Below are 57,671 nucleotides of genomic sequence, written 5' to 3' on the forward strand. Positions count from 1 at the left end.
AAAACGCGCTGAAGAAGAATAGCACTAGTATTTCGAGATGTTTTTTATCAATTATTTTTTCAAAACTAAAATACCTACACCTGATTTTTAACAATTTAGTTGCTTTTCATAGGATTTAGCAATATATTTGATTATTCCTCAATTAAGGAATATTTAATTTTATTCCTTAATTATGGCATGTTTATAAATATTCTATATAAATGGAATTAATAAATTAATTAAAAATGACAAGTGTTATTACAGGAGATATTATTAAATCCAGAGCTCAAAATAAACCTGAATCTTGGTTGAATGCCCTAAAGGCAGCTTTAACTCATATAAATCCTAATGCGGAATCTTGGGAAATTTATCGTGGCGATAGTTTTCAAATTGAAATAAAAGATTGGCCGTCGAGTTTTGAATGCGCTGTTTATATAAAGTCATGTATAAAATATAATTCTGGATTAGATGTACGATTAGCTATAGGCGTTGGCAATAAGACTTACCAAGGCGAAAAAGTAACCGAATCTAACGGCGAAGCTTTTATTTTATCGGGAGAAGCTCTGGAAACATTAAAAAAAGAAAAACAAAATTTACTTATTAAAACCAATAATGCATCGTTAAACAAAGAACTAAACCTTTATTTTAAACTCGCCAGCATCGCTATGGATCATTGGACAAAAAATTCTGCAGAAATTGTTAAATTGAGTCTTGAAAACCCAGATGCATTACAACAACATTTGGGACAACATATTGGTATAAGTCAGGATGCCGTAAGCAAGCGACAAAAACGCGCCTATCTTGCCGAAATTCTGGAATTAAACCAAATGTACCGCCATAAACTAACAACCTTATGATGCTTTTAATAAAACTCTTGGCAGCCCACTTAATAGGCGATTTTTTTATACAACCTAAACGCTGGGTAATCGAAAAAGAACGCAAAAAACTTAAATCGCCTAAACTTTATATTCATGTTTTAATTCATATTCTATTAACAGCAGTTGTATTATGGGAGGTTAAGCTTTGGCCTGTTCCTCTTATTATTGGAGTTTCACATTTTATAATTGATGCTTTAAAACTTTACTATCAAAAGAAAAAAACAAAGCGGCTATTCTTTTTTATAGATCAATTTTTACATCTTTCGGTGATTGTAGTATGTTATTATTTCTTTTCTAACAGCGTAATTGAAATTACTAATCAAGATACCGAAACCTTAATATTCTTCATATTATGTCTTGCATTTTTAACAACACCAGCTTCAATAATTATGAAAAATATTTTTATGAAGTGGAATATTTCAAAACTTACCAAAAATAATGCATCGCTTAAAGATGCTGGAAAATATATCGGTATATTAGAACGCTGTTTAGTGTTTGTATTTATTGTGTTTGGGCATTGGGAAGCCGTTGGTTTTTTAATTACCGCAAAGTCTGTATTTAGGTTTGGTGATTTAAAAGAATCGAAACATAGAAAACTAACCGAATACATTTTAATAGGAACACTAATTAGTTTTAGCATCGCTATTACAACGGGAATTATATTTAATTTATTTATTAACCATGTTTAGAACTATAGAAGAATCGCAAGTTACCATAACCCAATTAATGTTACCGTCGCATTCCAATTTTAGCGGGAAAATTCACGGAGGTTATATTTTAAGTTTAATGGATCAAATTGCCTTTGCTTGTGCCTCCAAACACTCTAGAAATTATTGTGTAACGGCATCGGTTAATAAGGTCGATTTTTTAAATCCTATCGAGGTTGGCGAATTAGTAACTTTAAAAGCATCGGTAAACTTCACAGGAAGAACTTCAATGGTTATTGGTGTTCGCGTGGAATCTGAAAATGTGCAAACTGGAGAAAAAAAACATTGTAATTCGTCTTATTTCACCATGGTAGCTAAAGATGATCATGGTAATAATGTACCTGTTCCTGGCATTATTTTAAAAACTAAAGATAGCGTACGCCGCTTTGCCCGAAGTATTGAACGTCAGGAGCAAGCAAAAAACAGAACAACTAAATACAAATCTTCAGAATTCAAAATTGAAGATTACATTGAAATTGTAAAGTCGAAAAACGTAAAAGTTGACCTGTAACTTACCTAATCGCATTTCTACTTAATATTCTATTTTGTCATTATTTTTCATTATATTTAAAAGAAAAATAATGCAAAAAAGGTATTTCATATATATCATTGGCCTTATTATAATAGCTCTATTTATTGGCTACAATTATATATACCAAGACCATAGAGATATTGCCTCTGAATCTGCCGATTTCACTCTTGCGGCTTCAGCATTAGCTGACACTTTTGCAGCTTCCCCAAAACAATCCGAACTTAAATTTAACAATAAAACCATTCAGGTTTCAGGTGTAATTACCGAGTTAAATGCAACAGACATAACTATTGATAACAGTGTTTTTTGTCAGTTTAACTCAAAAATAACCCCCTCTGTAAAAGTAAATACGAAGGTTAAAATTAAAGGTCGATGTATAGGTTACGACGATTTACTAGAACAGGTAAAACTGGATCAGTGTAGTTTGATAGAATAATAATTATTAAGTATGCGTAGCGTTATATTATTTCTGTTTTCTTTTGTTTTGAGTTCAACGTTTTCCTGGGCTCAAAATGACATTTTTAACATCAGCAGAAATGGTTCTCTTGACGATTTATTATCACTATACAAACAAGACCCAAATTGTATAAATACAACAAACCAGGCTGGCTACAGTCCACTAATATTGGCATGTTATCATGGTAACGAGGAAGTCGCATTTTTCTTAATTGAACATTCTAATGATATAAATGGATCGAGCCATTATGGAACTCCACTAATGGCCGCAGTCGTAAAGAAAAATATAGATATCACTAAAAAACTTTTAGATAAAAAAGCAGACCCTAATATCCCAGATTTAAATGGAACGACAGCATTACATTATGCTACCCTTTTTAAAGCTACAGAAATAGCAAAGCTTCTTATTGAATCAGGAGCAGATTATAATTTAAAAGACGGAAATGATAAATCGGCTTACGATTATGCATTGATTAATAACAATAAAGAATTATTAACCCTTTTTAAAAACTAAAGTCATGAAAAAAAGTACTTTAATTCTCCTTGCATTTCTCGTCTCAAATTTATCATTACTTGCTCAAACCTACACTACTGGTACTATAAACCTTTCTTCAACATCTGGATTAGAATATTCAGCACAAATTGATATTACGCAAACCGAGGTAACTTTAACTTTAATCGGGCCAAGTGACCGTTGGTTAGGAATTGGTTTTGGGGTAAATTCCATGACCTTAAATGGAGACCTAGTAATTTATGATGGTGTAAGCATGAGCGACAGAACATTTCAAGGTGTCGGTACACCTCCCGTTGCAGATTCCAATCAGGATTGGTCGATAGATTCCAACAGTATTTCATCAGGAAAAAGAACAATAGTTGCCAAAAGAAGTTTAAATACGGGAGAAGCCAATGACTATGTGTTTAGTCCTTCAGACACTTCAATTAATCTAGTTTGGGCTCGTGGTGCTTCAGCTTCTTTCGCTCTTGCTTATCACGGTGTAAACAGAGGTGCCACGTCAAGTGGTATAACCTTAAGTAATGATGAATTTCAACTGGCGCAAAACATTAAAATTTATCCCATACCTGCAAAAGAACGTATTAACCTAAAACTGCCTTCAGGGATAAATGTTAATTCGATTACTATTTACAATGTCTTAGGTAAAGAAACACACAAGGTTTCTTTTTTGCAAAATTATGTTGATATTTCTAACTTAAACTCTGGAATATATTTATTAAAAATTAACACCGATAATTCAAATTACACGAAACGATTTATTAAACTATAAAAACCATTAAACCTGATTTTAAATTTATGAAACACCTACTATTATTATTGTTATGCATTCCGTTTTTGGGAATTGCTCAAGACGATTTATTGGACGAAATTGATAACGAACAAGATGCCTGGCAATATACCTCGGCCGCTTTTAAAGGCCTTAAAATTGTAAATTTCGAGTCTACCAAGCTTGTTGCTAAAAACGAATTCACATTTGTTGTCGCGCATCGTTTTGGTAGTTTAGAAAATGGTTTAGACACCTTTTTTGGTTTAGACGATGCGGTAACCAGATTAAATTTTATTTATGGAATTTCTGATGGGTTTAATATAAGTGTCTCACGAAGTTCCTTTCAGAAAATTTATGAGGCCGCTGTAAAATACAACATTGTAAAACAGCAGAATAATGGTTTCCCTTTTACCATTGTTGGGTATAACTCCATACTCGTTAATACGGCATTAGAAGAAGCAAACCTTCCACTATTAGAATTTAAGCACAGGGTTGGCTATACCGCACAAATTTTACTTTCAAGAAAAGTAAACACCAATTTCTCGCTAGAACTAGCCCCTACCTTTTTTCATGACAATTATGTTGCTATTAATGAACAGGATAATTCACAATTCGCTTTAGGGTTTGGTGGGCGTTACAAACTAGGAAAACGTTGGTCTATTAACGCCGACTATGGCTGGCATTTAAACCGTGCAGACAATTCTCCCTTTAATAATCCGTTATCTATAGGAATAGATTTAGAAACAGGAGGCCATGTATTTCAAATGCATTTTACCAATGCGCAGGGCATGAATACCAATACATTTTTGGGTCAGAGTACTGGCCAATGGAGCGATGGCAATATTTATTTCGGATTTAACTTAAGTCGTGTATTTTAACCCCTATATTCATATGAAAAACTTAATTTTATTACTTATTATAACAATCTTATTTTCCTATAGCTGTGCCAACGACAGCGAAGATGATTTAATAGATACTACACCAATTCCAAATTTAGTTACCTATAATGACGATGTAAAATCTATCATTGATGATAATTGTATATCATGCCATAGTGCAACCCCTACTGGAGGGGCAAACATTTCTTTAATTACTTATGCTCAGGTTAAATCTGGAGTGGTAAACAATAATTTAATAGGTAAAATTAACGGAACCGCCTCCGGATCACAAATGCCACTAGGCGCTCCTAAACTACCTCAAAATCTTATTGATTTAATTGAAAAATGGGAAACTGATGGCTTTCCTGAAAACTAATAACCTTAAATCTTAAAATTATGAATTTTAAAACCCTTTTTTACAGCTTAATATTAACATTGTTTATGTTTAACTGTTCGAGCAGTAGTGATGATGATACCACCTCTCAACCAGACCCCACACCAGACCCAGAACCAACTGAAAAAATCACTTACGAAGCTAATATTAAAAGTATAATGTCCAGTAACTGTATATCATGCCATGGTAGTACTCCTTCGAACAATGCCCCCATGTCCTTAACGACCTACACACAAGTTAAAAATTACATCGACGGGATAATAGATCGAATAAATAGAACAGGAGCAGGTAAAATGCCCCCTTCAGGAACATTATCTACAAATTCTAAAAATTTAATACAGCAATGGAAAGATGGCGGATTACTAGAAAACTAGCATTTGAAACCATTATTTACTAACCGAAAACAATAAAAATACAATAATGAAATATTTACTTTTTTGTTTGGCTTTTGTTAGCTTACAAATGTATTCGCAAGACAAATACTTAACCAAAACCGGAACTGTTAACTTTGAAGCTTCGGTTCCTGCTTTTGAAGAAGTAAAGGCATCAAACAATTCCGTTACTGCTATTTTAAATACTGAAAATGGTAATTTTGCGGCCTTAGCTTTGGTAAAAGGTTTTCGATTTAAAAATGCCTTAATGGAGGAACATTTTAATGAAAATTATGCAGAGTCTGATAGCTATCCAAAAGCAACCTTTAAAGGCTCTATTAACGATTTTGACGCGGATAATATTGAAAAAAGCAAAACGTACACCATCGACGGCGAATTAACATTTCATGGTAAAACAAAAAAACTTAAGCAAGTTCCAGTTAATTTGTTTTATGAAAATGGACATATAAAAATGGCAGGGGAATTTGAAACTATCGCATCAGATTTTGATATTAAAATCCCTAAAATTGTGAGTAATAAAATTGCCGAAACTATTAAGGTGGACTTCCAGTTTGTACTATCAAAAAAGTAAAGCAGATTTTGTTATCTTTAGCGAAAAAGACATTATTTCATGAAAAGATTTCTCTATAAATTAATTGCAGCCATAGTTATTGTTACTATAGGATATTTTTGTTTTGTTTACTATGTACCATACAGCGAAGGTGTTCGTTCTGGTGACCTCATAAAATTCAGTAAAAAAGGTGTTTTAACAAAAACCTGGGAAGGCGAATTAAGCCAGGGCGTGTCGGAAGAACAACGCTTTTCTTTCTCGGTTGAAAAAAATGACCAAAAAATAATTAATGACCTACAAAAATACCAAGGTCGATTTGTAAGGTTATCTTATATTGAGCGTTACCGAACATTTTTTTGGCTTGGTGACACCAAATATTTCATCACTAAAGTTGAAGAAGATAAAGAACGGCAATCGTTTCAGCACAGTAAATAAAAAAAAGCCGCTATTTAGCGGCTTTTTTTATATCTAAAATTTTTAGATTATTTATTCAAATACATGTTTCTTCTTGAATATAAATCGTAAAATTCATCATCTTTTAAGCTATCGATAAATAAGATGCTTTCTCCTGTACTCTTCATTTCTGGTCCTAACTTCTTATTTACTTTAGGGAATTTATTGAAAGAGAAAACAGGTTGCTTTATGGCATAACCTTCTAACTGTGGGTTAAAGTTGAAGTCTTTCACTTTCTTATCACCTAACATAACTTTTGTTGCATAGTTTACATAAGGCTCTCCGTAAGCTTTAGCTATAAACGGCACCGTTCTAGATGCTCTTGGGTTTGCTTCGATAATATAAACTTTATCATCTTTTATCGCAAACTGTATGTTTATTAAACCTACTGTATTTAAAGCAAGTGCAATCTTTTTGGTATGATCCTTAATTTGTTCCATGACTAAATCACCTAAATTGAATGGTGGTAAGGTTGCGTTACTATCGCCCGAGTGGATTCCACAAGGTTCGATATGTTCCATAATACCTATGATGTAAACATCTTCTCCATCACAAATCGCATCAGCTTCAGCTTCAATAGCTCCGTCTAAATAGTGATCTAATAATAATTTATTGTTAGGGATAGATCTTAATAAGTCAACAACGTGTTTTTCAAGTTCTTCTTTATTAATTACAATCTTCATTCCCTGTCCTCCAAGTACATAGGAAGGTCTTACGAGTATTGGAAAATCTAATTGGTCGGCTACTTTTAAAGCTTCTTCTGCCGATTCAGCAGTATCAAACTCTGGGTAAGGAATATTATTCTCTTTTAACAATGTAGAGAAACTTCCTCTATCTTCAGCTAAATCTAAAGCTTCATAACTTGTTCCAATAATTTTAATACCGTAACGATCTAGTTTTTCAGCAAGCTTTAAAGCTGTTTGTCCACCTAATTGAACAATAACACCTTCCGGCTTTTCGTGTTTTATAATATCATAAATATGTTCCCAGAAAACAGGCTCGAAATATAATTTATCAGCTGTATCGAAATCGGTAGAAACGGTTTCCGGATTACAGTTAATCATAATGGTTTCATAACCAGCTTCAGAAGCTGCCAATACACCGTGAACACAACAGTAATCAAACTCTATACCTTGTCCAATTCGGTTTGGCCCAGAGCCTAATACGATTATTTTTTTCTTGTCCGATACTACGCTTTCATTATCAGCCTTACGCTCGCCGTTAGCGGTTTGCATATCACTCTCAAAAGTGGAGTAATAATACGGTGTTTTTGCCTTAAACTCGGCAGCACAAGTATCAACTAATTTGTAAACACGGTTTATACCAAGTTCTTCACGTTTGTTATAAACTTCACTTTCTAAACAACCTAACATGTGAGCAATTTGTCGGTCACCATATCCTTTTTGTTTAGCTTCAAGTAAAAGCTCTTTATCAAGATTTTCAATTGTATAAGTAGAAATTTCTTTTTGCAATAAGAATAACTCTTCATATTGCTTTAAGAACCACATATCGATTTTAGTAATCTCGTGAATTCTACTTAAGGGAATCCCCATGGCAATAGCATCGTAAATTGTAAATACACGATCCCAAGATGCATAGGTTAATTTTTCGATAATTTGATCGTAATTTTTATTCTCCTTACCATCGGCACCTAACCCATTACGCTTAATTTCTAACGACTGAGTTGCTTTATGAAGTGCTTCCTGGAATGAACGTCCAATTCCCATTACCTCTCCTACAGATTTCATTTGAAGTCCTAAAGTTCTATCTGATCCTTCAAACTTATCGAAATTCCAACGCGGTATTTTTACAATTACATAATCTAAAGTTGGTTCGAATAATGCCGAAGTAGACTTAGTAATTTGATTTTGTAATTCATCTAGGTGATAACCAATTGCTAATTTGGCGGCAATTTTTGCAATTGGGTAACCAGTAGCTTTACTTGCCAATGCTGAAGAGCGTGATACACGAGGGTTAATCTCTATCGCTATAATTTCTTCTTGATCATCTGGCGACACGGCAAATTGTACGTTACAACCTCCAGCAAAATCACCGATACTACGCATCATTAAGATGGCCATATCACGCATTTTTTGGAATGTTGTATCGCTTAACGTCATAGCAGGTGCTACTGTAATCGAATCTCCTGTATGGATTCCCATCGGATCCATGTTTTCAATAGAACAGATAATCACTACGTTATCGTTAGCGTCTCTTAAAAGTTCTAACTCATACTCTTTCCAGCCCATCATGGCCTTATCGATCATGACTTCGTGTATTGGAGATATCTCTAATCCGCGGGTTAACAATTCATCAAAATCCTCTTCATTGTAAACAATAGCCGCTCCAGCACCCCCTAGTGTAAACGACGATCGAATACATAATGGAAATCCAAATTCCTGAGCGATTGTTTTACCTTCTAAATACGATGTTGCCGTAGCTTGAGGAGCCATTTTCACACCGATTTTCTCCATCAATTCACGGAACTGCTCTCTATCTTCTGTAATATTGATAGCATCAATATCCACCCCGATAATTTCTACACCAAAATCATTCCAGATCCCCTTCTCATCTGCTTCTATACATAAATTTAATGCTGTTTGTCCTCCCATGGTTGGTAAAACAGCATCAATTTGAGGGTGTTCTTTTAAAATTTTAACAATAGACTTTGTATTTAACGGTAACAAGTATACATGATCTGCCATTGAAGGGTCTGTCATGATAGTTGCTGGATTAGAATTGATTAATATGGTTTCAATTCCATCTTCTCTAAGCGATCTTAGAGCTTGAGTTCCTGAATAATCAAATTCACATGCCTGCCCTATAACGATAGGACCCGAGCCAATTATTAATATCGATTTAAGTTTTGAATTTTTAGGCATTTTTAATCTTTATATATGGTATAAATATTTGTTAAAATTGTAAGTGATGCTTAGGTATAAAAAAAGGCGTTACACTAAAGTAACACCTTTATATTATAACAACAATATATCATTATTTTTTATGTCTAGTTTCAGTCGATACAGACAATTTTTTTCTACCCTTAGCTCTTCTACGAGCAAGTACTTTTCTTCCATTAGCAGAAGCCATTCTTTCTCTAAAGCCATGTTTGTTTCTTCTTTTTCTTTTCGATGGCTGAAATGTTCTTTTACTCATTATCTTGTATCTTTAAAAATCTGAATTGTACTTAATTAATATCTTTTTGGGTTCCTCCAAAACTGAGCGCAAATATACGAAGACTTTTTACATTGACAAACGTTATTTAAAAAATATTTTTAATTATTTTTTTTACACCTCAAGGTTCATTCCTCAACCTATTTACATGAGATATTTGAAGTCGTTTTGTTAATTATGTATTAGTCTAATTTGACAAATTTTAGTTTATTTGCAAAACAAAAATGGGCTATTTATTATAGACACGCCTTAAGACAGTTTTAAACACATCAAATAATGTACAATAAAATTATAAAACTCATTATAGCCTTAGGCATTTTTGCTTATGCTATATATCAATTTACAGAAAACAATATAGGTAACGGTATCATGTTAATATTGTTATCGCTAATTTTTGTTTTCCTTTATTTTAAAAATGAATTAATATTATTAGCTTTTTTAAGATTAAGAAAGCAAGATTTTGAGGGTGCTAAAAAATGGTTAGACAAAATTAAAAACCCTGAAAGCGCCTTAGTAAAAAAGCAACAAGGTTACTATAATTACTTACACGGCTTAATGGTTTCTCAAACTAATATTAATGATGCTGAAAAATTCTTTAAGAAAGCTATTAGTTTAGGATTGTCTATGGATCATGATTTAGCCATGGCAAAATTAAATCTTGCTGGTATTGCCTTTTCTAAACGCAGAAAGCAAGAAGCTCAAAAATTATTATCTGAGGCAACAAAATTAGATAAACAAGGCATGCTTGCAGATCAAATAAAAATGATGAAAGAAAACATGAAACGTGCTCAGGGACCGAATCAACATTTTGGAACAAGCGGATCGATAAGAGCTCAAAAAAGAAGAGGATAATTATTGCTATAGCAATAATTCAAAAATAAAAAGAGGCTGTTTTAAAAGACAAAGCAGCCTCTTTTTTATGTTTTATTTTTATTGTTTATTGATAAATCCCCTTTTTAGGTATATCTATATGATACAATTTTCGTGATTTATTGTTAAGATGTGGTTCTCTTAACCAAGGATTATGTAGTTTTAATATTTTGTAGTTTATCCCGAAACTTTCTGCAAATTTTGTAAAGTCTGTTACAGCTGTATCAACTTCAACTTTATAGGTCGGCACATCGGTATATAAATCCTTTTCTCTAAAATTAAACCCATATTTGTTAGGGTGCGATAAAATCTCTTTGAGAGCTATAATTCTAAACATGTAACGTCCTGTTTCTTCCCCTAAAAGCAAATCGTAATAATCATCAACATTTTGTTCTTTTAATCGTCTGGAAACACCTGCATTTCCTGCATTGTAGGCAGCAGCAGCTAAGGTCCAACTTCCTAAATTTTCTTTAGCATCTAATAAATATTTACAAGCCACTTCAGTCGATTTTTCAAGATGATATCGCTCGTCAACATTATCATTAACTTCCAAACCATTTTCTCTTGCTGTTGCAGGCATGATTTGCCAAATACCCCTCGCTCCTGCAGGAGACACGGCATTGGTTAAACCACTTTCTATAACAGCCAAATACTTAAAATCATCGGGGACACCGTTTTTCTTTAGTATGGGTTCAATTACTGGAAAATACTTATGAGCACGCTTAAACATGAGGAGACCGTTAGATTGCCAATAGGTATTAACCAATAACTCTCGATCCATTCGTTCTAAGATGTCTGGATTGTTTAGTGGTACTGGCTCCCCTGCAAAATCTAAATTTTCAGGAACCTGTAGTGCATAAACGTTGTAATCGTTTATTAATTTTTTCTCAAAATTTTCATCTGTTGGCGCATCTTGTAATGCATAAATGAACAATGCACATAAACTTAATAACCCCACAAATGCCAAGGCTTTCTCTATAATCTTCATCGCTAAAAAGTTTTTCTATAAAGGTAAAACAAATACTTATTCTTCTAAAATTATACGTGGTAAATTTTCGTTAAACCATTTGTATTTATTAATGATCATAATATGTGTTCCTCCTTTTATAATTGTACAATCTTTAATATTTTTTATTGGAAAAACCGAATCATGATCCCCATGTATATGAATTAAATCTTTTGGATAACTATGATTACTCCAACACACCATCTTTTCAATTGCCCAACTTAAATATTTACTATCGTTAACCGAAAGATATTTTTTGTATAATTCTAACCGTTTCGCGACGTTATTTCCAAAGGCATATTTTGCAACAACATCAATTTTACTTGCCAATTGGGTAGGCACTAACTTATAAGCCTTAGTCGCTTTTGCAATAATCATTTGCTTGGGTAATTCACTTTGCAATTTAACACTCGAAATGATAATTAATTTTCGAACAGAAATAAATTTACTCATTTCCTGTACCAAAACACCTCCAAAAGAAACACCAATTAAGACAATATTCTTATGTTTTATTTTTTCACACATTCGTAAAGCGTAATGACTCAAGGATTCTTGACGTTCGGGAATTAACCATTCCAGATAGTGTAATTTAAATTGCGGGGATGGTAGTTCTATATATTCAAATATTTTAGGGCTTGCAGCCATCCCAGGCATTAAATAAACATGAATTGTTGTTTCACTCATAAACCGACCTTTTTTAAAAAATACTCATTAATAACCATAACAAAAACACTGTAAAGGTTTCTTGGATAAGGTTTTAAGGTTAATTTAACTTTATATTAAAGATTATTTTTCGTAACTTGCAAAGCAAAGTTATACAATAGTCCTCACTATTTTAAAGATTCCTAAGAAATAAAAAACAATCATGATTGATGCTGTAGAATTAATAGACAATGATTTTTTACGTCAGTTTGAACTGAAAATTGATAACCACTTAGCAAAGATTGAGTACTCTCTTCAAGAACGGAAAATTTTTTTAACAAAGCTTGTCATTCCTGAAGAAATTAAAGACGATGAGTTTAGGAAAGAGTTTTTAGAAGCTGTATTTAAATCAATTGAAGCGCGAAATTTAAGCGTCGTTCCTACAAGTCCAGAAATAGCTAAGTTTGTGAGAAGCAACCGAAAATACAAGCGTATGTTACCGGTTGGTGTCAGAATTTAACTTTTTAATTTGTTAATCATAAAAAAAATCCAAAACTTTTAAGTTTTGGATTTTTATTTTAATCTCATATTTTTTTATCTAACGTAAACTTTTACTACATCTTTAGTTTCTATAATTTCGGTTTCCGTTTCGTTATAAATTTTTTGTGCATTTTTATAAACTATAGTTAATGTGGTATTTTTAAAAATGGCGCGATTTCCATTTATTAATATATCTGCTCCATTTTGTTCGAAAGTTGTTGCGAATCCTATACTCCCCTCGGTATCACATATTACTTCAGAGAGAAATCTACTATCATTATTTTTCTTTTTAATACGAATATCAGGATTAAAAGTCGCCAACGAAGTTACGGTACCATTTGAATTAAAACTTAAAGTTTCTTTGTTTATACAAGGCACTTCTTCAAGAAAATTTTCATTAAATACGTTGTCTTTATTAATGTCTACAGCAATACCTATACTCCAAGAAGCTAATTTCCAATCACCTTCAATAGTGTTAGAACTACAACTTGAAAAAATTAAACTGCTAACAAAAAGAATGTATATAATTATTCTCATAAAATCTGGGACATAAGATTTATAACAATTATTAATCCTGTAATAACTAATTATGAAGTAAATGTAATTTGTAAACCCTTAAAACGCCGAATAAAACAGTTAAGATGTATAATTTTTCAGATTAACTTATATTTATAATGATAATTCCTTAATGAATTCCAGTCTCACCATACCATCTGTATCAATTTTAGTAAGCTTAACATCATGCAATGTATTCACCAATTCTGGATTCCATGGTGTTTTCACTTTTACATAGTTTTCGGTAAATCCATGAATATACCCTTCTTTATTTTCCCCTTCAAACAAAACAGTCCTAGTGCTTCCTATCTGACTTTCGTAGAACGCACGACGTTTTTTAACAGACAACCCTCTTAGCATCTTGCTTCGCTTAGATCTAACATTTTTAGGCACCACACCTTCCATATTGGCAGCCTCTGTATTATCGCGCTCAGAATAAGTAAAAACGTGCAAATACGAAATATCAAGTTCGTTTAAAAAATTATATGTTTCTAAGAAATGGTCATCCGATTCACCAGGAAAACCAACAATAACATCAACACCAATACAAGCGTGCGGCATAACCTCTTTAATTTTCGAAACACGGTCTGTATACAATTCCCGCATGTAACGACGTTTCATTTTCTTTAAAATATCGTTACTTCCACTTTGCAATGGCACATGAAAATGAGGAACAAAAGCACGTGACTTTGAAACTAACTCAATCGTTTCATTTTTAAGTAAATTCGGTTCTATTGATGATATACGTAAACGTTCTATACCAGCTATTTTATCGAGCTCCGAAACTAAATCTAGAAATGTATGTTCATGCTTTTTATTACCGAATTCGCCTTTACCATAATCACCAATATTAACACCTGTTAAAACAATTTCTTTAATATTTTGGGCTGAAATTTCACGAGCATTTTTTAGCACATTATCCATGGTATCGCTTCTAGAAATTCCACGTGCTAAAGGAATAGTACAGTATGTACACTTATAATCGCATCCATCCTGAACTTTTAAAAAGGCTCTGGTCCTGTCTCCAATTGAATAACTGCCTACATAAAAATCGGCTTCTTCAATTTCGCAAGAATGCACTTCACCTAAGTCATTTTTGGATAAATCATTCAGGTAATCGGTAATTTTAAACTTTTCAGTTGCTCCTAACACTAAATCCACTCCATCTACATCTGCCAATTCCTGAGGCTTTAATTGTGCATAACAGCCAACGGCAGCTACGAAGGCATCTGGATTAATTTTTTGAGCCTGCTTAACAATGCTTTTAAAGCGCTTATCGGCATTTTCTGTAACCGAACATGTATTGATTACATAGATATCGGCATTTTCAGAAAAATCCACACGATCAAAACCCTCTTCTGTAAAACCCCTCGCGATAGTAGATGTTTCAGAAAAGTTTAATTTACAACCTAATGTATAAAATGCTACCTTTTTTCTAGACTCCATAAGCTTTAAAAATCGTGCAAAGATAATAAAAAAAGAGTGTTTCTAAATGAAACACTCTTGATTTGAGGACATAACATAATTTTTGGCTTGTTTCGCGATAGATACGAAAACTAATTTTGCAAATAATAGCAAATTTGTTTAACCATTTTTAAGACACTCTCGTTATTAAAAAGTCACATACCGGCCATTAATTTTTCAATTATTATAAATTTAGAAACCAAAACCTTTATTTTTGATTCTGTATAATTCAATCAACGCTACCGTGTTTAAATCAACCCGACTTTTTACGCTTATACTAGGCTTTATTCCTTTATTTTTTCGCTTTTCATGCCTCTCTTCGCGCGAAAACCATTTGAACCACTTGGTGTTTAAATACAACGAACATAAAAATATTGGTTCATTAGATCCTGCTTTTGCTAAAGATTTGGCAGATATATGGGCTACCAATCAACTTTTTAACGGTTTAGTGCAAATGGATAATGACATGCAGGTTTTACCTTGCATAGCCAAAAGCTGGACCATTTCCGAGGATGCCTTAAGATATACCTTCACACTTAGAAAGGATGTAAAATTTCATAAACACGAATTATTTGGAAAAGATTCAACCCGTACTGTAATCGCTAAAGATTTTGAGTATAGTTTTAAGCGCTTACTAGATCCAAAAGTGGCATCTCCAGGCAGTTGGGTTTTAAATAAGGTTAAACAATTTAGAACCATTAATGACAGTATTTTTGAAATTAACTTAAAGCAACCTTTCCCAGCCTTCCTTGGACTTCTTACCATGAAATATTGCAGTGTAGTCCCGGAAGAAATAGTAGAACATTATAACAGCGATTTTAGATCTAACCCTATTGGCACTGGGCCTTTTAAATTTAAACGTTGGGAAGAAAATATTAAACTTGTTTTCAGAAAAAATAATAACTATTTCGAAAAGGATAAAAATGGAGTTTCCTTACCTTATCTTGAAGCTATTTCAATAACATTTTTACCAGACAAACAAAGTGAGTTTTTGCAATTTGCTCAAGGCAATATCGATTTTATTTCAGGGTTGGATGCCTCATATAAAGACGAAATTTTAACCGCAGACGGTCAATTAAGAAACAATTATAAGGAAAACGTTAACATGATAAGAGGCCCATATTTAAACACAGAGTACTTGGCATTTTTTATGGATGCCGACGTTACCGAAATACAGTCTGAGTATATCAGAAAAGCTGTAAATTATGGTTTCGACAGAAAAAAAATGATGATATACCTGCGCAATGGTATTGGCATTCCTGCCAATGGCGGATTTATCCCAAAGGGTCTTCCCGGGTACAACAAAAATATAGGATTTAACTATCAACCTGCAAAAGCTAAAACACTTGTTAACAAATTTAAGGAGGAAACTGGCATTGCCCATCCGGAAATAACGCTTACTACAACTAGTAATTATTTAAGTTTTTGTGAATATATCCAGCGTGAGATACAAAAAACAGGATTACAAGTAAATGTCGATGTTATACCAGCAGCAACATTAAAAGACGCAAAAGCTAACGGCAAACTCAATATGTTTAGAGCAAGTTGGATAGCCGATTATCCCGATGCTGAAAATTATTTATCTTTATACTATAGCAAGAACTTTGCTCCTAACGGCCCTAATTATACGCATTTTAAAAACGATACATTCGACCAACTATATGAGCAATCCTTCACGGAAACGAAAACAGAAAAACGCAAATTACTATATTCTCAAATGGATAGTTTGGTGATGCAAAAAGCCCCCGTTGTTGTCTTGTTTTACGACGAAGTTATACGTTTTACTCAGAAAAACATAAAAGGTTTAGGTATTAACCCAACGAATCTTTTAGATATTAAACATGTAAAAAAAGCAAATTAAAATCTAGTCTTGAAATGGCTTACCAATGTCTTGAGTTTCATCTTTTAATCCAATTTTTTGTTACTTCCAGTGTGTTTCTAACAAAGCATAAAAACCTCAGAGTGCTAACAACCCAACCGGAATCCCTTTGTAGTTAATGGCAGAGTTATCCCAATTTATATCCCGGTAAAAAACAAATTCATCAAGAACTCCAAGATTAACACCAAAAATAAAACCTGACGAATAGTAAAGAACAATACTTAAAAAAGCATATTACCATCTATTTTGACGATACTTATCAGCCAATACGTAAAACCGTTTCCCTATAAAATAGATTAAAAATATTCCAGCATAAGAAAGCTTCAATTAAAGCTGAATATGAAATAAGCTATACAAACTAAAAAACACACAAGCAGAAGTTAAAAATTTCTTTAAATAAAAAGTATTTCTTACACAACGCTTTAAGAGCTTTATTGTCGCCTGTATTTTTTAGTTTCTTCAAAAATATATTCGAAAATAGCCTTATCTTGCTCTGTTAAGGATTGTTGCTTTCGCGCCATGACTACTTCCATAACCTCAAAGGCTTTTTTAGTATTAAAAGTGGTAAAACCAGAGTTCCCTCCCCAGCTAAAACTAGGCACAAAATTTCTAGGAAATCCACTTCCAAAAATATTGGCACTTACACCAACTACCGTACCTGTGTTAAACATAGTATTAATACCACATTTACTGTGGTCGCCCATCATAAGTCCACAAAACTGCAACCCTGTTTTGGCAAAACCTTCTGTTTCGTAACTCCAAAGTCTAACCTCAGCATAATTATTTTTTAAATTAGAATTATTAGTATCGGCGCCTAAATTACACCATTCTCCTATTACAGCGTTTCCTAAATATCCTTCATGTCCTTTATTAGAATAACCAAACATTACAGCATTTTTAACTTCACCTCCAATGGTACTAAATGGCCCAATAGTGGTAGGCCCATAAACCTTTGTTCCCATTTTAGTTACCGAAGCTTCGCATAAAGCTAAAGGCCCGCGTATTAAAGTACCTTCCATAACCAAAGCATCTTTACCGATATAAACAGGGCCTTCCGAGGCATTAATGGTAACAAACTCTAAACTTGCTCCTTCTTCAATAAAAATGTTTTCAGGAGCAATCACATTGCAACTTGATGGGATAGGCTGAGAGGTTCTTCCTTTGGCTAACAAACTAAAATCTTCCTGAATAGCCTCACCGTTTTTTGAAAATATATCCCATGTATTTTCAATTTTTAAAAGTTCACCATCAAATTCTAAGGCCTCATATGCTTCGAAATCTATATCGTCTTGTGTGTCTTTAGCATAAAAAGCAATAACATCCTCATCTTTAAAAATGGCTTGATTTTCCTTAAGATCCTTTATCATTTCTACCAACTCCAGGTTAGGTAAAAATGAAGCATTAATCATAATGTTTTCATCCATTTCAACCATGGGATATTTATCAGATAAATAATCTTCGGTAACCGTGGTTGTAGTAGCATCTAAAAACGTTTCCCATTTTTCACGAATGGTTAAAATACCTATTCTAATATCAGCAACCGGGCGTGTAAAAGTAAAGGGAAGTAAACTATTTCTAGAAGGCCCATCAAAAAGAATGTAATTCATAGCAAGTTAAAGTTTAGTACTTAAAATTTCACTTTGTTAAGCCTGTCAAAAATAGAGTAATTAAGGAAAACAAAAAAGCCTTCAATATAAAATATTGAAGGCTTTAAAAATATATGTTTTCTAAGCTTATTTTTTAAACTTAGCGTATTTATTTTTGAATTTATCGATACGTCCAGCAGTATCTACTAATTTAGATTTACCAGTGTAATATGGGTGCGATGTTCTTGAAATCTCCATTTTTACAAGTGGATACTCAACACCATCAACCTCAATAGTTTCGTTAGTGTTCGCCGTAGACTTAGTTAAAAATACATCATCGTTAGACATATCTTTAAATGCTACTATTCTATAATTTTCTGGATGTATACCTTTTTTCATCGCTAAAGCTTTTATTCTATTCAATTTTGGAAGTGCAAAAATAAGTATTTTTTACAAACTACCAATAGTTTTTATTATTTTTTATTTCTAATTTAGTTGTAACGATTTTCTATCTTTGGCTACTCATGCCACAACCATTAAACAATACGCAAAAGTATGGAAAAAACTTTAAAATCTATCGCTACAAATTGGGGACTACTATTAGGCCTTCTTTTTACCTTATTAATTGTTGGCATTTATTCAATTAATATCGAATTATTTGTAAGTAAAATTTTTGGTTTATCATTATATTTCATTGCAATTGGCTTTGGTATGTTAGCTATAGCTAAGGCAAAACAAGTATCAAACAATATACTTTCGTTTCGAGACTCATTTTCTTGTTATTTTCTTACAATTTTTATTGGATTCTCCATTTACAGCTTAATTTCATATATTTTGTTTAACATTGTAGACACCGATGCCGCTGAACTTTTAAAAAAAAAATCTATGGAATTAATTGCTGAAACATATTCTAAAATGCAAATGTCCCAAGAAGAAATAAACAAAAGTTTAAATTTAATAGAGTCTGAAAATTTATATTCTATAAAAAACTCTCTAACCAGCTTAGCTATAAAATATTTAGTACCACTAAGTATCATTGGCTTAATTGTGGCGGCCGCTATGAAAAAAAGTAAGCCTAGCACCGAATAATTTAAGTATTTTTGAACACTTAATATCTTAAAAACGATAAATGAATATATCAGTAGTCATACCACTACTTAATGAACAAGAATCTTTAAAAGAATTACATGATTGGATTGCAAAAGTTATGCAATCCAATCGTTTTTCGTACGAAATACTATTTATTGACGATGGCAGTACCGACGATTCATGGCAGGTTATTTCGACATTGGCTTCTAAAAGTAATAATGTAAAAGGACTTCGTTTTTCTAAAAACTTTGGAAAATCGCAAGCTTTACATGCTGGATTCGAAAAAGCACAGGGTGACGTTGTCATTACAATGGATGCCGACTTACAAGATAACCCCGATGAAATTCCGGAACTTTACAATATGATTATTAACAATCGATTTGATTTGGTTTCTGGTTGGAAAAAGAAACGCTACGATTCGGTTATTGCTAAAAATATGCCATCTAAATTATTTAACTGGGCCGCCCGAAAAACATCAGGTGTTAAATTAAATGACTTTAATTGTGGACTAAAAGCTTACAAACTTGAAGTTGTAAAAAACATCGATGTTAATGGTGAAATGCACCGCTATATACCGGTACTAGCAAAAAACGCCGGTTTTACAAATATTGGTGAAAAAGTAGTGCAACATCAAGCCCGTAAATACGGTGAAACCAAATTTGGCATGAATCGCTTTATAAACGGTTTTCTCGATTTAATAACCATATGGTTTATTTCTCACTTTGGTAAACGCCCCATGCATTTATTTGGTGCGCTAGGGGTAATCATGTTTATTATAGGATTCGCTTTTTCCTTTTACCTGGGCATCGACAAACTATTTTTAAATCCCGCTGGTCGACTTATTACCCAACGTCCGGAATTCTTTTTAGCCTTGTCCACCATGATTATTGGAACTCAGTTTTTTGTAGCAGGCTTTTTAGGTGAAATGATTTTACGTTCCAAAGACGATAAAAAACGCTATTTAATTAAGGACGAGACTTCAAATATTTAATGAAACAGATTATTTTTTGAAAATGCTCAAAAAGTCATAAAATATAAGGCACCCAACGAGACAATTCAATATTATTTAATAACTTTAAACCTGTTTCATAGTCTTCCCTTTTGAAACAAACTAAAACTATAAAAGACCAGTATTTCTATTTTTTTGAAATTATTTTTTACAACACATTATGATACACATCGAACCAAAAATTTTAGACCGAATCAACACTTGGTTAACCCCGTCGTTCGACGAAGAAACACAAGCATTTATTAAAGACAGTATTGCTAGTAATCCTAAAGACATTCAGGAAAGTTTTTACAAAGATTTAGAGTTTGGAACAGGTGGTATGCGAGGTATCATGGGCATAGGCACAAACCGAATTAACAAATATACGCTTGGAAAAAGCACTCAGGGATTAAGTGATTATTTACATAAATCGTTTCCTAACGAAACACCAAAAGCGGTAATTGCATACGATTGCAGACATAATAGTAAAACTTTAGCTAAAGTGGTAGCCGACGTATTTTCGGCAAACGGCATTGAGGTTTATTTGTTTGAAGACCTGCGCCCTACACCAGAATTATCGTTTGCTGTTAGACATCTAAATTGCCACTGTGGAATTGTATTAACAGCATCACACAATCCGCCCGAATACAATGGATATAAAGTGTATTGGCAGGACGGCGGTCAATTAGTACCTCCACAGGATGGCGAAGTAATAGCCATGATTAATGATATAAATTATTCTGATATAAAATTTGAAGCAAACAACAGTTTAATTCACTATATAAGTACTGATGTAGATAATGCTTTTATTGAAGCCTCCGTACAGAACGGGTGTGTTGGAGCAACACCATCAGCAAAAGACGATTTAACCATTGTTTTCACCTCACTTCACGGAACTTCTATTACAGCTGTTCCGGAAACTTTAAAACGTGCCGGATATAAAAAAGTTCATATTGTAAAAGAACAGGAAGTACCAGATGGAGGGTTTCCTACGGTAGCTTCACCAAACCCTGAAGAACCAGCAGCTTTAAAGATGGCTTTAGAACTAGCTGAAAAAGTAAATGCCGATATCGTAATTGGTACCGACCCAGATTGCGACCGGTTGGGTGTAGCTGTAAGAAATTCAGAAGGTGAACTTCAATTATTAAACGGAAATCAAACCATGTTAATGATGACCGATTTTCTATTAAAACAATGGAAAGCAGATCGTAAAATAACAGGAAATCAATTTATTGCTTCAACCATTGTATCCACACCGATGCTCACTAAACTTGCTGAAGCTTACAACGTAGAAAGCAAAATTGTATTGACTGGATTTAAATGGATTGCAAAGCTAATTAAAGATTACCCTCAATTAGAATTTATTGGTGGTGGTGAAGAAAGTTTTGGATATATGGTTGGCGATTTTGTTCGCGATAAAGATGCCGTGACTTCTACGCTTTTAGCCTGTGAAATTGCAGCCATCACAAAATCAGAAGGCAGTTCATTCTTCAACGAGTTAATTAAATTATATGTTGAGCATGGTTGCTTCAAAGAAAAATTAGTATCCCTAACCAAAAAAGGGATTGAAGGTGCTCAGGAAATCACACAAATGATGACCGATGCTCGTAAAAACCCTCTTAAAGAAATAAACGGTTCTAAAGTTGTTAAACTTGAAGACTACCAATCTTCTATTGCTAAACATTTAGCCACAGGTAAAGAAACACCTATTGATGTACCAAAATCTAACGTATTAATTTACTACACCGAAGATGGTAGCCAAATTGCACTAAGACCTAGTGGAACAGAACCTAAAATTAAATTTTATGTAAGTGTAAACACAACTTTAAATTCGCCTGAAGATTTTAAATTAGTTGAGGCTTCTTTAGATGCTAAAGCGGAAATCATTCTAAAAGACATGAAGCTTATTTAAAATTATCAGCATCTGTAAGTCAAAAATTTGTTAAACAGATGTGATTAATTTAATAAGCCATATCTTTGTAACATATTTACATGCTTTTATGATACTCATAAAAGCATGTTTTTTTAACAGCCGTTTTTAATGAAGCAATTTTTCAATATCTTACAATACGCAAGGCCTTATAAACGCTATGCGGCAGGTCATATTATTTCCAATATTTTTTATGCCTTATTCGGAACACTTTCTTTCATAGCACTTATTCCTATGCTTGAAATTCTGTTTGAAGAAAAAGCAGACCTAAAACCTATAGCGAAGCCTGTTTTTACAGGCTTAGGAAATTTAAAACAATTCGGACAAGACTTTTTGGCCTTCCACGTCAATCAGTTTGCTCAAAACGATCCTCAAAAGGCATTGTTATTTGTAGTTGGATTAATTATTTCTTTGTTTCTTTTGAAAAACATCTTTGGTTATTTGGCGAACTATTTCATGGTTTTTTTAAGAAATGGTGTAGTACGCGACCTTAGAAATAAAGTTTATCAAAAAACAGTAGAATTACCACTATCATTTTTTTCTGAGCAACGTAAAGGAGACATCATGGCGCGAGTAACGCAAGATGTTGCTACCTTACAATACTCGATGCTTCCCGCACTAGAACTTATCGTTAGAGAACCTTTAACAATAATATTTACATTAATAATGATGATAGTGCTTAGTCCTAAGCTAACTATTTTTGTTTTTGTATTTATCCCGCTTGCTGGTTTGGTGATTTCTAGAATTGGTAGGAGTTTAAAACGAAAATCAGATCGCGTTCAAAAGGAACAAGGTAATATATTATCAACTTTAGAAGAAACATTATCTGGTTTACGAATCATAAAAGGCTTTAATGCCGAAGAAAAATTTAAGAGTAAATTTAATGATTCAGCAAATCGATTTTTCCATTTTTCAAATAAATTATTAAACCGACAAAATTTAGCTTCTCCAACCAGTGAGTTTCTAGGCATTTTAGTAATATCGATACTATTACTTTACGGCGGACAATTGGTTTTAGTAGATCAATCACTCAGCGGAAGTGCCTTTATCGCTTTTATGGGACTAGCCTATCAAATTATGGTTCCTGCCAAAGCGATTTCACGTGGACTATACAACATCAAACAAGGTGATGCGGCAGCCGAACGTATTCAGGAAATTATTGATGCTCCAAACCCTTTAAAAGACAAGGAAAATGCTTTAGTTAAATCCAGCTTCGATGCAGAAATCGTTTTTGAAAATATTTCATTTAAATACGATAAAGAACTCGTACTCAAAAACTTTTCGTTAACCATTCCAAAAGGTGAAACGGTCGCTTTAGTTGGGCAATCTGGAAGTGGAAAATCAACCATTGCTAATTTAATAACACGTTTTTACGATGTAACGGAAGGACGAATATTAATTGACGGTATTGATATTCGTGACTTAAGTACCAATGCCCTTCGCAGCCAATTAGGCATAGTAACTCAAGATGCAATTTTGTTTAACGACAGTATAAAAAACAATCTTAAACTAGGTAATGATGAAGCGACAGATGAAGATATTGTAGACGCTCTTAAAGTAGCCAATGCCTGGGAGTTTGTAAAAGAATTACCTGATGGTATCGAAACCAATATTGGTGATGCAGGAAACAAATTATCGGGCGGACAAAAACAACGATTAAGTATTGCCAGAGCCGTACTTAAAAGCCCGCCAATTATGGTTTTAGACGAAGCTACTTCTGCACTAGACACAGAAAGTGAACGTCTAGTCCAGGTGGCATTAGAAAACATGATGAAAAATAGAACGTCTATTGTCATTGCGCACAGACTTTCGACCATTCAAAATGCCGATAATATTGTCGTGTTGAATAAAGGCGAAATTGTAGAAAAAGGAAAACATGCCGAACTTATAGCTAAGCAAGGTGTTTATCAAAAACTTGTAGAAATGCAGAGCTTTGAATAACAAGAATAAATTAAAAAGGACAGAAGTTAACTTCTATCCTTTTTTTCTTAATTGTTATCGTAAAGAAAAAACAATTAATAGCTATAGGTATTTATCCAAAGATAATACTATTTTACTTACTAAACAACCTCAAAAATACATTTTACCCTTTAAAAATTACTTTTAACGATAAATAATGATTAATAAGTAGGAAAATACAAGGCAAAACAAAAATAAATAGATAAAATTTAAACTTTCCTTAATTTTAACCGTCAAACCATTAAAGTAGTTTGTGACAGACGAAGACATATTAATAGAGCAACTAAAATCTAAAACAGAAAAAGAGCAAGCTTTTAGAACCCTAATAACGCTTTATAAAGAGCGTCTATATTGGCATATACGACATATAGTAAAATCGCACGACGATACCGACGATGTGTTACAAAACACCTTTATTAAAATTTTTAAAAATATTCATAATTTTAATGGAGATAGCAAGCTTTACTCTTGGATGTATCGTATAGCTACAAATGAATCTATTACGTTTATTAATAAAAACGCGAAAAGGCTTCAGACCACTAGTGAGGAAATACAGCAAATAGCTATTAATAATTTAACATCCGATGTGTATTTTGAGGGTAGCGATATACAGCTTAAATTACAAGAGGCAATTGCCAACTTACCACAGAAACAACAACTTGTTTTCAACATGAAATACTTTGAAAATTTGAAATTTAAAGATATGGCTGATATTTTGGAAACCAGTGAAGGTGCATTAAAAGCTTCATATCACATTGCTTCAAAAAAAATTGAAGCTTATTTAACTAAAGATTAAACTTTTATAAAAAAAAATAGTCCTATTAGTATGAATCATAAAAAGCAACATAGAAAATTTAATTCCGGATTTAATATTCCTGAGGATTACTTTGATGGTTTCGAGGATCGATTGTTTTCACAAATAAACCTTAAAACTAAAGCTAATGATTCTGGTTTTAATATACCTGAAAATTATTTAGACGATCTCGAAGACCGTATTCTACATAAAGTTTCAACAACCCATACACCCAAAGTTGTACCATTATTTTCTAGAAAAAATGTAATTTACGCTTCAAGCATTGCTGCCTGTATAATTTTAATGTTTAGCTTATCGATATTTAAAACGAACAACACTTTCGATAATATTGACTCAGAAAGTATCGAAGAATATTTATTCACAGAAGATCTTGATGTTTACGAAATAGCTTCAAACTTATCATCGGAAGACTTTGCTGCGGACAATTATCCTAATATAAAAATTGATGAAGAAACTTTTGAAGATTACATATTAATTGATGTTGATATTGAAGACATGGTTATTGAATAATTCTTAACTAATCTTATATTCCAAATCTCAAAACAATTACTAAAACTAAAACATGTGAAAAATTTAATACTCCCTATATTATTTTTGGTTTCCATTAGTGTTTTTGCACAAAGCCATGGTGATAAATTTAAAGAATTAAAAATTCCTTTTATTTCAGAACGCATAAACTTAACACCTACAGAAGCAGAAAAATTTTGGCCTATTTACAATAAATACGACAATTCTATATCTGAATTACGTCATAAAATTAGAAGCATAGAGCGCAAAATGAAGCATGAATCAGAGACTATTTCCGATTCGGAAGCGAAAGTTTTACTAACAACTTTAAACAATTATGAAAGCGAATTAGTAGACACCCGTAAAAAACTCAATAAAGAACTTTTAAATATATTATCCCCTAAAAAAGTATTGAAGCTTCAAGTTGCAGAAGAAGCTTTTAAACGACAACTTTTCGATAGATATGTAAAAAAGAAACTGGAAAAGAAACAATAAATAAAAAAAAAGAGCTTTAAAAGCTCTTTTTTTTTATTCTTTAAAAGTCAATTTAGCTATACGTTTCGATCCACCTGCAAAAGCTACCGAATCATTTAAAAATCGAATGGTATAAAATGGTTCATCGCTAATATGCTGCCAAGATTCTCCGCCATCCTTACTAAAATCTATACCTTTAAACCCGACAGCCGCCAAAGATGTTCCCTTAGCATTTGGTATATACTGCACACAACTTCTATAACCAGGATTCTGACCATCGGCAACCACTTTCCAGGTTTTACCACCGTCTATTGTTTTTATTTTATTAGAACGATTCGCATCTGGTTTCATAAAATTTCCACCAATAGCATAACCAATCTGGTCGTTATAAAAATCAATCGAGTATATTCCCTCAGTATCCTCCTCCTGAATTATTGGTGTTTTAGTTACGAACCACGTAATTCCTTTATCCGCAGTAAAATAAATATTTCCTTTAGAAGTGGCAACCCAAGCTTTTTCGCCTACAACGGTTATATTTGTATTACTAGCAGCAAAAGCACCTTCTCCCTCGTCTAATTTTGGTATTTTCGAACACGGAATTTTATCCCAAGTTACCCCGCCATCACGGGTTAAAATGATGGACAAACATCCCTCAACACTATCACCCACAGCAATACCTTCCTTATCGTTCCAAAAGCGCATGGCATCATAAAAAACACCTTTCGCTTCTTCCTTATAGACAAGCTGCATTGCGCCCTGACCAGTTTTAAACAGTAATCCCGGACTTTCAATACTTAGCATAAAAAAATCGGTAGGAGTATGCGCCACTGCTCTAAAATGTAAAGACAATGAATCATAGCTTTGCTTCGACGTTTGCCACATTTTTGTATTTGGATTGTACAATCCAAACGCTCCGTTATTAGCAGCAAATGCTAAACTTTTGTCCTCTAAAATTTCTATTGCTCTTACACTTAACAATGAATCCTCAAGAATTGTTTCAATTTCAACCGATTTAAAATGACGAGGCACAAATTCAGTCTTCTTTTTGCAAGAAATCGATATTACCAATAGGATTACTACAACCACTACATTTTTCATACTTTACAATTTTCGTTAAAAATATAAAACTAAACGAAAAAACGATTAAACAAATCAACATATTAAATGTACCTTTGCAGCCTCATATTTTTATATCATGCGATTACACAGAAACTTATGCTTTGCGGTCATTGATGGCTTAACACTTATTTTTAATGAAAAAAAGTACGCTGATAAGGTCATTCAACAATTATTAAAACGTGACAAGCGTTGGGGAAGCCGAGATCGCGCTTTTGTTGCCGAAACGACTTATGATATCGTTAGATGGAAACGTCTTTATGCTGAAATTGCCGAAGTTAAAGAACCTTTTGATCGTGACAACTTATGGCGAATGTTCGCCGTTTGGGCCACTCTAAAAGGCATAAAACTACCGGATTGGAAATATTTTGAAAACACACCAACGCGTAAAATTAAAGGGCGCTTCGATGAGTTCTCTAAAATTAGAAAATTTAAAGAATCGATTCCTGATTGGATTGATATTACAGGCGAAAAAGAGTTAGGTAATACCGTTTGGACAAAAGAAATAGAAGCTTTAAACGAACAAGCAGATGTTATATTAAGAGTAAATACCTTAAAAACCACTAAAGAAAAACTTCAGGCCGAATTATTTGATGTAGATATTGAAACCGAATTTTTAAAAGGATATCCAAATGCATTAAAATTAAAAGATCGAGCTAACGTTTTTGCAACCGAAGCATTCAAAAAAGGGCTTTTCGAAGTTCAGGATGCATCCTCTCAGCTCGTAGCTGATTTTCTGGATATTAAACCTGGTATGCGTGTAGTAGACACCTGTGCAGGAGCTGGCGGAAAAACATTGCATATTGCTGCCTTAATGGAAAATAAAGGGCAAATCATTGCTATGGATATTTACGAAAAGAAACTGCACGAATTGAAACGACGTGCTAAACGTAACGGCGCCCACAACATTGAAACCCGTGCTATTGATTCTACCAAAGTAATTAAAAAACTTTATGATAAAGCTGATCGTGTATTGATTGATGCGCCCTGTTCAGGTTTAGGGGTACTACGCAGAAATCCAGATGCCAAATGGAAATTAGAAGAAAGTTTTTTAGAACGTATAAAAGAAACCCAACAAAATATTTTACAACAATACTCCAGAATGGTAAAAGCCGGTGGTAAATTAGTCTACGCGACCTGCTCGGTCTTACCTTCTGAAAACCAGAAGCAGGTTGAAACATTTTTAGCCAGCGATGCTGGAAATGACTTTAATTTAGTAAAAGACCATAAAGTATTAGCTCATAAATCGGGGTATGACGGATTTTACATGGCTTTATTGGAAAGAAAATCAGAATAATTTAAAGTAATTATTACCAAATATAAAATTTGAGACCATCAGAAATGATGGTCTTTTTTTATATTTTTACTCTATGACGCCCGACTTTAAAACCCATATTTCTTCCGTTTTAAAAGAAAATATTCAATTCGTAAATCCGGTTTCGGGAGGCGATATTTCATCAGCTTACAAAATTTCAACTTCAAAAAATGATTATTTCTTAAAAGTTAATGCATCGAAAAACAGCTTTAATATGTTTAAAGCTGAGGCCGAGTCGCTAAATGCTATTAAACGCACGAACATAATAAAAACGCCTGAAGTTTTACATTGTTCAAATTATAATGAAGGAGCATTTTTAATTTTAGAATTCATAGACAGTAAAACACCTTCAACAAAGGATTATAAGAACTTCGGACACCAACTTGCGCAATTACATCAGGTTTCCAATAAAAAATTTGGGTTTCATTCTGGTAATTTTATCGGAAGTTTACCTCAATCTAATACACCATTTGAATCCTGGACGGAATTTTATGCAAACGAACGTTTGTTTCCTCAATTGCAAATAGCTTTACAAAAAGGGTTCCTTCACCCAAATGAATGCCCATCAAAAGCAACAATAAAGACAAAACTAGACCCCTATTTTCAAAATATAAAACCTTCGCTACTACACGGTGATTTATGGGGAGGAAACTACATAGTTTCTAAAGAAGGGTTTACATATTTAATTGACCCTGCTTTATATTACGGACACTCCGAAGTAGATATTGCGATGTCTAAATTATTTAGTGGATTTTCTTCAGAATTCTACAACGCCTATCATAGTATAATTCCAAGCGATGCTTTTACAGAAAACCGTATTGAAATTTATCAACTGTATTACCTTCTTGTTCACCTTAATTTATTCGGTAAAAGTTACTATACCTCAGTTCTAAATTTACTAAATAAATACTTTTAAGTTTCCCTAAATATATTACAATAATGAATCGAAAATGCTTTCATAAAAAAATCAGTTTAAATGACTAAAAAAGTGTATTTTTGCATTTTCTAAATGACAACCATAATACATCAAAAATGATTCATTTCTTTGGAAACGTAACCAGCAAAGTATTTGCTGTTCAAACAACAAAAGAATTATCAACTGAAACCATTGCAAAATTAACTTGGTTATTTGGCAATCAGCCAAAAATAGAACAAGCATCGCTGGATGCTTTTTTTGTTGGACCTCGTGCGGCCATGATTACACCTTGGAGTACTAATGCTGTAGAAATCACTCAAAACATGGGGATTTCGGATATTATTAGAATTGAGGAGTTCGAAGCTGTTTCTGAAGATTTCAAAGGATTTGATCCTATGATTTCAGAAAAATTCAACGGATTAAACCAAGAATCATTCACTATAAACATTCAACCAGAACCTATTCTGGACATTGAAGATATTGCGGCTTACAACATTCAGGAAGGGCTTTCTTTAAGTGACGAAGAAGTGGCTTATTTAGAAGGCGTTTCTAAAAAAATTGGCCGTCCGTTAACCGATTCTGAAGTATTCGGTTTCTCGCAAGTCAATAGTGAGCACTGTCGTCATAAAATTTTCAACGGAACATTTGTAATTGATGGAGAGGAAAAACCAACCTCTTTGTTTAAAATGATTCGTAAAACTTCGGAAACCAACCCGAATGATATCGTTTCTGCATATAAAGACAACGTTGCTTTTGTAAAAGGTCCCGTAGTTGAACAATTTGCTCCTAAAAGCGCAGATAAACCAGATTTTTACGAAACTAAAGATTTCGAATCCGTTATTTCTTTAAAAGCCGAAACACATAACTTCCCTACTACGGTAGAACCGTTTAACGGTGCCGCTACGGGTTCTGGAGGTGAAATTCGCGACCGTTTGGCAGGAGGAAAAGGATCGTTACCATTAGCTGGAACTGCAGTTTACATGACCTCTTACTCGCGTTTAGAAGAAAATCGTCCTTGGGAACAAGCCATGGATGAGCGTAAATGGTTATACCAAACTCCAATGGATATCTTAATTAAAGCATCTAACGGTGCTTCCGATTTTGGTAATAAATTTGGTCAGCCATTAATATGTGGTTCTGTTTTAACTTTCGAGCATGAAGAAGACGCGAGAAAGTTAGGATTCGATAAAGTCATTATGCAAGCTGGAGGTATTGGGTACGGGAAAGTGGACCAAGCCTTAAAAGACACACCAAATACCGGCGATAAGGTGGTTATTTTAGGTGGTGAAAATTACCGTATTGGTATGGGCGGGGCTGCAGTATCATCGGCCGATACTGGAGAATTTGCTTCAGGAATTGAGTTAAATGCCGTACAACGTTCTAACCCCGAAATGCAAAAACGTGCTGCTAACGCCGTTCGTGGCATGGTTGAAAGCGACGAAAACTACATCGTTTCTATCCACGACCATGGTGCTGGTGGACACTTAAACTGTTTAAGTGAATTAGTTGAGGAAACCGGTGGACTAATTGATTTAGACAAATTACCTGTAGGAGACCCTACCTTATCTGATAAAGAAATTATCGGTAACGAATCTCAGGAACGTATGGGATTAGTAATCGCCGAAAAACATATTGAAACGTTGCAAAAGATTGCCGATCGTGAGCGTTCGCCAATGTACACCGTTGGAGACGTAACTGGTAATCACCGTTTCACTTTTGAGTCTAAAACCAACGGCCATAAGCCTATGGATTTAGCCATGGATGACATGTTTGGAAGCTCTCCAAAAACCTACATGCATGACAAAAAGATTACTCGCAATTATGCCGATATAACTTTCAATAAAGAAAACTTCTACGATTACTTAAACCAATTATTACAATTAGAAGCCGTTGCTTCAAAAGACTGGTTAACGAATAAAGTAGACCGTTGCGTAGGTGGTAAAGTAGCCAAACAACAATGTGTTGGACCTTTACAAATTCCGTTAAACAACGTTGGTGTGATGGCCTTGGATTTTAAAGGGAAAGAAGGTATTGCAACCTCAATAGGGCACTCCCCTATTTCAGGTTTAATTAACCCGGTAGCAGGAAGTAGAAATTCAATTACCGAAGCTTTAACCAATATTATCTGGGCGCCATTAAAAGACGGTTTAAAAAATGTGTCTTTGTCTGCAAACTGGATGTGGCCTTGTAAAAATGAAGGTGAAGATGCTCGATTATACGAAGCTGTCGAAGCGGTTTCAGAGTTTGCAATCGACTTAGGCATCAATGTTCCAACCGGAAAAGATTCGCTATCGATGAAGCAAAAATACCCGAACGAAGAAGTTATTTCTCCAGGTACAGTAATCATCTCGGCGGCAGCCAACTGTATCGACATTAATAAAGTCGTGGAGCCTGTTTTTCAAAAAGGCGCTGGTAATATATACTACATCAACTTATCACAAGATAACTTTAAATTAGGTGGTAGTTCATTTGCACAGGTAGTTAACAAAATTGGTAACGACGCACCAAATGTACAATCTGCGGCTTACGTTAAAACTGTTTTTAATACCATTCAACAATTAATTCTTAAAGGACAAATTGTTGCCGGACACGATGTGGCTTCCGGTGGTTTAATTACTACTTTATTAGAACTATGTTTTGCTGATAATAATTTAGGTGCTGAATTAGATATTACTTCTCTAGCTGAAATCGATTCGTTTAAAGTTTTATTTGCTGAAAATGCAGGTTTAGTTATTCAATCTAAAGATGCTTCAATAGAAGCTGTATTATCTGAAGCAAATATTGAATTCTTCAACATTGGTAAAGTAACTGAAAGTAATACGCTTAGCATTGTTAATGGGACTGATGCTTTCACTATGACGGTTTCAGAATTAAGAGATACCTGGTATAAAACATCGTTCTTATTAGATCAAAAACAAACTGCTAACGGTTTAGCTCAAGACCGTTACGACAATTATAAAAATCAACCATTACAGTACACATTCCCAAGTCACTTTACCGGGAAACTTCCTGTAATCGATGCAAGTAAGCCAAGACCGAAAGCAGCAATTTTACGTGAAAAAGGAAGTAACTCTGAGCGTGAAATGGCAAACGCCATGTACCTGGCTGGATTTGATGTTAAGGACGTACACATGACCGATTTAATTTCTGGTCGCGAAACCCTGGAAGACATTCAGTTTTTAGGTGCTGTTGGCGGATTCTCAAACTCGGACGTATTAGGTTCTGCTAAAGGTTGGGCTGGTGCCATAAAATACAACGAAAAGGCGAATGAAGTGATTAAAAAATTCTTCAAACGTGAAGACACCTTATCGGTTGGTATTTGTAACGGATGTCAGTTATGGATGGAATTAGAATTGATTAATCCGGAGCACGATGTTCACGGGAAAATGGTTCATAATAATTCTCATAAACACGAAAGCGCGTTTACTTCTGTTACCATTCAGGAAAATAACTCGGTTATGCTTTCAAGTTTAGCAGGTAGTACTTTAGGGGTTTGGATTTCTCATGGTGAAGGTAAATTTAACTTACCAAAATCTGAAGACCAGTACAATATTGTTGGTAAATACGCTTATGCAGAATACCCACACAATCCAAATGGTTCAGATTTCAATACCGCTATGATGTGCGATAAAACAGGTCGCCATTTAGTAACCATGCCACACATTGAGCGTTCTACCTTCCAATGGAACTGGGCCTACTACCCAAGCAACAGACAAGACGAAGTATCGCCTTGGGTTGAAGCTTTTGTAAATGCCAGAAAATGGATTGAAAATAAATAAAACTAAAATATTTCAAAATTATAAACCCCGGATGTAATCTTTATATCTGGGGTTATTTTTACCGGATAACTTCATTGAAAAAAGTTATTCGCATCCCACAATGAAACCTTGGTCTAAAAAATAATGATAACTCATTATAAATTTTAACTTTAGACCTTTATATTCAAAACATAATCACAAACATATAATAGAACATTAATAGTATTTACATGCGTTTAAAATCTAACATTCTTAAAAGCTATATGGCTATTGCCATTGCATTTTCTGGATTTCAAAGTTTTGCACAAACAAAATCTAAACCCAACGTTATCGTTATTTATACCGATGATCAAGGCGCGATCGATTTGGGAAGTTATGGAGCAAACGATATTTATTCTCCAAACATCGATAAACTAGCAAAAGAAGGCACACGCTTTACGCAAGCCTATGTAGCAGCACCTGTTTGCGCACCATCCAGAGCTGCACTACTTACAGGGCGCTATCCCCAAAATGCTGAACTTACAGGAAATACTTCGGCTGAGCCAGGAAGCGACGGATTACCTGCAGAACAATATACTTTAGCTGAATTATTTAAAGACAATGGCTACGCCACTGGACATGTTGGAAAATGGCATTTGGGTATGAGTCAAACTTCAAGCCCTAATGCTCAAGGTTTTGATTATTCTTTCGGGCATTTAAGAGGTTGTATCGATAACTACTCTCACTTTTTTTACTGGGAGGGGCCTAATATTCACGACTTATATGAAAACGGAAAAGAAGTATTTTACGACGGGCAGTATTTCCCCGATTTAGCTTCCGATAAGGCTATAAATTATGTTGAAAATCATAAAAATGAACCATTTTTTATGTATTACGCCATCAACATGCCACACTACCCTTATCAGCCAACTCAAAAATGGCGAGAGTATTATAAAAATATGGCCAAGCCACGTGCCGATTATGCGGCTTTCATCTCTACTATCGATGAACGCATTGGCTTTTTAATGGACAAATTAGATGAACTTGGAATTCGTGAAAACACCATAGTTATCTATCAATCAGATAATGGGTATTCTACTGAAACACGTGCGTTTGGCGGTGGCGGAAATGCAGGACCGTATCGTGGTGCGAAAAGCAGTTTATTTGAAGGCGGCATAAGGCTACCAACTATTATAAGCTGGAAAAATAATTTACCGGAAAATGTTGTAAACGATCAGTTTTTAATGAATATCGATTGGATGCCAACACTGGCTAAACTTTGTAAATTAGACAAAATAAACACAAAAATTGATGGCATCGATTTGTCTAAAATGATTGAAAACCCTAAAAAAACAACTGAACGCACCTCAGGATTCTGGAAATACGGCAAACAATGGGTGGTACGAAAGGGGAATTGGAAATTAATTGGTTTTCCAAAAGACACCTCAAATAAAGGAGAATTAAATTTAGAAGAAGATGCTTTATTCTTATCTAATCTAGATGAAGATGTTTCTGAAATGGTTAATCTCGCCTCAAAATACCCTGAAAAAGTTAAAGAACTAACTCAGGAATTTTTGGCTTGGGAGCATGGTCATGAGAAAGATATCCCTAAAAAAATAGAAACGGTTTCTAACTTAGCTAAAGGAGGCAAGATTTCTGCAACGACAACCGTAAATCAAAAATACAGTGATTTAAACTTGTTAATTGATGGTAAGTTAGGGTATACCGATTATGCATCAGGACAATGGATTGGCCAGGAAGGCAAATCGATGGAATTTGTAATTGATTTAAACAAAATAAAACCTATAAAAACGATAAGTGTAAACTCTCTTAACAACTCTGGTAACTGGATTTTTCCTGTACAAGCTGTAGAAATTCGTTTATCTGACGATGGAAAAACATATGGAGGTTTAAAAACAATAAAAAGAGACACAAAACAACCAAAAACAGAAAACGCAACCGAACGTTTAACCTTAAATATTGGTGAGGATAGCAGGTTTATTAAAATAAAAGTTGAAGGTATTGGAAATTGTCCTAAAGGACATCCAGGTGCTGGTTTCCCAGGATGGTTTTTTGTTGATGAAATCATCATAGAATAATTTCAATATATCATTTTTAAACATGAACACAACTAAACTTTTACTAATTCTAACCACCATTATAACCCTTACGAGTTGTAAAGAAGAAAAGGAGATATTAATTAGTGAAACTTATGCTGAAGCCGTAGACCCAAAACCTAAACCTCAAGGCCCATGGGAAACAACAACCTCTGGCTTACACGCTTCACTGGTGTCACCATACATAAGATTTCAAAGGAATTCCTGCCCAACTCCAGAATTGGAAAACAACTGGACAGGTAAAGCATGGCGTGGTGAGCGCATTTCGGCGCAAATGGTATTTTGGAGTACAGACTCCATAACACCTGTGACAACAGAATTCTCGGATTTTATTTCGGAAGACGGTAATGTAATACCGGCATCTGTGGCTAAACTCAGGTTTGAAAAATATGTCATAACAGACGAATTTGCAGGCGGATGCGGTTACCGTAAACCAAAAGACTTCGATTCTTTGTTGGTGGCAGATGCTTTGGAAAACGTTAGTTCATATAAGATAAAAGCAAAGGAAACACGTCCGCTATGGATTTCTATAGATGTTCCAAAAAACGCCAAACCTGGAAATTACAAGAGTACTTTACGCATTGCAACGGAACACCAAGATGCAAAATCATTTACTTTTAACTTAAAAATACTCCCGGCTACCTTACCAGCCCCAACAGATTGGAAATTTCATTTAGACCTATGGCAAAATCCGTATGCCGTTGCCAGATACCACCATGTAGAACCTTGGTCTGAAGCGCATTGGAACTTATTAAAACCCCTTATGAAGATGCTAGCTAAGGCAGGACAAAAGGTAATTACAACTTCAATAAATAAACGGCCATGGGGCGGACAAACTTTTGATGCTTTCGATTCAATGATTGTTTGGAAAAAGGGAGCTGATGGTACCTGGACTTACGATTATTCCATTTTTGACCAATGGGTACAATTTATGATGGATTTAGGGGTTAATAAGCAAATTAGTTGCTACTCTATGGTGCCATGGGGTAATGAATTTTACTATTTTGATGAAACCGAAAATAAAGAAGTTAAAATAGCTGTTAAACCTGGTTCGGACGATTATGCGGCATTATGGGTGCCATTTTTAAAAGACTTTGCTGCACATTTAAAACAAAAAGGTTGGGCTGATATAACTCGAATCGCTATGGATGAACGTGCACCTGAAGAAATGCAGGCATTACTTCAGCTTTTAAAAGAAAACGAAGCTAATTTTGGAGTGTCTTTAGCCGATAATCATAAAAGTTACAAACTATATCCGAACCAGCTAAAAGATCTTTCAGTGGCCTGCGGAGCAACTATTGATCCAGAAGATTTAAAATACAGAAAAGAACAGGGTTATGTGAGTACGTATTATGTTTGTTGTTCAGATAAATTCCCCAATATATTTACATTTTCCCCTCCTGCGGAAGGCGTATATTTAGGCTGGTATGCCACAGCTGCTGGATTTGATGGTGTTTTACGTTGGGCTTATAATAGTTGGGTAGAAAACCCGCTTATAGATTCACGATTCAGGGCCTGGCCGGCAGGTGATACTTATGTGGTTTATCCTGGAGCACGCAGCTCGGTTCGTTTTGAAACCTTGCGCGACGGTATTGAAGATGCAGAAAAAATAAGAGTTCTGCGTGAAACATTATCGCAGCAACACAGTGATAAAGCCTTGAAAGAATTAAACGATTTAGTGGAGACATTTAATACCGTAGAAGCTCCCAACGATTTAAATTCTAAAATTTTAAACGGACAATCCATTTTAAATCGTCTGGCTGAAAAACATATAACAAACTAAATAACCAACACCATGCTTTCTAATAATTCGCTATTATCTCTTTACCTGATTTGTGTTATTTCCTTTTTTGGTTGTAAAACCGAAAAAAAAGAACAACTACAGGCATCAAAAAGACCTAATATTATATTCATAATGTCAGACGATCACACGGCTCAGGCATGGGGTATTTACGGTGGAATCTTAAAGGATCATGTTAAAAACGACAACATAAAAAGACTGGCCAACGAGGGTATGGTTTTAAACAACGCCTTTTGCACCAACTCTATTTGTGTACCAAGCCGGGCAACCATTTTAACGGGACAATACAGTCATAACAATGGGGTTTACACGTTAAGTGACGCGTTACGACCAGATAGCTTAAACATAGCTAAAGTGATGCAAAAAAGTGGCTACCAAACCGCTATTATTGGAAAATGGCACTTAAAAGATGAGCCTTCAGGGTTTGACTATTACAACATTTTGCACGATCAAGGTCGTTACTGGGATCCTATTTTAAGAACTGCCGAAAATTTCAATAAACCAGCTGAAGCCTGGGATGTTCATAAAGGCTTTTCAACCGATGTCATCACACAGTTATCTCTAGATTGGTTAACACAACGAGAGCAAGATAAACCATTCATGTTAATGACACATTTTAAGGCCACACATGAGCCTTTCGATTTTCCTAAGCGTTACAACGATTTATACAAAGATGTTGAAATCCCGGAACCGGCTTCATTATATGACTTTTCACCGGAAACCACTGGACGTTCAATCGTAGGGCAGAAACTTGAAAATTTAAGCTGGCGTTACGAACAGGCCTCTAACGATCCTGAAAACTGGTGGTGCCATTATCCCGGACTTCCGTTCTCCACCAAGGGTATGGATAGTGTGGCTGCAAGAAAGGCTACTTACCAAAAATTTATTAAAGATTTTATGCGTTCAGGTGCCGCGATAGATGATAACATTGGAAAAATCCTAGATTATCTGGAAGCGAATGGTCTGGCTGAAAATACCATTGTAATTTACACTGCCGATCAGGGGTATTTTTTAGGTGAACATGGTTTTTTTGATAAGCGATTAATTTATGAAGAATCACTTCGTATGCCTTTTGTTATTCGCTATCCAAAAGAAATTGCTGCCGGCGGTCGATTAGACGATATTATTCTGAATATCGATTTTCCTGCCTTGTTTGCCGATTATGCAGGCGTGAAAGCACCTGAATCTTTCCAAGGTAAAAGCTTCCGTGAAAACCTAAAAGGTCAAACGCCCGAAAACTGGAGAAACACAGCTTATTACAGATACTGGACCAATCATCCAGAAAGACCGGCTCACTTCGGTATTAGAAATCATCGCTATAAACTGGTATTATTTTATGGACAATCGCTTGATATGACAGGGTCATCAAAAGAAAGTACACCTCCAGCATGGGAATTTTACGATTTGGAAAAAGACCCAAAAGAAAACCATAATGCCTATAATGATGCTCAATACAAAGACATTATTGCCGAAATGAAAACCGAACTTATAAAACAACGTGAAGCCGTTGGCGATACTGATAAAAAATACCCTGCCATGCAAGCTATTTTTGAATTCAACTGGAATTAACTTAAAACAATTTATTCAAAACAAAAAGGTCAGGAACGCATTCCTGACCTTTTCTAATTTAAAACATAATCAACTCTAGTATATAAATATACTAAACTCTTCTTTCTGCTTTTATGGTGGCTTGCGCCGTTACTAATCTGGCAATTGGCACTCTAAATGGTGAACAACTCACATAATTCATTCCGGTGTTATAACAGAATTCTACCGAGTTTGGTTCTCCCCCATGCTCGCCACAAATACCAACTTTTAAATTAGGTTTTATACTTCTACCGCGTTCGGTTCCTAATTGCACTAATTGTCCAACGCCTTCCTGATCGAGCACTTCAAAAGGATCGACTTTTAAAATACCTTTTTGAATATATATTGGCAAGAACTTACCAGCATCGTCTCTCGAATATCCAAAGGTCATTTGGGTTAAATCGTTAGTTCCGAAAGAGAAGAAATCGGCGTGTTCTGCAATTTTATCAGCTAATAAAGCTGCTCTTGGCACTTCTATCATGGTTCCTACTAAATAATCGATTTTATCATTTCGTTCTTTAAAAATGGTTTTCGCCGTATTTCTAATAATGCCTTTCTGAGCTATAAACTCTTCAACAGTCCCTACCAGAGGCACCATAATTTCTGGTTGAGAAATAACACCTCTTTCCTTTAAGTTCAACGCTGCTTCAATGATAGCGCGGGTTTGCATTTCAGTAATTTCAGGATAGGTATTTCCCAAGCGGCAACCCCGATGCCCTAACATAGGGTTAAACTCTTCCAGTTCGGCTACTTTATTTTTAACCGCCTGAAGTGAAATATGCATATCTTCTGCCAACTCTTTTTGAGTGGCTAACTGGTGAGGCACGAATTCATGCAATGGTGGGTCTAATAATCGAATAGTTACAGGCAGACCTTCCATGGCTTCGAAAATACCTTCAAAATCAGAACGCTGCATTGGAAGCAATTCCTGTAAAGCCTGTTTTCGACCTTTAACGGTATCGGCTAAAATCATTTCACGCATAGCTTTAATGCGGTCTACTTCAAAAAACATATGTTCGGTTCTGGTAAGTCCAATTCCTTCTGCCCCAAAGTTTCTGGCTACTTTAGCATCCTTAGGGGTGTCGGCATTGGTACGTACTTTCATTTTGGCATACTTGTCAGATAACAACATTAATTCTGCAAATTCACCACTTAATTCAGGCTCCACTGTTTGCACTTTGCCTTCAATGATATTACCGGTAGATCCGTTTAAAGAAATCCAGTCGCCTTCATGATATTCATGGCCATCAACTGTTAAGGTTCTGGCCTTGTAATTAATTTTTAAAGCACCCGCTCCCGAGATACAGCATTTTCCCATACCGCGGGCTACAACGGCAGCATGCGAGGTCATTCCGCCTCGAGCGGTTAAAATACCTTTGGCAATATGCATACCTTCCAAATCTTCAGGCGACGTTTCAATACGTACCAGAATGCTGTTTTTAAACTTGGTGGCTTCATCGGCGAAGAATACTATTTTTCCGGTTGCAGCGCCAGGCGATGCCGGTAAGCCCTGTGCAATTACATGAGCGCGTTTTAAAGCGTTCGGATCGAATACCGGATGAAGCAATTCGTCCAACTTATTGGGTTCAATCCGCATTAACGCCTCACGTTCATCAATTAGGCCTTCGCTTAATAAATCCATGGCTATTTTTACCATTCCGGCACCAGTGCGCTTTCCATTTCTGGTTTGTAAAATCCACAATTTGCCTTCCTGAATGGTGAATTCCATATCCTGCATATCGCAGTAATGGTTTTCAAGTGTCTTTTGATAACCGTCAAGTTCCTTAAAAAGATCTGGCATTACCTCTTCTAAAGACGGATAATTTGCTTTTCGATCCTCTTCGGAAATCTGTGCTAATTCTGCCCAGCGTTTAGAACCTTCAATAGTTATTTGCTGAGGTGTTCTTACTCCAGATACAACATCTTCTCCTTGAGCATTAATAAGATATTCACCATTAAATACATTTTCACCAGTTCCGGCATCGCGGGTAAAACAAACTCCTGTTGCCGAATTATTTCCCATGTTACCATATACCATGGCCTGAACATTTACGGCAGTACCCCAATCGGCAGGATATCCATGCATATTTCTGTAATACACTGCGCGATCGCCGTTCCAGCTATTAAATACAGCTATAATTGCCCCCCAGAGTTGTTCCCATGGATTGGTTGGAAAACTATGTCCGGTTTGTTTTTTTACCGCATCTTTAAAATCGTAAACCAAATCCTTTAAATCCTGTACGGTGAATTCATTATCCGACTGAATACCGCGTTTCCCTTTAAGATTTTCCATAATTTCTTCAAACGGATCGATGTCTTCTTTTGAGGCTGGTTTCATGCCTAAAACCACACCCCCGTACATTTGAATAAAACGCCGATAAGAATCCCAGGCAAATGTGTCATTATTGGTTTTTTCTGCCAAACCTAAAACGACTTCATCATTTAAACCGAGATTTAAAACTGTATCCATCATACCCGGCATCGATACTCTTGCTCCTGAGCGCACCGAAACCAACAACGGGTTATTCTTGTCTCCAAAACGACTTCCCATTAAGGATTCAATATTAGATATAGACGCTTCGACCTCATCTCGAATCATTTCGATAACAGCAGATTCGCCTAGTAAATTATATTCTGTACAGACTTCTGTGGTTATAGTAAATCCAGGTGGAACAGGTATACCAATGGCACTCATTTCTGCTAAATTGGCCCCCTTACCTCCTAAAAGATTCTTCATTTTACTGTTTCCGTCCGCAACCTCATTACCAAACCGGTAAACTCGGGTTTTTTCTGCTTCAAGTAATTCCATAGTAGTTTCACTTTTGGTTACATAATCTAGTGAGACATAAAATTACTTTATAAAGCCTTCGTTATTAATGACTTAAATCATAGTTTTTACCATAAAAGTTTTGTATTAATTAAAAATTAACGTCTTACCTTCACTACAATCTTGTTAAACTAAAGAATGACATATTTGAAAATGTCATTTAATTTTATACTTTGCAGTACCAGAAAACTAAGACTAAATAATGGCAGAGATTACAAGAATATTCGATTTTCCCTATTATCAGCTAAAAACTTATAATCTAGACAAGGCATTCACGACCAAATATTTTGATAAGTGGACATCCCTATCTACTCAGGAATTTATTAATCAAGCCAATGCTGTTAGTCGTGGTTTGCTAAGATTAGGAATAAAACCAAATGATAAAATTGCCGTTATTTCCTCTACCAATAGAACTGAATGGAATGTACTCGATATTGGGGTGTTGCAGGTTGGAGCTCAAAATGTCCCCATTTACCCGACCATAGCTTCAGAGGATTACGAATACATTATCAACCACTCGGAATCTAAATACTGCTTTGTTTCGGATGTTGAAGTACTTAATAAAATAAATAGCATAAAGGATAACACTCATTTAAAAGGCGTATATACCTTTGATTCTATTGAAGGTTCTAAGCATTGGTCGGAGGTGTTAAAATTAGGTGAAGATCCAAGTAATCAGGATGACGTAGAAGACAGAAAAAAAGTAATAACCTCCAATGATTTAGCCACCCTAATTTACACTTCGGGTACAACAGGTAAACCCAAAGGCGTTATGTTATCTCACAATAATTTAGTCTCAAATGTTATTGATAGTGAAAAACGTGTGCCTTTTGAAAACGGAAAATCTAAAGGTCTAAGCTTTTTACCAGTTTGTCATGTATTTGAGCGCATGATTCTTTACCTATATATGTACTGTGGTGTTGAAATTTATTTTGCCGAATCTATCGAAAAAATGAGTGAAAACTTAAAAGAAATAAAACCTAATGTCATGACGGCTGTACCCAGACTATATGAAAAGGTGTACGATAAAATTGTTGCAAAAGGCACGGAACTTACAGGCATAAAAAAATCTTTATTTTTCTGGGCGGTAAATCTAGGATTAAAATATGAACCGTATAGACAAAATGGTTGGTGGTATGAAACGCAGCTCAAATTAGCCAGAAAATTAATTTTCAGCAAATGGCAAGAGGGATTAGGTGGTAATCTTGAAATTATGGTTTCAGGCAGTGCGGCGCTACAAACGCGATTAGCTCGTGTATTTGCAGCAGCCGGTCTTCCAATAATGGAAGGTTATGGTCTTACCGAAACATCACCAGTAATTGCGGTTAATGATATGCGAAATGGGGGATTTCGAATAGGTACTGTAGGTAAGGTAATTGACAATGTAGAAGTAAAAATTGCAAACGACGGTGAAATACTTGTAAAGGGACCGAATGTAATGATGGGCTATTATAAAGACCCGGAAAAAACTGCTGAAGTAATGAGCGACGGTTTCTTCCATACCGGAGATATAGGTGAATTTGATACCGATGGATTTTTAAAAATTACCGATCGTAAAAAAGAAATGTTTAAAACCTCTGGAGGCAAATATGTTGCGCCAAGCCTGTTGGAAAATAAATTTAAGCAATCACGATTTATTGAACAAATTATGGTTATTGGAGATGGTGAAAAAATGCCTGCCGCACTTATTCAACTCAATTTTGAATTTGTGAAAGAATGGGGTAAACGCCATGGCATTGTATTTAAAGATAATCATGACCTCATTTCCAACAAACAATTACTTGAACGTATTCAAGATGAAATTGACATTGCAAATGCTGATTTTGGAAAATGGGAACAAATTAAAAAGTTTGAAATTACACCCGATACCTGGTCCATTGATGCCGGTCATTTAACACCTACAATGAAACTAAGACGTAAAGTGATTAAGGAAATATATAAAGACTTGATTGAAAAAATATACCGTCCTTAATTTAAACTACTTTGTAAATAATACCCATCTTCTAATCATTTGAAAATTTATGACTATTTATTATGCATGCATAATAAATTTTTATATATTTGAGAGAACATATCAAATAATTCAGATGAAACTATATAACACCCTAACCCCTATTAAAAAGGCCTCAAAAATTTTAAACAACCATAAAACATCTGCCAGTTATAACCATTAACTACTATCGGATGAAAGACAAATCGACTAAAGAGCCAACCATAGATTATGTTTTAAGAACAACTTGGTTAACGGTGCAAAAAATGTACAACGAAGAAGCAGCCAAATTTGAGAGTACTATGGCTACAGGTTTTACCCTATTAAGTATAGACCCTGAAAAAGGAACAGCCTCAACATCTCTCGGTCCAAAAATGGGCATGGAAGCAACCAGTTTATCACGAATATTAAAAAACCTCGAAACCAAAGGCTTAATAGAACGGCGCCCAAATCCAGAAGACGGTCGCGGCGTTATTATTCATCTTACAGAATTTGGTAGGGAAAAAAGAGCATATTCAAAAGATAAAGTACTAACCTTTAATGAAGCCATTAGAAAAAATGTTTCAGAAGAAAAACTCAAACATTTCTATGAGGTTGCCGATTTAATTAATGAAATGATTTCAAATAAAAAAATATACAATCAAAACGATTAGAAGTATAGCATACCATGACTAAACGAAGAATAAAAAAAATAGCCGTAATAGGTTCTGGAATTATGGGCAGCGGTATAGCTTGCCATTTCGCAAACATTGGTGTAGAAGTACTACTTCTGGACATCGTTCCGCGTGAACTCAATGATACAGAAAAAGCCAAAGGCTTAACATTAAACGACAAAACAGTTAGAAATCGCATTGTAAACGATGCTTTAGCAAAGGCCCTAAAATCGAAGCCCTCGCCCATTTATCATGAAAAATTTGCATCGCGCATTACTACAGGGAATCTGGAAGACGATATCAGTAAAGTTTCAGAAGTAGATTGGATTATGGAAGTCGTTGTTGAACGCTTAGATATTAAAAAGCAAGTATTTGAAACCATAGACAAACACCGTTCACCAGGTACCTTAGTCACTTCCAATACTTCAGGAATTCCAATTAAGTTCATGAGTGAAGGGCGTAGTGATGATTTTCAAAAACATTTTTGTGGCACACATTTTTTTAACCCTGCACGTTATTTAAAACTATTTGAAATTATCCCCGGTCCTAAAACCTCTAATAACGTACTAGACTTTTTAACTGGCTATGGTGAACAATTTTTAGGAAAAACTTCAGTGCTTGCAAAAGACACTCCGGCATTTATAGGAAATCGTATCGGTATTTTTGGTATTCAAAGTTTATTTCATCAGGTTAAGAAACTTGGTTTAACTATTGAAGAAGTGGATAAACTTACAGGACCCGTTATAGGAAGGCCTAAATCGGCAACCTTTCGAACCGTAGATGTGGTGGGATTAGATACTTTAGTACATGTAGCCAACGGTATTTACGAAAACTGCCCTAACGATGAAGCTCACGATTTATTTAGATTACCTGATTTTATCAGTACCATGATGGACAATAAATGGTTGGGGAGCAAAACGGGACAAGGATTCTATAAAAAAATTAAAAATGATGACGGCTCCAGCGAAATACTGTCGCTTGATTTACATACACTAGAATATCGTAAACGCAAATCGGCAAAATTTGCCACTCTGGAGCTCACAAAAACCATCGACAAAGTTATTGATCGCTTCTCTGTTTTAGTAAACGGCAAAGATAAAGCCGGTGAATTTTATCGTACAAATTTTGCGGCTATGTTTGCCTATGTTTCAAAGCGTATTCCTGAGATTTCAGATGAATTATACAAGATAGATGATGCCATGAAAGCCGGATTTGGTTGGCAACACGGTCCTTTTCAAATCTGGGATGCCATAGGTGTAGAAAAAGGTATCGACATAATGAAAGCTGAAGGGTTAGAACCAGCCACATGGGTAAAGGATATGCTTGCCTCGGGTAACAAATCGTTTTATACCATTAAGGAGGGAGCGACCTATTTTTATGATATAACATCAAAATCACAGGTAAAAGTTCCTGGACAAGACGCCTTTATCATTTTAGATAATATTCGAAAATCCAGAGAAGTTTATAAAAATTCAGGAGTAGTAATTGAAGATTTAGGTGATGGCATTTTAAATTGTGAATTCCAGTCTAAAATGAATACTATAGGTGGAGATGTTCTAGCTGGAATGAATAAAGCCATCGATTTAGCTGAAAAAGATTTTGAAGGTTTGGTAATTGGAAACCAGGCAGCAAATTTTTCTGTTGGAGCGAATATAGGCATGATTTTCATGATGGCTGTTGAACAGGAATACGATGAATTAAATGCAGCCATAAAATATTTCCAAGATACCGTAATGCGTTTACGTTACTCTTCGATTCCAACTATATCTGCACCGCATGGTATGACGTTTGGCGGTGGTTGCGAATTATCCATGCACGTCGATAAAGTTGTAGCTGCAGCAGAAACATATATCGGTCTTGTGGAATTTGGCGTTGGTGTTATCCCTGGTGGTGGCGGTAGTAAGGAAATGGCTTTAAGAGCCTCCGATTTATTCCATAAAGGCGACGTAAAACTCAACGTGCTTCAGGAATACTTTTTAACCATTGGTATGGCTAAAGTATCAACCTCAGCCTACGAAGCTTTCGATTTAGGTATTCTGCAAAAAGGAAAAGATATCGTAGTGGTTAACAAAGACAGACAAATCGCAACCGCAAAAGCACATGCCAGACTTTTAGCCGATACAGGATATACACAACCTATAAAAAGAAACGATGTAAAAGTTTTAGGCAAACAAGCCTTAGGTATGTTTTTAGTAGGTACCGATGCCATGGAAGCCAGCAGATACATCAGTGAGCACGACCAAAAAATTGCCAATAAGCTAGCTTACGTAATGGCCGGAGGAGATTTAAGTGAACCAACCATGGTTAGCGAACAATATTTATTGGATTTAGAGCGGGAAGCATTTTTAAGTTTATGTACCGAACGAAAGACTTTAGAACGGATTCAGCATATGTTAAAAACAGGAAAACCACTTCGCAACTAATTGCGATTACTATGTAGATATTGTATTGAGTAGTTAGAAAATTATGCATAAAATAGAAGATTTAAACATATGGAAAAAGTTAATGGAATTGACTAATGCTATATATCATTTAACTTCTGAATTATCTTCTGATGAAAAATACGAATTAAATTCTGAAATAAAACGAAGTACTATTTCTATACCTTCACATATTGCTGAAGGTGCAGGGAGAAATTCTAATAAAGAATTTAAATATTTTTTGAGTGTGTCTTATGGTTCGGCTCACGAGCTTCAAACGCGACTCAATTTATTAACAGAATAAAACTTAATTTCAAAATAAAAGGTAAACTCAATAATTGAATGATGTATTGAAATACAAAAATGAATTATTAACTTCAACAGAAAGTATAATTCTAAAATCTCAATTGTCAATTCTCAATTCTAACAAAAATGAAACAAGCATATATTGTAAAAGCATACAGAACAGCGGTTGGGAAAGCTCCTAAAGGACTGTTCCGTTTTAAAAGAACCGACGAGCTAGCCGCGGAAACCATTCAGCACATGATGAAAGAATTACCGGAACTGGATACCGCTAGAATTGATGATGTTATCGTTGGCAACGCCATGCCTGAAGGAGCCCAAGGTTTAAATATGGCACGTTTTATCTCCTTAATAGGTTTAAACAGCGTCGATGTTCCTGGTGTAACTATTAATCGATTTTGTGCATCTGGTATTGAAACTATAGGTATCGCTACGGCTAAAATACAGTCTGGAATGGCCGATTGTATTATTGCTGGTGGTGCAGAAAGTATGAGTGCCGTGCCTATGACAGGTTTTAAACCAGAGTTAAATTACGATACCGTAAAAGCAGGACATCCAGATTATTACTGGGGTATGGGAAATACCGCCGAAGCTGTAGCTAATCAATTTAAAGTTTCTCGAGAAGATCAAGATGAATTTGCGTATAACTCGCATATGAAAGCGTTAAAAGCACAAGCTGAAAATCGTTTTCAAGACCAAATTGTACCTATTGAAGTAAATGAAACATTTATAGACGACAATGGAAAAAAAGCCTCTAAAAGCTATACAGTAACCAAAGATGAGGGCCCCAGAGCAGGTACAAGTTTAGATGCTTTAGCTAAACTACGCCCAGTTTTCGCTCAAGGCGGAAGTGTAACCGCAGGAAACTCGTCGCAAATGAGTGATGGCGCAGCGTTTGTAATGATTATGAGTGAAGACATGGTTAAAGAACTAAATTTAAAGCCTATTGCTCGACTAGTAAGTTATGCTGCAGCAGGGGTTGAACCTCGAATCATGGGTATCGGTCCGGTAAAGGCCATACCAAAAGCCTTAAAGCAATCTGGTTTAAAGCAAAATGATTTAGAATTAATCGAGTTAAACGAAGCCTTTGCCTCGCAGTCTATTGCTGTGATTAGAGAACTAGGTCTTAATCCCGATATCATAAATGTAAATGGTGGAGCCATTGCCTTGGGTCATCCTTTAGGATGTACCGGTACAAAACTATCTGTTCAATTATTTGATGAAATGAGAAAGCGTACTATGAAAGGAAAGTATGGCGCGGTAACCATGTGTGTCGGTACGGGACAAGGAGCTTGTGGAATATTCGAATTTTTGAATTAAAATGCGACTTGAGATTTGAGTAACCGTATGGCAGCATATTACAACACGCTAAACTAACTTATAATACTATCATTAATGGAAACAAAAGATAAAAACTTAATCCGAGGCGGTCAATTTCTTGTAAAAGAAACCCGTTGCGAAGACATATTTACGCCTGAAGATTTCAGCGAAGAACAACGCATGATGAAAGAGGCTGTTACCGAATTCGTAGACAAGGAAATCTGGCCTAATAAAGCTCGATTCGAGGCTAAAGACTATGCTTTAACCGAAACGTGCATGCAAAAAGCCGGTGAAATGGGATTTTTAAGCATCGCTGTACCGCAAGAATACGGCGGTATGGGCATGGGGTTCGTAGATACCATGTTGGTTTGCGATTATATATCAGGAGCCACAGGATCATTTAGCACGGCCTTTGGTGCACATACAGGTATTGGAACATTACCAATTACACTTTATGGAACCGAAGCGCAAAAACAAAAATATGTTCCTAAGCTAGCAACAGGCGAATGGTTCGGATCCTATTGTTTAACTGAACCTGGTGCTGGTAGTGATGCCAATTCAGGTAAAACAACCGCTACCCTGTCCGAGGATGGGAAAAACTATAAAATAAACGGTCAAAAAATGTGGATTTCCAATGCTGGATTCTGTAGTTTAATGATTGTTTTTGCTCGAATTGAAGACGACAAATACATCACTGGTTTTATAGTAGAATACGATCCGGAAAACCCCAATGGTATTACATTAGGAGAAGAAGAACACAAATTAGGAATTCGAGCCTCATCAACAAGACAAGTGTTTTTTAATGATACTGAAGTTCCTGTTGAAAATATGCTTTCCACCCGCGGAAACGGTTTTAAGATTGCTATGAATGCCTTAAACGTGGGTCGCATAAAATTAGCTGCCGCTTGTTTAGATGCGCAACGCCGCACCATTACCGAATCGGTTAAATATGCGAACGAGCGAATTCAATTTAAAACACCAATTTCAAGTTTTGGTGCTATTAGACAAAAAATAGCAGAAATGGCCACAAATTGTTGGGTTGGTGAAGCCGCTAGTTATAGGGCAGCCAAAAACATTGAAGACCGTATAGAAATTAGAAAATCTGAAGGTAAAGACACCCATCAGGAAGCCGAATTAAAAGGTGTTGAAGAATACGCTATTGAATGTTCTATTTTAAAAGTAGCCGTTTCGGAATTTATTCAACATTGCACCGATGAAGGTATACAAATTTTTGGAGGTATGGGGTTCTCTGAAGATACGCCAATTGAATCGGCCTGGCGTGACGCACGAATTTCAAGAATTTATGAAGGAACCAACGAGATTAACCGTATGCTATCTGTGGGTATGTTAATTAAAAAAGCAATGAAAGGCCATGTTGATGTGCTAACGCCTGCCATGGCTGTTAAAGAAGAATTGATGAGCATCCCTTCGTTTGAATCTCCTGATTATTCGGCCTTATTTTCTGAAGAAAAAAACATTATTAAAAACCTTAAAAAGCTGTTTTTAATGGTGGCTGGTGCGACGCTTCAAAAATATGGTGAAGACATAGAAAAACATCAGCAGCTCATGTTAGCGGCTTCCGATATTTTAATTCAGATATATTTAGCGGAGTCAGCGATTCTACGTGCTGAAAAAATGGCTAAAAACAATGGGGAAGACAAGGTGAAGGAACAAATTGCCATGGCAAAATTAAATCTGTTCCATGCTATAGACGTGATTGAAACCGCTGGTAAACATTCCATCATATCAATCTCTTCAGGCGATGAGCAACGTATGATGCTCATGGGCTTAAAACGCTACATTAAATATGTAAACATGCCAAACATTGTTGAATTAAGAAATACGATTGCCAATAAGGTTATTACCGAAAATAAATACTGTTTTTAAACAGAAACTTGTGACTAATTCTAAAAAAAAGCGCCACATGTTGGCGCTTTTTTTAATTGTAACTTTTTACACTAATTGATTGGCCATTGCGACCAGTTACTACAGTGTCCTGCCAAATCAGTTTCCTGAATTGAAGTTTGAATAAAAATATAACTGGCATTCATAACTGCCAATGGTGAAAAATGAAATTTATATACACCTTTTTCAAAATTTCCAGAAGCAAACAGCTTACCAAAATGTCCCTGACTTAACCCATGCCCTGCTTCATGAAGGGCTATAGTTTCCACATCGATATCATCGCCATCATTCCATGCAAACGCATCATTATAATATATTTCTCTCCAGGCTACGTCGTACTTTCCATTATTATCTAAATCTATTAAATTACCGTCATCATCGGTAAACACAATAGTAAATGTTACGCCTAAAACCGATTCTGCCGCACCTTCATCTTCAAAAATAGTATTAAAAAATTCACCATCTTCCCAGCCACAATGATTTATATCGGCAACATAATCTGCACTGCCACTTTCAGGATCAAGAAGAGAAGCGATAAAACCTGTTTTTAACTCACTATCGTATGGCACTTTATACATCCCCAAATCCGAACATCCCAAATTATCCCAAGTAGACATGGCTCTATCGATAGCGTTATTTGCCATCGCCACATCTAAATCGGCAGAAGCCCGGTTATTATCAATATAATATGAAATATCATCCGTGCCATCCAAAGCTAATCCTGGCACAAAATCTCCTGCCAATTGTTTATTACCTACATCTCTAAAGAAAACAATATTACCCATTTTATCACTATTGGCATGCGTAATATATTCAGCCATTAACAAAGCAACATGATACTTTTCATTCGACTTATCTCCTCCCTTTGCTCCCGGCCTTTTGTTAAGGGTATTATTTACCTTGACCTTCCTTACTGTATTCCCTATATCAATAAAAATAGGAGAATCAGCATGCACCTCATGCAACGCCATATTGGAATCGTTTTGCAAATTATCACAACTAAAAAACAGGAAAAGAGACAGAACAAGGGGCAACCAGTTACGTTTCAATAATTTCATCGTTTTAATTTAATTCGTTGAACAAAACATTTAATCTTCAAATAAGATATTTATTAAATATAGTATGTGCAAAATAACTAGGTAATCGTATAAAATAATCCTTTAAACAACTTTACACCCAAATATTTATTACTTAAGAGCTCGCTTATTTTAATTAAATTAGTAAAAAATGAAATAAAAATGAAAACCATACTAACTTGTATATTCTGTGTATATGCTACTTTATCATTTAGTCAAAATGAACAACAACTCGAGCCCAAACTAAAAAATATCTCTTGGATTTCAGGCAATTGGAAAGGTGAAGCATTTGGCGGACAAACCGAAGAAAACTGGAGTATACCTTCTGGTGATTCTATGATGGCAACATTTAAACTGATTATCAACGAAAAAGTAAAATTTTATGAAATTGAAATAATTCGAGAAATAGAAAACTCATTAATACTTCAATTAAAACATTTTACAAATGATTTAAAGGGTTGGGAAACAAAGGATGAAACCATAGATTTTCCTTTAATAAAAATCACACCAAATAAAGCTATTTTTGAAGGTATGACTTTTGAAAAAATTGATGATAACCAAATGAACGTTTATGTTGATATTGAAGGTCAAAATGGCAAAAAAGAAACTGTAAAATTCAATTATAAAAAATAATATTCATGAAGTTTTTTCTATCCTTAATAGCATTGGGAATAACCTCTGTTTCATTGGCTCAAAACCAACAAAAAATTTACGACATAATAGATGCTGTTTCGGCGCAACGTATTAAAAATGATATAACAACTTTAGTAAATTTCGGTACTAGAAACACTTTTAGCGACACCGTTTCCGCAACACGAGGCATAGGCGCAGCGCGTCGTTGGATTAAATCGGAATTTGAAACCATTTCTAAACAATGTAATAATTGTTTAGACGTATTTTACCAGAAAGATTTTGTAACAAAAGCTGGAAATAATCGCGTTCCTCATGATGCCTGGGTTGTTAATGTAGTTGCTGTGCAAAAAGGTACAAAATATCCTAATAGTTATGTTATAATGAGTGGCGATATAGACTCTCGAGCAAGTGACACTATGAACTTTACAACCGATGCTCCAGGCGCTAATGATAACGCTTCTGGCATGGCAGGAACCATTGAAGCGGCCCGAGTTCTATCAAAATATAAATTTGAACACAGCATTATTTACGTAGGACTCTCGGGAGAAGAACAAGGTTTATTCGGCGGTCAGGGTTTAGCGAAATATGCCAAAGAAAACAATTGGCATATCGTTGGAGTTTTTAATAATGATATGATTGGAAATATTGAAGGAGTAGATGGCGTTATAGACAATAGAACATTCAGAATTTTTTCAGAACCTGTTCCGGCAAACGAAACTGAACAAGCTAGAAAAATGCGCCGCTTTTACGGTGGTGAAGTCGATGGTATTTCGCGCCAACTTGCACGTTATATTCATAAAACTACTAAAACCTATATGCCCGAAATGAATCCCATGATGGTTTACAGATTAGACCGTTTTGGAAGAGGTGGCCACCATAGGCCTTTTAATGACTTAGGATTTCCTGGAATTCGCATTATGGAAGCCCATGAAAATTACACGCAACAGCATCAAGATGTCCGTGACGAAAATGGGATAAAATATGGCGATGTTTTAGAACATGTAAACTTTAACTATGCAAAAAAATTAACGGCGGTTAATGCTATCAATCTGGCAAGTTTGGCATGGGCACCCCCTGCCGCAAAAAATGTAGCGATTGGAGGTATTGTAGAAGCTTCTGCCAAATTAAAATGGGATAAAGTGGATGGAGCAAAAGGTTATAAAATATATTGGCGCAATACGACCTCTCCTACCTGGGATTATAGTCGTTATGTTGGCAATGTTTCCGAATTCACTTTAGATGGTATTGTTATAGATAATTATTTCTTTGGGGTATCGGCTGTTGGAACAAATGATTTTGAAAGTGTTGTAGTGTTTCCAAATGACATTATCAGAAATTAACATAGTATTAGCAGTCTATTAAATCCCTTTTTAATTATTTTATCCTCTAAACTTAAATTCATGAATATCCGTTTTTTATTCCCATTTATAGTGCTTTTGGCTATACAGTTTAAAGCAAAAGCCCAGTTAATGACTGAGAAAGTAGAATTTACTAAACAAGATACTTTACGTGGAAGTATCACTCCAGAGCGAGTTTGGTGGGATTTAACCTATTACAGTTTAAAGGTCGAAATAGCCCCAGATAAAAAATATATCTCAGGAAGTAATAAAATTCAATTTAAGGTTTTAGCTTCGAATTCAATAATGCAAATCGATTTGCAGGAGCCCTTAAAAATTACGAAAGTTACCCAAAACGGAAAACCTTTAAAAGTAAACCATAACGGAAATGCTCATTTTATAACACTAAAACAAAAACAACCTATTGGAAGTACTCAAGCTATAGAAGTGTATTATGAAGGAACCCCTAGAGAAGCTGTTAAAGCACCCTGGGATGGTGGTTTTTCATGGAAAAAGGATAAACACGGTAATCCGTTTGTAGCAACCTCTTGCCAGGGTCTAGGCGCCAGTGTCTGGTGGCCTTGCAAAGACCACATGTACGACGAAGTCGATAGTATGGATATCAGTATTACAGTTCCAAAAGGCCTAATGGATGTTTCAAACGGACAGTTTGTTGGTAAAACAGAGCACCAGACCACAACTACATTTAACTGGACGGTTAAAAACCCAATAAATAATTATGGCGTAAACGCAAACGTGGGTGATTATGTGCATTTTAATGAAATTTATGAAGGAGAAAAAGGTCCTTTAAAAATGGATTATTATGTACTGAGGGACAACCTTGAGAAAGCTAAAATACATTTTACGCAAGCGCCAAAAATGATGAAAGCTTTTGAACATTGGTTTGGCCCTTATCCGTTTTATGAAGATGGCTTTAAACTCGTTGAAGTGCCCTACCTAGGTATGGAACACCAAAGTTCCGTTACTTATGGCAACCGTTACAATAATGGCTACCTCGGACGAGACCTGTCTGGGTCTGGCTGGGGACTTAAATTCGATTTCATTATCGTTCATGAAGCAGGTCACGAATGGTTTGCCAACAATATTACCAACAAGGACATTGCGGATATGTGGATTCATGAAGGTTTCACTTCTTACTCTGAAGCCCTATATTTAGATTATTACTACGGGAAAGACGCTGCATCAGAGTATGTTATAGGTATTAGAAAAAATATCCTGAACAACAAACCACTAATCGGTCCATACAACGTTAACAAAGAAGGCTCTGGTGATATGTATTATAAAGGTTCTAATATGATTCACACGCTGCGACAAATAATTGAAGATGATGAAAAGTTCCGTCAAATTTTACGAGGCATGAATAAAACCTTTTACCATCAAACAGTAACTACGCAGCAAATTGAAAACTATATCAGTAAACAATCAGGTATCGATTTAAATGCATTTTTTAATCAGTATTTGAGAACAATAAAAATTCCGGAGTTTCAGTACTCTATAAAAAATAACAACTTCAAATTCCGCTGGACGAATATTGTAAAAAACTTTGATATGCCTTTAAAGGTTTACATTAACAATAAAGCAAAGTGGATTTATCCTAAAGCCGATTGGCAGACTATATCTCTTAAAGAACTTGCTTCTGAATTTAAGATAGACCCTAACTTTTATATTCTCACAAAGAAATTATAATGACTATGGTGCCAGAGCTCTATTTTAAAACCGATAATGCTTGGCGAGCCTGGCTACACAACAATTATGATTCAGCTAAAGGTGTCTATCTAATTTTTTATAAAATAGATCATGAACAAAAGAGTATGCGTTGGGAAGACGCTGTAAAGGTTGCGCTCTGCTATGGTTGGATTGACTCAACAGTAAAAAGCTTAGGCAATGGAAAGCGCCGGCAGTATTTTACACCAAGAAAGCCGAAAAGTGTTTGGAGCGCATTAAATAAATCCTACATTAAAGAATTAATCACCAGAGGGTTGATGCACGACAACGGCTTAAAAGCTATCGAAATTGCTAAGAAAAATGGTAGTTGGAACGCATTAGATGATGTTGAAAAAGGCATTATTCCTAATGATTTACAAAGAGAATTTGATAATAACCAAAACGCCTTAAACAACTACCTTAACTTTGCACCATCTTATAGAAAAAATTATTTATATTGGTTAAACCAGGCCAAAAGGGAAGCCACAAGAAAAAAGCGCATAACTGAAATAATTCAGTTATGCGCTAATAATATTAAATCTCGAGACCATCGATAATATATTTTACTCTGCCACCTTTTCATCGATTGCAAAAATTCATAATAATAAATACCCTAGTAGATGCTTGCCTCAGCAGAACGTTGATTAATAGAACTATTAAAAATATCCAATATACGTTTTGCTATACCTGTCCATCCAAAATTACGTCGTGCAAAACGTGCACCTTCTACAGAAAGCTCATTACGTAGTTTAGGATACAGTAATGGCATCGACATCATGGCTCCAAACTCTACTGGTCTGTGCGGGTCTGCAAATAGTGCCTGATTTCCGAAATCGATTAAATCGTATAGTCCACCATGAACCGTAACAACACTTGGCGTCCCACAAGCCATTGCCTCTATGGCAACCATACCAAAAGGCTCGTAGCGCGAAGGCATGGCGAATATATTTGCTGAACGGTACACATTAGCTAAATCTTCGTCGGCTATATAATTTTTCCAGGTTATTTTATCCAAAACACCTAATTCGCCAGCAATTTTCTTTAAACCAGCAACGCCTTTATCATCTTGCTTGGAGTTATCACCTCCAATTGCAGCTACTAAACGTGCTTCAGGACAAAGTTCAAAAACTGTTGGCAAGGCTTGAATGAGTAAATCGTAACCTTTATTATGAGCCATTCTACCTAAAGCCAAAATATCGGTAGGCTGGATATCGTATTTGGCTCTTATTTTATCATTTTCCTTGGACGGCACAGGGAAGAAACGATTTTCATCAATTCCAGGTGGTATCATCCCGCAATTTCGAGGTAAAACATCATATTGTTGCGTTAATAAATCCACTTGCGGAATGGTCGTAGCAATAATGTAGTTACACATTTGATAAACAAAATACTCTTTACGAATTCGTTCTTTAAAACGGTATTTTTTCTCCATCTCTTTTTCATCCATATCGCTCCCCATAGTATGTTGTTTCCACCAACCTAAGGAATGAGGTGTATGTACATGGCAAATACCTAATTCTTCCGCAATTTTTTGTCCGGCCCAACCGGCATCCCAATAATGGGTATATACCACATCATATTTTTTGCGTTCCTTTTTTATTGCTGCCAAACAATTGGTTACAAACTTTTTTAAGTGATCGTGCATATCTTCCTTTCGGATGAATTTCTTCCCACCAAAAGGAATACGCCAAACACTATAATTTTCGTCTACATGATCATATTCTGGCTGATCTTCAAATTGACGTGTTACTAAATCAACGCGCTTTCCTAGTCGGCTAAAACGTTCGGCAAGCTCTAAAACATAAACTACTTGTCCACCTGTATCGGGTTTTCCTAATTCGGCATTAGCACCTACATATCCGTGCAAAGAGATCATTAAAATTGACTTCATATTTTTATATTTTAGTTATTGATTACTTTTAAATCGTTACAAGCAGAAATATACTGCGCTGCAGACCAGGCCTGATAGGCTTTACCCATGGCTTTCCCTGAGGTTCCGTGAGCCCATTCGGTAAATTCCCATTCTTCGGTTAATCCTTCTTTGTTAATTAGCGCCAGTTTATGCAACTCTGAAATCGCCACTTCACGTAAGCCTAATTTATTGACATATTTAACCCAAAAACCTCCTACAAAAGGCCAAATTCCGCCATTATGATAATGGTGAGGTAGATTAAGAAGATTAACCGTATAATATGGTCGCCAGTCGGGATCTCCAGGGGTTACCACGGGGTAGACATTTCTAACTGGAAAAGGATCGTTAACACCAACACCTAATAAAAATTTGAATGTATGATGTGCCTTTTCTGCATCAACTGTTCCGTGTAAAAAGGCTAACACATTGCCAAACACATCACAACGCCAACTAAAATCAAACGGCGTTGTTTGAGCAATTAAATAAGGGGTATCACCTAGAGTGAATTGACGTTCGGCAAAAGATACCGACTGAAATAATTTTTGTTGTGTAGACGGCCAGAAATTCATTAATATTTCCTTTTTAATTACTTGAGACCAACGTATATATTCACCAGCCTTTTCGTAATTACCTAACATTTCAAGCATTCTACCAAAACACACATTGGCACGGTACCATAAGATTTCATCATATAAAATATTGTAACTACCACCAAACAAATCGGTCCAATCTCCAGCCTCGGGAATTTCTAATAAGGCATCATTATTACTGTCATGGGCCCCTAGCCATCGCATGGTTTCTGTTATATCAGAAATATACATACGAAGAAAATCTATGTCCTTAGTAACATTGACGTATTCATAAAAAGCTATGACCACCCAAATACCACTATCGATAGAACAAATACCACCAACTCCAGAATAATCGGCTACATTATCTTTAATTCTAACATTAGAAGGAATTTGTCCATTCCTTGAAATATGATTAAATAAAGTGACTAAGGTT

Annotated in this window: 51 protein-coding genes (2 of these 51 cut by a window edge); 38 read left to right on the plus strand and 13 right to left on the minus strand. The window is 35.2% G+C overall.

Features of this window, described 5'->3' with window-relative positions; genetic code table 11:
* From rmuC to ICJ83_RS09145, 12 genes are all read left to right on the plus strand, one after another.
* Positions 1-22, plus strand: the 3' portion of a protein-coding gene (gene rmuC / locus ICJ83_RS09090) for a DNA recombination protein RmuC (protein WP_188230072.1). Its footprint begins 1,358 nt before the window's first position; the window shows 22 of its 1,380 coding nt (coding positions 1,359-1,380); its start codon lies off the left edge, out of view; its stop codon occupies positions 20-22.
* Between the two features lie 202 nt (positions 23-224).
* Complete coding sequence (locus tag ICJ83_RS09095; protein ID WP_188230073.1) at positions 225-836, plus strand: SatD family protein; 612 nt, start codon at positions 225-227, stop codon at positions 834-836.
* Positions 833-1,546, plus strand: coding sequence for a DUF3307 domain-containing protein (locus ICJ83_RS09100; protein ID WP_188230074.1), 714 nt, complete (start codon positions 833-835; stop codon positions 1,544-1,546). The genes ICJ83_RS09095 and ICJ83_RS09100 overlap by 4 nt, the downstream gene beginning before the upstream one ends.
* Complete coding sequence (locus ICJ83_RS09105; RefSeq protein WP_188230075.1) at positions 1,539-2,075, plus strand: acyl-CoA thioesterase; 537 nt, start codon at positions 1,539-1,541, stop codon at positions 2,073-2,075. Before ICJ83_RS09100 ends, ICJ83_RS09105 begins: the two co-directional genes overlap by 8 nt.
* 70 nt (positions 2,076-2,145) lie before the next feature.
* Complete coding sequence (locus ICJ83_RS09110) at positions 2,146-2,532, plus strand: OB-fold protein (protein WP_188230076.1); 387 nt, start codon at positions 2,146-2,148, stop codon at positions 2,530-2,532.
* 12 nt (positions 2,533-2,544) lie between these two features.
* Positions 2,545-3,066 carry an ankyrin repeat domain-containing protein gene (locus ICJ83_RS09115; RefSeq protein ID WP_188230077.1) on the plus strand — a complete coding sequence of 174 codons (522 nt, stop codon included), beginning with the start codon at positions 2,545-2,547 and terminating at the stop codon, positions 3,064-3,066.
* A 4-nt stretch (positions 3,067-3,070) separates the two neighbouring features.
* Positions 3,071-3,835, plus strand: a complete 765-nt coding sequence (locus ICJ83_RS09120; RefSeq protein WP_188230078.1) for a T9SS type A sorting domain-containing protein — start codon at positions 3,071-3,073, stop codon at positions 3,833-3,835.
* A 26-nt stretch (positions 3,836-3,861) separates the two neighbouring features.
* A complete protein-coding gene (locus ICJ83_RS09125) occupies positions 3,862-4,710 on the plus strand; it encodes a DUF5777 family beta-barrel protein (RefSeq protein ID WP_188230079.1) in 849 nt (282 codons plus the stop codon).
* A gap of 13 nt (positions 4,711-4,723) precedes the next feature.
* Positions 4,724-5,086, plus strand: coding sequence for a hypothetical protein (locus ICJ83_RS09130; RefSeq protein WP_188230080.1), 363 nt, complete (start codon positions 4,724-4,726; stop codon positions 5,084-5,086).
* A 20-nt stretch (positions 5,087-5,106) separates the two neighbouring features.
* Positions 5,107-5,478 (plus strand): hypothetical protein, encoded by a 372-nt coding sequence (locus ICJ83_RS09135; RefSeq protein WP_188230081.1) that lies wholly within the window; start codon positions 5,107-5,109, stop codon positions 5,476-5,478.
* 46 nt (positions 5,479-5,524) lie between these two features.
* Positions 5,525-6,067, plus strand: coding sequence for a YceI family protein (locus ICJ83_RS09140; RefSeq protein ID WP_188230082.1), 543 nt, complete (start codon positions 5,525-5,527; stop codon positions 6,065-6,067).
* Between the two features lie 39 nt (positions 6,068-6,106).
* Entirely contained in the window at positions 6,107-6,481 is a 375-nt protein-coding gene (locus ICJ83_RS09145) for a 6-phosphogluconate dehydrogenase (protein ID WP_188230083.1), read from the plus strand.
* A 47-nt stretch (positions 6,482-6,528) separates the two neighbouring features.
* On the opposite strand, the gene carB is transcribed toward ICJ83_RS09145, so the two are convergent.
* On the minus strand, positions 6,529-9,381 hold the full coding sequence (gene carB, locus ICJ83_RS09150) for a carbamoyl-phosphate synthase large subunit (protein WP_188230084.1): 2,853 nt from the start codon (positions 9,379-9,381) through the stop codon (positions 6,529-6,531).
* A 112-nt stretch (positions 9,382-9,493) separates the two neighbouring features.
* The gene (gene rpmH, locus ICJ83_RS09155) at positions 9,494-9,655 is read right to left on the minus strand and encodes a 50S ribosomal protein L34 (protein ID WP_042495769.1); all 162 of its coding nucleotides are present in this window, start codon (positions 9,653-9,655) and stop codon (positions 9,494-9,496) included.
* Between the two features lie 294 nt (positions 9,656-9,949).
* Between rpmH and ICJ83_RS09160 the strand changes: the two genes are divergently transcribed.
* Positions 9,950-10,525, plus strand: a complete 576-nt coding sequence (locus ICJ83_RS09160; protein ID WP_188230085.1) for a DUF2892 domain-containing protein — start codon at positions 9,950-9,952, stop codon at positions 10,523-10,525.
* A gap of 85 nt (positions 10,526-10,610) precedes the next feature.
* Here ICJ83_RS09160 and ICJ83_RS09165 read toward each other — a convergent pair whose 3' ends face one another.
* Both ICJ83_RS09165 and ICJ83_RS09170 read right to left on the minus strand, forming a co-directional pair.
* Positions 10,611-11,531: a lytic transglycosylase domain-containing protein gene (locus tag ICJ83_RS09165; protein WP_188230086.1), complete on the minus strand. Its 921-nt coding sequence runs from the start codon at positions 11,529-11,531 to the stop codon at positions 10,611-10,613.
* Between the two features lie 36 nt (positions 11,532-11,567).
* Entirely contained in the window at positions 11,568-12,233 is a 666-nt protein-coding gene (locus ICJ83_RS09170) for an alpha/beta hydrolase family protein (protein ID WP_188230087.1), read from the minus strand.
* Between the two features lie 181 nt (positions 12,234-12,414).
* Between ICJ83_RS09170 and ICJ83_RS09175 the strand changes: the two genes are divergently transcribed.
* Positions 12,415-12,711, plus strand: coding sequence for an N-acetyltransferase (locus tag ICJ83_RS09175; RefSeq protein WP_188230088.1), 297 nt, complete (start codon positions 12,415-12,417; stop codon positions 12,709-12,711).
* Positions 12,712-12,785: 74 nt separating this feature from the next.
* Here ICJ83_RS09175 and ICJ83_RS09180 read toward each other — a convergent pair whose 3' ends face one another.
* Together ICJ83_RS09180 and mtaB are read right to left on the minus strand one after the other, a co-directional pair.
* On the minus strand, positions 12,786-13,268 hold the full coding sequence (locus tag ICJ83_RS09180) for a hypothetical protein (RefSeq protein WP_188230089.1): 483 nt from the start codon (positions 13,266-13,268) through the stop codon (positions 12,786-12,788).
* Positions 13,269-13,400: 132 nt separating this feature from the next.
* Positions 13,401-14,732, minus strand: coding sequence for a tRNA (N(6)-L-threonylcarbamoyladenosine(37)-C(2))-methylthiotransferase MtaB (mtaB, locus tag ICJ83_RS09185; RefSeq protein WP_188230090.1), 1,332 nt, complete (start codon positions 14,730-14,732; stop codon positions 13,401-13,403).
* Between the two features lie 304 nt (positions 14,733-15,036).
* Between mtaB and ICJ83_RS09190 the strand changes: the two genes are divergently transcribed.
* Complete coding sequence (locus ICJ83_RS09190) at positions 15,037-16,611, plus strand: ABC transporter substrate-binding protein (protein ID WP_394354312.1); 1,575 nt, start codon at positions 15,037-15,039, stop codon at positions 16,609-16,611.
* Positions 16,612-17,060: 449 nt separating this feature from the next.
* On the opposite strand, the gene ICJ83_RS09195 is transcribed toward ICJ83_RS09190, so the two are convergent.
* Both ICJ83_RS09195 and ICJ83_RS09200 read right to left on the minus strand, forming a co-directional pair.
* Positions 17,061-18,236, minus strand: a complete 1,176-nt coding sequence (locus ICJ83_RS09195; RefSeq protein WP_188230091.1) for a GlmU family protein — start codon at positions 18,234-18,236, stop codon at positions 17,061-17,063.
* A gap of 126 nt (positions 18,237-18,362) precedes the next feature.
* Entirely contained in the window at positions 18,363-18,614 is a 252-nt protein-coding gene (locus ICJ83_RS09200; protein ID WP_188224387.1) for a type B 50S ribosomal protein L31, read from the minus strand.
* A gap of 156 nt (positions 18,615-18,770) precedes the next feature.
* On the opposite strand from ICJ83_RS09200, the gene ICJ83_RS09205 reads away from it, so the two are divergent.
* The 7 genes from ICJ83_RS09205 to ICJ83_RS09240 all read left to right on the plus strand — a co-directional run bounded on the left by ICJ83_RS09205 (position 18,771) and on the right by ICJ83_RS09240 (position 25,997).
* Positions 18,771-19,304: a DUF4199 domain-containing protein gene (locus tag ICJ83_RS09205; RefSeq protein WP_188230092.1), complete on the plus strand. Its 534-nt coding sequence runs from the start codon at positions 18,771-18,773 to the stop codon at positions 19,302-19,304.
* Positions 19,305-19,344: 40 nt separating this feature from the next.
* Complete coding sequence (locus tag ICJ83_RS09210) at positions 19,345-20,295, plus strand: glycosyltransferase family 2 protein (protein WP_188230093.1); 951 nt, start codon at positions 19,345-19,347, stop codon at positions 20,293-20,295.
* 178 nt (positions 20,296-20,473) lie between these two features.
* On the plus strand, positions 20,474-22,204 hold the full coding sequence (locus tag ICJ83_RS09215; RefSeq protein ID WP_188230094.1) for a phospho-sugar mutase: 1,731 nt from the start codon (positions 20,474-20,476) through the stop codon (positions 22,202-22,204).
* Positions 22,205-22,333: 129 nt separating this feature from the next.
* The gene (locus ICJ83_RS09220; protein WP_188230095.1) at positions 22,334-24,163 is read left to right on the plus strand and encodes an ABC transporter ATP-binding protein; all 1,830 of its coding nucleotides are present in this window, start codon (positions 22,334-22,336) and stop codon (positions 24,161-24,163) included.
* A 271-nt stretch (positions 24,164-24,434) separates the two neighbouring features.
* Positions 24,435-24,977, plus strand: coding sequence for an RNA polymerase sigma factor (locus tag ICJ83_RS09230; protein WP_188230096.1), 543 nt, complete (start codon positions 24,435-24,437; stop codon positions 24,975-24,977).
* 30 nt (positions 24,978-25,007) lie between these two features.
* Positions 25,008-25,505, plus strand: a complete 498-nt coding sequence (locus ICJ83_RS09235) for a hypothetical protein (protein WP_188230097.1) — start codon at positions 25,008-25,010, stop codon at positions 25,503-25,505.
* 54 nt (positions 25,506-25,559) lie between these two features.
* Positions 25,560-25,997, plus strand: coding sequence for a sensor of ECF-type sigma factor (locus ICJ83_RS09240; RefSeq protein WP_188230098.1), 438 nt, complete (start codon positions 25,560-25,562; stop codon positions 25,995-25,997).
* A gap of 33 nt (positions 25,998-26,030) precedes the next feature.
* Here the strand turns inward: ICJ83_RS09240 and ICJ83_RS09245 are convergent, their stop codons facing one another.
* A complete protein-coding gene (locus ICJ83_RS09245; protein ID WP_188230099.1) occupies positions 26,031-27,074 on the minus strand; it encodes a WD40/YVTN/BNR-like repeat-containing protein in 1,044 nt (347 codons plus the stop codon).
* Positions 27,075-27,171: 97 nt separating this feature from the next.
* Here ICJ83_RS09245 and ICJ83_RS09250 point away from each other — a divergent pair, with 97 nt between their 5' ends.
* The 6 genes from ICJ83_RS09250 (at position 27,172) to ICJ83_RS09275 (ending at position 38,547) form a co-directional block, all read left to right on the plus strand.
* Positions 27,172-28,389: an RsmB/NOP family class I SAM-dependent RNA methyltransferase gene (locus ICJ83_RS09250; protein ID WP_188230100.1), complete on the plus strand. Its 1,218-nt coding sequence runs from the start codon at positions 27,172-27,174 to the stop codon at positions 28,387-28,389.
* A 73-nt stretch (positions 28,390-28,462) separates the two neighbouring features.
* Entirely contained in the window at positions 28,463-29,323 is an 861-nt protein-coding gene (locus ICJ83_RS09255) for a fructosamine kinase family protein (protein ID WP_188230101.1), read from the plus strand.
* A gap of 116 nt (positions 29,324-29,439) precedes the next feature.
* Complete coding sequence (purL, locus tag ICJ83_RS09260) at positions 29,440-33,102, plus strand: phosphoribosylformylglycinamidine synthase (RefSeq protein WP_188230102.1); 3,663 nt, start codon at positions 29,440-29,442, stop codon at positions 33,100-33,102.
* Between the two features lie 209 nt (positions 33,103-33,311).
* Positions 33,312-35,159: a sulfatase-like hydrolase/transferase gene (locus tag ICJ83_RS09265; protein ID WP_188230103.1), complete on the plus strand. Its 1,848-nt coding sequence runs from the start codon at positions 33,312-33,314 to the stop codon at positions 35,157-35,159.
* A 22-nt stretch (positions 35,160-35,181) separates the two neighbouring features.
* Positions 35,182-36,960: a DUF4091 domain-containing protein gene (locus ICJ83_RS09270; RefSeq protein ID WP_188230104.1), complete on the plus strand. Its 1,779-nt coding sequence runs from the start codon at positions 35,182-35,184 to the stop codon at positions 36,958-36,960.
* 12 nt (positions 36,961-36,972) lie between these two features.
* The gene (locus ICJ83_RS09275) at positions 36,973-38,547 is read left to right on the plus strand and encodes a sulfatase family protein (protein WP_188230105.1); all 1,575 of its coding nucleotides are present in this window, start codon (positions 36,973-36,975) and stop codon (positions 38,545-38,547) included.
* A 91-nt stretch (positions 38,548-38,638) separates the two neighbouring features.
* Here the strand turns inward: ICJ83_RS09275 and ppdK are convergent, their stop codons facing one another.
* Positions 38,639-41,374, minus strand: coding sequence for a pyruvate, phosphate dikinase (gene ppdK, locus ICJ83_RS09280; RefSeq protein WP_188230106.1), 2,736 nt, complete (start codon positions 41,372-41,374; stop codon positions 38,639-38,641).
* Between the two features lie 220 nt (positions 41,375-41,594).
* On the opposite strand from ppdK, the gene ICJ83_RS09285 reads away from it, so the two are divergent.
* The 6 genes from ICJ83_RS09285 to ICJ83_RS09310 all read left to right on the plus strand — a co-directional run bounded on the left by ICJ83_RS09285 (position 41,595) and on the right by ICJ83_RS09310 (position 49,965).
* Complete coding sequence (locus ICJ83_RS09285) at positions 41,595-43,364, plus strand: AMP-dependent synthetase/ligase (RefSeq protein WP_188230107.1); 1,770 nt, start codon at positions 41,595-41,597, stop codon at positions 43,362-43,364.
* 212 nt (positions 43,365-43,576) lie between these two features.
* The gene (locus tag ICJ83_RS09290; RefSeq protein ID WP_188230108.1) at positions 43,577-44,035 is read left to right on the plus strand and encodes a MarR family winged helix-turn-helix transcriptional regulator; all 459 of its coding nucleotides are present in this window, start codon (positions 43,577-43,579) and stop codon (positions 44,033-44,035) included.
* 14 nt (positions 44,036-44,049) lie between these two features.
* Complete coding sequence (locus ICJ83_RS09295) at positions 44,050-46,458, plus strand: 3-hydroxyacyl-CoA dehydrogenase/enoyl-CoA hydratase family protein (protein WP_188230109.1); 2,409 nt, start codon at positions 44,050-44,052, stop codon at positions 46,456-46,458.
* Positions 46,459-46,501: 43 nt separating this feature from the next.
* A complete protein-coding gene (locus tag ICJ83_RS09300; RefSeq protein ID WP_223154681.1) occupies positions 46,502-46,759 on the plus strand; it encodes a four helix bundle protein in 258 nt (85 codons plus the stop codon).
* Between the two features lie 128 nt (positions 46,760-46,887).
* Complete coding sequence (locus ICJ83_RS09305; protein ID WP_188230110.1) at positions 46,888-48,078, plus strand: acetyl-CoA C-acyltransferase; 1,191 nt, start codon at positions 46,888-46,890, stop codon at positions 48,076-48,078.
* A 75-nt stretch (positions 48,079-48,153) separates the two neighbouring features.
* Positions 48,154-49,965: an acyl-CoA dehydrogenase family protein gene (locus tag ICJ83_RS09310; RefSeq protein WP_188230111.1), complete on the plus strand. Its 1,812-nt coding sequence runs from the start codon at positions 48,154-48,156 to the stop codon at positions 49,963-49,965.
* Between the two features lie 71 nt (positions 49,966-50,036).
* On the opposite strand, the gene ICJ83_RS09315 is transcribed toward ICJ83_RS09310, so the two are convergent.
* Positions 50,037-51,041, minus strand: a complete 1,005-nt coding sequence (locus tag ICJ83_RS09315; protein ID WP_188230112.1) for a hypothetical protein — start codon at positions 51,039-51,041, stop codon at positions 50,037-50,039.
* Between the two features lie 180 nt (positions 51,042-51,221).
* Here ICJ83_RS09315 and ICJ83_RS09320 point away from each other — a divergent pair, with 180 nt between their 5' ends.
* Genes ICJ83_RS09320 through ICJ83_RS09335 form a run of 4 tightly spaced genes read left to right on the plus strand, consistent with a single transcriptional unit; the run spans position 51,222 to position 55,311 of the window.
* Positions 51,222-51,692 (plus strand): DUF6265 family protein, encoded by a 471-nt coding sequence (locus tag ICJ83_RS09320; protein WP_188230113.1) that lies wholly within the window; start codon positions 51,222-51,224, stop codon positions 51,690-51,692.
* 5 nt (positions 51,693-51,697) lie between these two features.
* Entirely contained in the window at positions 51,698-53,032 is a 1,335-nt protein-coding gene (locus ICJ83_RS09325) for a M28 family peptidase (protein WP_188230114.1), read from the plus strand.
* Between the two features lie 60 nt (positions 53,033-53,092).
* A complete protein-coding gene (locus ICJ83_RS09330) occupies positions 53,093-54,736 on the plus strand; it encodes a M1 family metallopeptidase (protein ID WP_188230115.1) in 1,644 nt (547 codons plus the stop codon).
* A complete protein-coding gene (locus tag ICJ83_RS09335; RefSeq protein WP_188230116.1) occupies positions 54,736-55,311 on the plus strand; it encodes a YdeI/OmpD-associated family protein in 576 nt (191 codons plus the stop codon). The genes ICJ83_RS09330 and ICJ83_RS09335 overlap by 1 nt, the downstream gene beginning before the upstream one ends.
* Before the next feature lie 56 nt (positions 55,312-55,367).
* Here the strand turns inward: ICJ83_RS09335 and ICJ83_RS09340 are convergent, their stop codons facing one another.
* Complete coding sequence (locus tag ICJ83_RS09340; RefSeq protein WP_188230117.1) at positions 55,368-56,645, minus strand: glycosyltransferase; 1,278 nt, start codon at positions 56,643-56,645, stop codon at positions 55,368-55,370.
* Between the two features lie 11 nt (positions 56,646-56,656).
* On the minus strand, positions 56,657-57,671 hold the 3' end of the coding sequence (locus ICJ83_RS09345; RefSeq protein WP_188230118.1) for an HAD-IIB family hydrolase. The gene runs 1,067 nt beyond the window's last position; only the last 1,015 of its 2,082 coding nucleotides appear in the window; its start codon lies beyond the right edge, outside the window; its stop codon occupies positions 56,657-56,659.

Origin of the sequence: Aestuariibaculum sediminum (genome assembly GCF_014596945.1) — a bacterium.
Taxonomy (GTDB): Bacteria; Bacteroidota; Bacteroidia; order Flavobacteriales; family Flavobacteriaceae; genus Aestuariibaculum; species Aestuariibaculum sediminum.

What these genes read in the sequence shown, in the direction of transcription:
- ICJ83_RS09095 (WP_188230073.1), top strand. Translation starts at nt 225, where the DNA reads ATGACAAGTGTTATTACAGGAGATATTATTAAATCCAGAGCTCAAAAT.
- ICJ83_RS09100 (WP_188230074.1), top strand. Translation starts at nt 833, where the DNA reads ATGATGCTTTTAATAAAACTCTTGGCAGCCCACTTAATAGGCGATTTT.
- ICJ83_RS09105 (WP_188230075.1), top strand. Translation starts at nt 1,539, where the DNA reads ATGTTTAGAACTATAGAAGAATCGCAAGTTACCATAACCCAATTAATG.
- ICJ83_RS09110 (WP_188230076.1), top strand. Translation starts at nt 2,146, where the DNA reads ATGCAAAAAAGGTATTTCATATATATCATTGGCCTTATTATAATAGCT.
- ICJ83_RS09115 (WP_188230077.1), top strand. Translation starts at nt 2,545, where the DNA reads ATGCGTAGCGTTATATTATTTCTGTTTTCTTTTGTTTTGAGTTCAACG.
- ICJ83_RS09120 (WP_188230078.1), top strand. Translation starts at nt 3,071, where the DNA reads ATGAAAAAAAGTACTTTAATTCTCCTTGCATTTCTCGTCTCAAATTTA.
- ICJ83_RS09125 (WP_188230079.1), top strand. Translation starts at nt 3,862, where the DNA reads ATGAAACACCTACTATTATTATTGTTATGCATTCCGTTTTTGGGAATT.
- ICJ83_RS09130 (WP_188230080.1), top strand. Translation starts at nt 4,724, where the DNA reads ATGAAAAACTTAATTTTATTACTTATTATAACAATCTTATTTTCCTAT.
- ICJ83_RS09135 (WP_188230081.1), top strand. Translation starts at nt 5,107, where the DNA reads ATGAATTTTAAAACCCTTTTTTACAGCTTAATATTAACATTGTTTATG.
- ICJ83_RS09140 (WP_188230082.1), top strand. Translation starts at nt 5,525, where the DNA reads ATGAAATATTTACTTTTTTGTTTGGCTTTTGTTAGCTTACAAATGTAT.
- ICJ83_RS09145 (WP_188230083.1), top strand. Translation starts at nt 6,107, where the DNA reads ATGAAAAGATTTCTCTATAAATTAATTGCAGCCATAGTTATTGTTACT.
- carB (WP_188230084.1), bottom strand. Translation starts at nt 9,381, where the DNA reads ATGCCTAAAAATTCAAAACTTAAATCGATATTAATAATTGGCTCGGGT.
- rpmH (WP_042495769.1), bottom strand. Translation starts at nt 9,655, where the DNA reads ATGAGTAAAAGAACATTTCAGCCATCGAAAAGAAAAAGAAGAAACAAA.
- ICJ83_RS09160 (WP_188230085.1), top strand. Translation starts at nt 9,950, where the DNA reads ATGTACAATAAAATTATAAAACTCATTATAGCCTTAGGCATTTTTGCT.
- ICJ83_RS09165 (WP_188230086.1), bottom strand. Translation starts at nt 11,531, where the DNA reads ATGAAGATTATAGAGAAAGCCTTGGCATTTGTGGGGTTATTAAGTTTA.
- ICJ83_RS09170 (WP_188230087.1), bottom strand. Translation starts at nt 12,233, where the DNA reads ATGAGTGAAACAACAATTCATGTTTATTTAATGCCTGGGATGGCTGCA.
- ICJ83_RS09175 (WP_188230088.1), top strand. Translation starts at nt 12,415, where the DNA reads ATGATTGATGCTGTAGAATTAATAGACAATGATTTTTTACGTCAGTTT.
- ICJ83_RS09180 (WP_188230089.1), bottom strand. Translation starts at nt 13,268, where the DNA reads ATGAGAATAATTATATACATTCTTTTTGTTAGCAGTTTAATTTTTTCA.
- mtaB (WP_188230090.1), bottom strand. Translation starts at nt 14,732, where the DNA reads ATGGAGTCTAGAAAAAAGGTAGCATTTTATACATTAGGTTGTAAATTA.
- ICJ83_RS09195 (WP_188230091.1), bottom strand. Translation starts at nt 18,236, where the DNA reads ATGAATTACATTCTTTTTGATGGGCCTTCTAGAAATAGTTTACTTCCC.
- ICJ83_RS09200 (WP_188224387.1), bottom strand. Translation starts at nt 18,614, where the DNA reads ATGAAAAAAGGTATACATCCAGAAAATTATAGAATAGTAGCATTTAAA.
- ICJ83_RS09205 (WP_188230092.1), top strand. Translation starts at nt 18,771, where the DNA reads ATGGAAAAAACTTTAAAATCTATCGCTACAAATTGGGGACTACTATTA.
- ICJ83_RS09210 (WP_188230093.1), top strand. Translation starts at nt 19,345, where the DNA reads ATGAATATATCAGTAGTCATACCACTACTTAATGAACAAGAATCTTTA.
- ICJ83_RS09215 (WP_188230094.1), top strand. Translation starts at nt 20,474, where the DNA reads ATGATACACATCGAACCAAAAATTTTAGACCGAATCAACACTTGGTTA.
- ICJ83_RS09220 (WP_188230095.1), top strand. Translation starts at nt 22,334, where the DNA reads ATGAAGCAATTTTTCAATATCTTACAATACGCAAGGCCTTATAAACGC.
- ICJ83_RS09235 (WP_188230097.1), top strand. Translation starts at nt 25,008, where the DNA reads ATGAATCATAAAAAGCAACATAGAAAATTTAATTCCGGATTTAATATT.
- ICJ83_RS09245 (WP_188230099.1), bottom strand. Translation starts at nt 27,074, where the DNA reads ATGAAAAATGTAGTGGTTGTAGTAATCCTATTGGTAATATCGATTTCT.
- ICJ83_RS09250 (WP_188230100.1), top strand. Translation starts at nt 27,172, where the DNA reads ATGCGATTACACAGAAACTTATGCTTTGCGGTCATTGATGGCTTAACA.
- ICJ83_RS09255 (WP_188230101.1), top strand. Translation starts at nt 28,463, where the DNA reads ATGACGCCCGACTTTAAAACCCATATTTCTTCCGTTTTAAAAGAAAAT.
- purL (WP_188230102.1), top strand. Translation starts at nt 29,440, where the DNA reads ATGATTCATTTCTTTGGAAACGTAACCAGCAAAGTATTTGCTGTTCAA.
- ICJ83_RS09265 (WP_188230103.1), top strand. Translation starts at nt 33,312, where the DNA reads ATGCGTTTAAAATCTAACATTCTTAAAAGCTATATGGCTATTGCCATT.
- ICJ83_RS09270 (WP_188230104.1), top strand. Translation starts at nt 35,182, where the DNA reads ATGAACACAACTAAACTTTTACTAATTCTAACCACCATTATAACCCTT.
- ICJ83_RS09275 (WP_188230105.1), top strand. Translation starts at nt 36,973, where the DNA reads ATGCTTTCTAATAATTCGCTATTATCTCTTTACCTGATTTGTGTTATT.
- ppdK (WP_188230106.1), bottom strand. Translation starts at nt 41,374, where the DNA reads ATGGAATTACTTGAAGCAGAAAAAACCCGAGTTTACCGGTTTGGTAAT.
- ICJ83_RS09285 (WP_188230107.1), top strand. Translation starts at nt 41,595, where the DNA reads ATGGCAGAGATTACAAGAATATTCGATTTTCCCTATTATCAGCTAAAA.
- ICJ83_RS09290 (WP_188230108.1), top strand. Translation starts at nt 43,577, where the DNA reads ATGAAAGACAAATCGACTAAAGAGCCAACCATAGATTATGTTTTAAGA.
- ICJ83_RS09295 (WP_188230109.1), top strand. Translation starts at nt 44,050, where the DNA reads ATGACTAAACGAAGAATAAAAAAAATAGCCGTAATAGGTTCTGGAATT.
- ICJ83_RS09300 (WP_223154681.1), top strand. Translation starts at nt 46,502, where the DNA reads ATGCATAAAATAGAAGATTTAAACATATGGAAAAAGTTAATGGAATTG.
- ICJ83_RS09305 (WP_188230110.1), top strand. Translation starts at nt 46,888, where the DNA reads ATGAAACAAGCATATATTGTAAAAGCATACAGAACAGCGGTTGGGAAA.
- ICJ83_RS09310 (WP_188230111.1), top strand. Translation starts at nt 48,154, where the DNA reads ATGGAAACAAAAGATAAAAACTTAATCCGAGGCGGTCAATTTCTTGTA.
- ICJ83_RS09315 (WP_188230112.1), bottom strand. Translation starts at nt 51,041, where the DNA reads ATGAAATTATTGAAACGTAACTGGTTGCCCCTTGTTCTGTCTCTTTTC.
- ICJ83_RS09320 (WP_188230113.1), top strand. Translation starts at nt 51,222, where the DNA reads ATGAAAACCATACTAACTTGTATATTCTGTGTATATGCTACTTTATCA.
- ICJ83_RS09325 (WP_188230114.1), top strand. Translation starts at nt 51,698, where the DNA reads ATGAAGTTTTTTCTATCCTTAATAGCATTGGGAATAACCTCTGTTTCA.
- ICJ83_RS09330 (WP_188230115.1), top strand. Translation starts at nt 53,093, where the DNA reads ATGAATATCCGTTTTTTATTCCCATTTATAGTGCTTTTGGCTATACAG.
- ICJ83_RS09335 (WP_188230116.1), top strand. Translation starts at nt 54,736, where the DNA reads ATGACTATGGTGCCAGAGCTCTATTTTAAAACCGATAATGCTTGGCGA.
- ICJ83_RS09340 (WP_188230117.1), bottom strand. Translation starts at nt 56,645, where the DNA reads ATGAAGTCAATTTTAATGATCTCTTTGCACGGATATGTAGGTGCTAAT.